The organism is Pantoea sp. EEL5 (assembly GCF_049892805.1).
Classification (GTDB): Bacteria; Pseudomonadota; Gammaproteobacteria; order Enterobacterales; family Enterobacteriaceae; genus Pantoea; species Pantoea ananatis.
Window position 1 is genome coordinate 1 of the sequence record NZ_JBNDNJ010000008.1, and the last position, 57274, is coordinate 57274.

The following is a 57274-nucleotide window of genomic DNA, read 5'->3' on the forward strand; positions in this document are numbered from 1 at the left end:
GGAGTACTTTACGATGAATGAAGTTAACCGCCTCAAAATCCTGCAGGATGTCATTGATGGCAGGCTCACCACTTCGCTTGCATCACAACGACCTGGCCTTACGGATCGCCAGTGACGGCGTCTGCTTGCACGTTATCGCGAGTCCGGGCCGCTGGCACTGGCGAACCGCCGCCGTGGATTGCGTGGTAATCGCCAGCTTCTTCCGGGCCTTGCTGAACTTGCTCTGGGCATCATCCGTGATAACTATGCCGACTTTGGTCCCACGCTCGCCTGCGAGAAGCTGGCCGAACTCCATGACGTTGTGCTGGCCAAAGAGACCGTGCGTCAGCTGATGGTACCAAACTGATTTGCGATGTCGTAAATACGCTGTATAGATTCAGGTTCTGAAGCTATTTGCGAATAAATATCGTCATTAGTAATATCAAGGAGATTGGTAGTTGTGTGAACTAATTGCGCTTCATAATTGTTAAGCAAATTATCCATGATCTGCTTACCAGCAGTAGTTGCCAGAGCAGCTTGTAGCTGTTCGCTTAATGCTGTTTTAACGTCATTACCAAGAGTACCTCTTTGGGATAGTTGGTCAATTTGAGTGTCAGTAAAGCCCATGGACCTTAGCGCGTCCTCTGCAAGATCATTGTTTCTAACATCAAATTGATACAATCCGAAAGAATAAGAACTATATCCACCTGCCCAGTTAAACTCGTTTAAGACTGATGGTCTCGAACCATCTTCTGTAGCAAAAGCCGTCGTTCGATATTGTTTGAGTTGGTCAATGAGAGTTTGTTTATCAATAAATTCACTTGCAGACATGATCGTTTCCTTATATTAAAGTAATGATAATTTATTTTGGCCAGGAGTCCCACAAGTCACCGATTTTTTCATTATAAATTATACTGTTATTTTTTTGTTGTTCTTTAAGTAATGGGGCTAACTTAAGCTGCCAGATATTTACTATTTCATCTTTCCCTTGTGCCGATTTAACAATATTAGTGGGAGTTCTATATGCTTCCTGATTGTGAACACATTCAAAACTTACCTTTCCGTTCATAGTGACTGCGCTTGGATTGTCATTAATATTTTCATCGAAATATAGACGAAATAAACCTTTTTTTGTTTCAGCCTGCAATATTGTTGATGCACCGCTTTTTGGGATATTAACAATTTGTTTTATTTTATCTAGTTTCAGGTTTTTAATATTTAAATTTTCTTGGTATGCAAAAAATATTTGTTTATTTGCACTATTCATGCAAATAGCTATAGTTTCTTTCGATTTGCTCGGGCATGAGAAAATCTCTATTTGTTCTTTATTGCATATTGTTGGATAGGATGTTTCTGGGGTTTGCACCCATGCCTTTACATCAATATTATCAGAAGCATATACTTTTATGATTGCCAGATTTGAAATTAAAATACAATTAATTAAGAGAATACTAAAGAAATTGAACATTTTAGTTCCTTTTGAAATCCCAGGTTTTTTCTGAAGGTTTAAATTAGAAAAAAGAGCACAAAGAGATTGGGAAGCTAACAGATAGAATTATTTTAAAGAAATAAATATCTTAAGTAAGTCCCTTATAATATTAAGCTTACAGTAGAAATATAAAAAATTCTCGCCAATATCATATATTGTCAACATGGAAAAATAACTTCACCCATTCATGGGTTATTATATCATCTTGTCATTTCTAGACTATTTATATTTATGGGTGGTTATTAATCATCCTGAAGCTAAAATTAATTTTTATTTCTTCACACCGCCTGACAATTTAAAACACCTTAAGTGCAATGGAGATTTTTCGCCACTTGTTTTTAATTTATTTATGCATTGTTTAAACTTCATTTAATCATAAGTATAGTGCTAGAAGCATAAATATTTACACATATAATGATAAACAAAATAAAATTATCTTACACATAGACACAAAAATAGTTTAAGCAAAGGTTTTTTCTTTTTTACAGCTAGTACTTTTTATAAATAACTTAAAAGTAGGGGGGGTGATTTTTTAAGTAGTGGCAGATGAAAATTCTAATTTAATTTTTAAATTAAGTTTCTTATAAACCTTAAAGAAAAATAAACAGGCTAAAAATGAAGTGATCTGTAAATGACATGTGATTAATCTGACACAACTATCATTTCTTATGGGGTATTAATTTAGGCAATGACTGTAGTGTCTGACATGAACGATGTGAAAATTTATTCAGTGGTCAGGCTATGTCATTAAGATGATAACCACTATGCTGTGCAAAATCTGACGCATAACTCTCCTGCTTTTTTGCCAGAATTAATGAAACTACGTCTGTTTTTTATCCTGTTCATTCTCGCTCGGACCCAGTCCTTCATCCTTTAAGTGTAATGAACTGTCACCTTTCACACAGCTGATGCTCCTCAATATACTTTCCAGCTATCAGGTCATAGGGAGCAGCTCACTTGGCGTATTGATGCGGAACGAACACGACCGTTTTGATGACCACTATAATACTGACATTATTCCACAACTCCGTTCCTGACCAGGTATTCATACCAGAGTGCCTGGACACCCCCGCCCTGCCCGCCATTTTCAGTTTCTCCTTTACCGGCAGAGGGTTAGCTTCTATGACTGCACGCGAAACGGTGCTGAGGGCCTGCTTTTTATTTCCGGCCGACCAGGTTATTCTCCCTATACGGGAGAAAAGCCGGAAAACCGATCCGGTGAGGATCCGGCGCGGATCGATTTATTCTCATCGAAAACCCTTTACAGATGCGAGAAAATACGTCCCCCCCCCGCAGACAACTGAGATTAAAAGTTTGGGTACTTTGCCCCGCGAAATTCCGCAGATTTCACACAGCGACGCCAGTGGTCACAATCTGACCAGCCTAGGCGCCGCACGCTATTTTGACTACGAAAGTGCGGTCGCGCTACGCAATCTGGAGATAGCCTTATGGCACGGACATGCCGCGCTACCTGCTGGCACCGGAAGTGGCCGTGTTGCTCTCAAAGGTGACCGATCTCCGCAAACGCCTGTTCATTGATGCCATGTGGAACACCGGCGGGCGCCTCAATGAGATCCTGCCCCTCACCCGGGGAGACTTTATGCTGGACGATCCGATAACGGGTACACCCCTCACCTCGCCGTTTGTGGTGCTGCGCACACTCAAGCAGCGCAGGCTGGAAGAATCTGCCGGCAGCCGGTCCCGTCGCCGCGGGTGACCGACAGAGCAGCAGGCTGAGCAGGAAGCGCAGGCGGATATTCGCTATAACCCGCCGTGGGCCGTCCCGCTCACCGATCCGGCCTCCGTCCAGCGGCTGAGGGAATAGTTTGCGAACGTGTAACTCACCGCCGGCGCAAGGCTCTGGGATATCCGGAGGGAAGCCACCGCCCGCAGCTGGATAAGTCACGCGCTAAAGGACGCAAAGCATGACGGTGTCACTTTCTCGATCCGGTCAGCCACGCCCAGGACGTTCCGGGATTCGTTCGCGATGCATCTGGTCCAGCACCAGGTTCCGCAGAAGGTCATCCAGACCCTGATGGGCCATAAGGACTCCAAGTCAACAGAATGGTACACACGGGTGTTTGCACTGGATGTGACCCGCCAGCTGGGCGTGCGCTTCACCCTGGATGCCGATGAGGCCAGACGGCTGCTGCTGTGTAGATGATCTGCTGCTAGGGGCCGGAACGACCGGAGACCTGGTTACGGTATCAACCCGATATGGCCGCGGACGCGTGGGCCGCCGATATACTGTTTGCTTCTTGTTGACTGCGCTGCCGTTTTTAATACAAACGGCATTAACGTCATCCCGATGCGTGCGGTGATGCTTCTGGAGAACAATCTCATGACGTTTTTTCCGGCTCAGCCTGCCGGCTGTTTCAGTCCGGAGATGAAGAGATATCTGCACTTCAGTGGGTTAAATCAACTCTGCTGTGATAAACCCGCACACCGTAAGTGAGCTTTGCCCGTTTTTCCGGGAGTGTCGCTGTCAGACAAAATACAGGCGCTGTCCGGGACTTTCATGACGGGTGAAACCCTCTGGCAGCGTGGCACGTGTATTGCTCTCCCGGAGGATGTCAAAACTGTGCTGACAGCCATTCCCTGAAGCTAAAAACTTAAATCGTGACAGCCGGCGTCTTTACTTCAGGATCGGCGGTGAGTCCCGAAACCTTTTTAACACAGCCGTTACTGCTGCTGCCGCATAGTGCAGCAGGCAGGGGAAAACTCCAGCATCGTCATGCCGCGGCTCACGCGAAGAGTTAAGCAACATGCTGAATAAGCCTGAGTTTCAGCTGCGTTTATTTTTTTCGAATGTGCGCTGACCTCAGTGTCCGGCAGTTTCAGCTGAGAGTCTGTAATAAGCGATTTTTTTCCCGGCCTCGCGACCGCGAAAACTGCGCGCTTATCCCTGCAACCGCCTCTGGGGGACTGTAAAAGTCATTTATCTCCCCTCCCCGGAAAACGGAAAGCGCCCTTATCTACACTGCCAATAATATCTGTCTGTACGTTCAGAATGAACAGGTCACCCGCGAGGCGCCATGCATAAATAGACGGGGCTTTTGTAAGTGGCTAAAAAAACTTAATCGCCTGCCTGCTCGCAGGATTTTTATGGCCACATGACTGAGTTGAAACGAATACCTTTGATGCCGAATGACAGCCGTCTATCTGCAGCCGGTGCAGGGCGGATTTCGTTTGGTCAGGCACTGCCTGCCTGTGCCGCAGTAGTGAACAGAATGAACCTGGTCCGTGGTATCCGGGCTCGCTTCATGACCCACCTCAGAATCCATTCATATAGAGGCTGGCAGAATTCGGGTCTTCCTAAATTGCAAAAAGGTAATGCAAAAAGATGCGTTTTTTTGACGTCATGTTTTTATCCCGACAAAAGACCTCTTTCAATACTGGCGCTGTCAGGTAGCCTATGAAGACCCAACCGACTGATGCCTTTCTAGGGACAGCAGGAGAATATGCGTAACCTGACGAGATAATATTCAAACAGGAGGTTTTACATATTTTGTTCGGAGTACGCCTCATGTTCTGCCCATAATTCTCCAGCATCGACATAACTGACACTATCAGCCCTTGCTTTTCTCATCATGGGATTCAGCAGTCAGTCCCGATGACAGTTATTCGTGTCACTGAGAAAAGTGTCACCGATCAGTTCCTGCAATAAACTGCCGCGAGGTGCTCAAGACTGAAACGCCGGGGCGGCTCTGAATCAGGTCAAAAGTCAGGACAATAAGCAACGAACTTTTAACGAACTCATTTTCATATTTGCTCCATTCTTGATAACTGTAATTCTGCCCAGGAGTGTCAGCCTTTCTGTCAGAGCCCCCTAAGAGTGTCAGTATAAGCCCTGCAATATGGCCGGCTCCAGGTCACTGAATGCAGACTGAACTTTCATCAGGGAACGCCTTTGCTGCGCCCTTTCATTAGGGTTCGGATTTCAATGTTTGGAAATGGGCCATGCTCTGTGCTTAAGTTTCTGGCTGAAGGCACCTGAGCTCATTAGTGTGCTCATCAGTCATGATTAATCACCGGCCTGACGTTAACATGAAAAAACTTTAGCGGGGCATGAAAGGCTGGCTTGTACGCCAACCCGGAGAATACATCTCTGGCATTTTGATTCAGTGGGTTTCTCATTAACCGCCGGGTTTGCGCATTATTCTGTAATTCGGATGCGTCGGAACAAGCTTAAAATCCAGATTTACTCGTGACTTTACTTTTTGCCGCATCTACTGTTACTGAAAAAAAACCGATCGCAAGCCGGCAAGCATCATAAAAAACCATGGGAATTTCAGGCTGAAATTATTTTACTTTATCTATTAAAATCAATAGTTTATATATGATTTCCGAGGGGTAAAAATAATTTTTCAAATACTGAAATCTGTTCACTGAGGTTCCGGCAGCAGGGCCCGTTCACCGGTCGTTCACGGATTTAATCACCATGCGGTCAATGACGCTTCGAACGGCGGCATCAAGCTCAGCCTGACAGGCTGCAGTAAGACGCGAGAATTCATACGTCACAAGACGTTTATCAGCATCGGTTTTTTTTCGGGCGAACTGCTTTTTATCCGTAAACTCGGCCAGCTTCTCTGTTACGATTCTTTTGCTGCCCGCAGTTTTGCGGGGTCCTTCGCTTTCGGCACGAAAAAAGCTGATTATACGGTTCTTATAAGCGGGTTCGGCAATGTCATGAGATGCATCTTCTTCTATCCGGCTGCGAACGCAACTGACTAAGGCGTCAGAGGTGATCTGTCTTGCCCTTGCTTTATCCGTCACCTCCAGCAGCGCCCGGTAATCACTGATGGAAAGTTCGCTGACAGAGGGGAATACCGCGATGATCTCATCTGGCACGGCGGCAGCCTGAAAAGCCCGGGTTACCTTGGCGGCAGACAGCCCTTCTGCAGAAGCTATCTCTGACTGATTCATGTCTTCCGGATACATGAGTCTGAGGCGTTTTCCGAGTTCACGCAACGTATGCTCTTTTGCTGTCTGAATGTCCACGGCCAGTTGTCTGGCATCAGAGAGAGACAAGGCATCACGAGTCACCAGCACCTCAAATGCGGTCCCGTTGTAAATGCAGGCGGCACGACGTCGTGAACCATCCAGTATCTCAGTTCGACCGCCGACCTCCCGTCCGATGGCAGGGAAGAACTGCTGAAGCCGGATAGTACGGGAGATGTCACTGACCGATTCGCGCGTCAGAAACGCCTGGTCACGGCCATTGACCGCGGCATCAACGAACGTCTGCGTTTCGATTTCGTCATACAGTATCTTGGTCAGGACAAACCGGGCCTGAGCACCGGATTTGAGGGTAAACACCCGCTCGCTGTCTGACTCGTTCATCATTTTTGAAAAACTGGAATTACCCAGCTGCCGGCCCAGTTTGACCATTTCCTTTTTCATTTCACACCTCTGATGAATTCAATCCTTTTAAACACGGCCTGAGTGAAACGCTCCGCCTCACGCTTCGCTTTCTTGAGCGCCTCGGCGCTTCCTGGATAGGAACTGGGATCGGCACTCACAATGGTGTCGAAGCTTTCGCCGCAGCGTTCAAATCCGTCAAGCCTGGGCAATGTTGCATCAAGAATGTAAGAAGTAAAAACATCACGGGCAAGGCCGTGTGTCATTTCGTGATCCCGCTTCGAGGTCATTTTCGACATGAAGCCAATATTTCCCTTTATCCGCGGCGTGATGCCCTCTTCCTCAAGCTGCTCAATCATCTCAGGCAGCCGCGTGAGGTACTTGAGGGTAGAGTGAAAATCGACCTGTGCGGGCGGTGTGGGCGTGAGCAGGAGGTCACTCGCGGCGAGTGCATTCAACATAAAGGCATCGAGGTGAGGACCCGTATCAATAAAGATAAAGTCGTAATCAGAACCGACACGATCAATAATCGTCCGGCGTAATACTTCAGAGGGAAGCCTGTCAGGCAAATGCTCTCTTACAAGCTCATTCCACTGACTTGCGATAAAACCATCGTCAATAGACGCAGGAATAACATCAACACCGGGGATAATCGTGGGTTTAATGATGTCCTCTCTGAGCTGGCCAGCATCCAGATCGTTAAGCATTGCCTGTGCAGCTGTTTCCATTATGGAACCAATGCTGTTTTCCTGGCTGAGAAACATGGTACTGGAGGCCTGAGGATCGAGATCAACAACCAGAATACGAAGATCGTGCTGAAGAAGATCCTGATGAACCCGAAGGCCATGCGCCAGGGTTACTGTACTTACGGTTTTCGATACCCCGCCTTTCAGGTTCACAACAAAAATAACAAAAGGCCCTTCCCCCGCGTGCACATCACGATATTTAGGCACTTTACGGTGAGCATAGATATCGACAACGTCCTGGATGGTTAGCGCATAATGCCGGGTGTTACCTGCATCTTTTTTGCCAAAAACGTGTCCCTGTGATTCCATTTCTTCAATGGCTTGCTCAACGGCACGGCGGCTGAGTCTGGGAAGATTAGCCACGGAATTGCGCGTGAACGTCTGATAGTACTGATCAAGGCCAAACTCATTCCTTCTGACTGAAATATCGTCGCTCATGCTGCGCAGCATCGCGCTCGCTCTGCGGGCCGTCTCGTCCACGCCACCGTAATGACTTTTCATTTAACCGTTCCGTTGTCAATTTTGAAACTGATTGTACATCTGAAAAAGGTCAGATCAACTTATTTCGTTAAATCATAAAAATCTTGTACAAGCGAAAAATATGCTAACTGTCAGTTTTCTTCAGTCTGTCAGTCAAAAGTCATCCAGTTAAAGAAAAAATTGAAAAAAGTTTTATCCGTTGGTTGCAAACTGACAAGTATCTTCCCTTGGCAAATCATTATTTATGTATATGATTTTATTGATATTAAACTTTATCTTTCAGATTGAAATTCCCTTATGTCTTGTCTGAAAAAATCAGGGAAGCGGTAAGCTATGTCACTCATGGGGCCTGGATTCACAGGATTGAAGTCATGTTCATTACATCACCTGTAATGAAGACCAAAATGATGTTTCAGACACAAAACACAGTGCAGATGCCTGATGAATGTGTGTAAGAGGTATTCTGCGGCTGTAATTCTGATTCAAAACTCGAGGTGTCTTCTAATACTTATTAGCTGTTTTCGTTGATGTTTCCGATAAAGATGTGTGCTGAAGGGACAGTTTATTCCCTCCCTGGAACATGTGTGCCAGAGGGATAATGGACAAGTCATGAACAAATGTGTGTGCAGGCGGGTAAACTGTTCCGTATACATGAGCAACCAGAATGACCGGCATTCTTTCTTTAACGGGCACAGCGACAGCCCTGGACGTCAAATCTTTGGCCGGCCGTACGATTTCTCAACCCAACGCCCGGATATGTGTGCTGGCGGGTTGGTTCCGCTCTCTCCGCCACGTTAAGCGACTGCAAATTCGACGAATGTGAGCCTGAAAGTATGTGTGCTGATGGGGAATAAAGGAAGTAATCAAAAGCCAGGTGTGTGCTGCCGGGTTCAGAACGCACAAACGTGTGTGCTGGCGGGCTGTGCACATACATGCAGGTTGCCCTGCAGACAGATAAAGATGAAACAACCGGTATTTCTGTGTGCACTGGCGGGTAATAATTCTGCGTTTAGGGCACGAAAATGTGCGCTGGCGGGTAATCTCCCACATGACTAAACGAACATGTGTGCTGGCAGGTGCTCACTCTACGTAGAGGAATGAATATGTGTGCTGGCGGGTTCACCGGCCGCGATGTATCTTCAGAGCCTGACAATGCTGTGACGAACACCTGTCTGTCCCAACAGCACACACTCAGATGTCGGAAGGTTTCAGCTTGGGGTTACGTTTATGAATGATAACAAAGTTTTCACGGGCTTTACGGACAAGCGAAAATTCCAGATAGCCGATATTCTGTAACTGTTCAAGTGCCTTTTTGATCGTTCGGTTTTGTTCACTGACAGAACTGCTGAGAGAAAGGCGCTCTCGCAGTCTTGAGAAGCTGACTGGAATAGGATTGGCAGGCAGACTTTCAATAAAAGTATAGATCGCCTGGGCGGCTTCCTTCTTAGGAAGAGCTTTAATGGCATGGTGCTGCAAAAGGACTCTGTAATCTAACTGGAACAGCTCCCATAGTTTTTCATCAGCCTCCAGCTGAACAATATCTCTCTCAGCATCAAAATAACCCGTCTTCAGAAGGCCTGTCTGATAACTTCCCCTCGCATCACTCCCGCGCTTGAAAGAGATTGATTTGTTACGTAGTTTGCCTAAAGATTCGTGGATGGTAAGCCGGAGACGTGCGTCAATTCGTTTAGCAGAAAATCCACATCCTTTTGCAAACTCAGTGAACTTCAGTTCGATTTTGTTCGATGCCAGACCATACTTGCTGAAAGCATAAATGACCCCAATCCAGACCTTGAAATCACTGTCCATATTGAGTCTTGGCCCGGAAATGTTGATGTGATCATAGCCTTCAGCACGGGCTATCTCTAACTGTGAGAATAATTCAGATGCATCCACAACGTTGTTTTCGCCCTGAGACTTCGTGGGTTTGGGGACAAAAACACCAAGGCGCATGAGTGCTACAGGCTGAACGGTGTTGTTGGAATTAACTGTGAGTTGTTTGTCTTTACTGACCATGTCACTGTAGAGTGCATCACCGATAAATGACTCATCTTTCATATAATTATCTCAATTAGTAGTCACAGGATCTTACTGTGCGTAAAGATCACCTTAATCCCAACAGCACACACATTACATCCCAACAGCACACATTACCAGCCCGCCAGCACACATGTTCGTCCCGCCAGCACACATGTATATCCCACCAGCACACATCTGAAATCGGCTCGAAGTCAGTCACCACAAGGCCTGTGAGATACAGGGATCTGTTTGGAGCTATAAGGATCTTACTGGAATATTTATTGGATCGAGCCTGTGCACATGTGGATAAATGATCGTCTCTACTAACGCGCCTTCGGCTTGTTCAACGAAAATCGCACACGCAAAAGATTTGCGAATGCGATTTCCGTTATCGGTTAAATCGCTCAGAATCTTTGAATTACTTCAGTTTACTAATCTCCAGACATCAGCCGGTACGCGGTCAAACAACTTGTCCACTGTCAGTTCGGCTTTACGGTGATCGTATGCAGAGGTCATCGCATAGTCTTCTTTTGGATCGCCTTCGTACTTCAGATGTTCGTACACGGTCTCCAGCGTGTCGATCGAACGGCAACGCCTGAATTTCATCAACCAGTCTGTTTTTGTCATACTTTGCCTTAAAAAAGTGAGCGCTCATGACAAGGGATTTGCCATAAACAAAAAGAAATTTGCTGAGTGAAGTAACTGCAACGTTTAAAATGATCCGTAACGTAGACAAACCAGAACAGGCCTGAGTTTTAGAGTTCTGCGAGCGCTTGTTAAATACCGGACATGACAGGAGGGAATCCGCCGTAAAATGAAACCGCATTCTATTGATTCTTCGATTTTCAGTCTTGTGCGTTACGATGCAACCAGTGGCCTTCTCGAACCGGAGTACATTAACGGAAGCAGTCGCCGCTGGCTGGGCGTTCCGGTCAGAGTTTACCACACCTTCTGCAGGGCCAGAGATCCGGATGCCTGTTTCCGGAGCTGTATCGACGGACACTACACTTCTCTTCGCGGGAAGCTGACTTTCTGAGAGGGATTCAGGTTCACTTTTTCCGCTCAGTTCAGCCATCATTCTCGCATAATCTTCGTAGTGAGTTTCTGCCTCTGACCTTACACGGCTGAACGAATGTGAGAACCGGTGCTGGTAGCCACAGCGTTTATCTCGTGCGGCCTGCATCAGCGTCTGCTGGACCCACAACCAGAAAGCACGTCCTTTTTCTGAGGGCACCGGATATCCGGCCTTTTTCATGATCTTGCGCGCAACACTTTCGCTCCAGCCATTTATCAGCTACAGCGCACCATTAATATCACCACGTGAAGTCAGTAAATTAATTTCATGAAACTGATTCATTATTTTTCCTCCGTCCTTTATAAAAAAATTATCGGAGGGTAAACTGATTTCTTAAGTAGACAGTTGTTATAAGTTATTAAAAAACGTTAATACTGAAAAATATCTGATTAGTTATTGATCGGGGTAAATAAGTTATTAAACCGCAATGAAACTGAGGTTATAAAGAATGAGAAACCTGAGGGCTTACTGTCTTTTTTTATTTACAGTTCCTTTTTTCACATATTCAGGATCTGACCTGCAGGCGGGTTTTTCACCGGGAGGTACTGCTCAGGAACTCATCATCAACTTTATTCGTTCAGCTACGGGTTCTGCTGACGTGGCTGCGTACGAATTTACCAGTGAGCCTGTGGCAGAGGCTTTTGTGCAGCTCTCGCGCCGCGGTGTCCCTGTAAGATTAGTGGCCGACGAAAAGAAAAGCCACGACCGCTGGTCACTGGTTAATGCGCTGGCCTGTTCCGGTATCCAGGTCAGAACAGATGCGCAGTACAGTATTATGCATAACAAATTTATCGTGACAGGAAATAACGGCGTGCAGACGGGCTCTTTTAATTACACCTCGTCGGCGGAAAAGCGTAATGCCGAAAATGCGCTGGTTGTCAGAGACAGTTTGCCAGTGAGTAAGCAGTATCAGGATGAATTTAACCGGCTCTGGGCGGAATCATCGCCTGTACAGTGCAGCCGTTAAAAAATATAATTAATATTGCCGGTGAGGTGGACTGTATATGACCAAGAAAAAAGTGTATCCGGTTTACTTCACCGGTCAGCGTGGCCGGCACGAGGCGTCAGAAGCTTTCCAGCAGAACGAAACGCCTGTCTGGCAGCGCTGGCTGAAGCATGCCCGCGACAACAAAAAGACCACGGTGGTCACCTGCAGCTGCCTGCCGGCAGAGACCGATCCCGTAAAACGCCGCCTGAAGGTGCATTATTCTGAGGAGACTGAACGCTGCTGGCTCTCTTCATATGCCTTTACAGGTAACGAACACAAGCCGGACTGTCGGTTTTATTCGGTGTGGTCAGACGAACGGCAGGCTGAGATTTATCAGGGCGATGCGGTCCGCTCGGCTTCGGACGGCACCATCGTGGTCAGGTTGCCTACCGGCCTGCAGAAAAAGGCAGCGTCAGAGTCAAAACCGGCTGAAGACGTGTCTGGTGATGAACCGGTTAAGCGTAAGCGCCGGCCCTCGATGCGCCTGCTGGGGCTGCTTCACCTGCTGTGGGAACAGTCCGGCATCAACGTCTGGCACCCTGCTTTCGACAAAAAGAAACGCACGCCCGGCTGGGTGAGCTGGCGTCTGCAGCAGACGGCGGGCCGGATACGCGTCGGCCGCGTGCCACTGGAGGAGTCGCTGCTGCTCATGGCCATGAAGGGCACGCCGCAGGTCATTTCAAACCGGGAACACATGAGAGTAGCCGAAAAGAACCAACGGCGGCTCATTGTGGTATCAGTGCTGGCCAGCTGGAATGAGGCTGCTGAAGCACGGCTGCAGACCACGCTCCCGCTGGGGCTGTTTTTCGGCTTCCCTGACCTGGTGCTGCCGGAGGATGTGCGCCTGCGCCTGGAGAAGAGCTTTGGCCGCGAGCTGGGCGACTGGCGCCGGGGAATGAAAGTCGTGGTCATTGCGGAAACGGAACCGCCTGAAACGACGTTCAGGCACACAGACGGGCGCAACCGGCCGTCCAGCTGCAGCACCGTCATCGACGTGGCGCTGATGACGGTCAGCCCCCGCTTTATTCCGCTGGATTCGGGCTATGAGGGCGCTGTCGAAGAAAAGCTGTGGCAGGAAAAACGCGCCTTTATCAGGCCGCTGCGCTACGACGGTGAGGAAGACGTGTTTCCGGACTTTGTGCTGAAGGACGTTCCCGGCGTGGATGCGCTGCCTATGGAAGTCTTCGGCATGAACACGCCGGAGTACCAGTTGCGCATGCAGCATAAGACGGCTTATTACAATGCGGAATACGGTCAGGGCTACTGGTGGTACTGGAACGCCATCGACATATCTGAAGTACCCGCTTTGCCTTCTAAGTAAGGCCCGCCTTAAGGCGGACACTTTATGGGGCGGCCTGTCATATAAAAAATGAGAGTAATGGTGGAGGCTAGAAAAGTGGTTTAATGTTCTTACCTTTGCCTGAGTATTTATAGACAGGAATTACCCTCAAAATGTTTTTTTATAAAAATTGACTTAAAATAAGTTTAAACCGGAATTCCGAAATAACAGCAAATTGCATTAGTAAGAACAGCAGGAGCAGTCGCGCCAGCGATTTTTACCGCACCTGTAAAAGCCTTACCGGTGATTTTTCCAATCCATGATCCAAAACCTTTTTCAACATCTTCTTTTGAAGTAAGTTTAGGTGACTGCTCAACAAGTTTTTTCAGTTCAGCAAGATCATTATCATCAATACCGTGACTCTTAAGCTCACGCTCCAGGGATGCAATGTCACCAACTGAGATAGAGTTTTGCTGATTAATGTCACCAGTATTACCCGCTCCGATTGCGCCAGCATTGTTTACAGGGGCATGAAAGTTGTTCGTATTGTTATTTGTGATTGTCATTGGTGCTGCATCCTTTTCTTTTTGGGAAAATAATAAACCATCCCCCATGATTCCTTGTCTTTCTAATTCCAGTGACCAAGAGAGAACTTTATTCCTTACTATTGTAACTATATGTTTTAGTTTGTTTTTACTGAAGAACCAACAAACCTCATTAGGGATGTTATCCGAACCGAATAACATGTTTACCTTTTTAGGTGGCATAGTGAGACGCATCATACCATCATTTGATTCGCCTTTACTTATTGATGATATTGATTCATAAATTTTAAACTCAGTAACCATCTCTATGATTTCTGGCGGTACATTACTGAAATCAACAGCATACCAGCCATGAAATGGATTGAGTGCCTTGACTATTCCTTGACCTTTCCGATATGGGGGAATATTGTTACCTGCCGGATAGCCTTCAATTTCATATTCTATCCATTCACTAAGGTCATTCAAGTTTAGCTTAACAGCTATCATCTTAGCTTTTAATAAAACTGCGACAATATCTGAGGATGGGTCTCCAGCCAAGGCCTGCAATTCTAAAACTGGTGAGTCACTCATACGCCTCCTGATTTTATCTCGCCATATTATTATGAAAAGTCACTTTAGATACCATAGTCAGAAGAAAAAGCATTTACAATTCTTCTGGCAATATTTCTTTTTTCCGTAAAATCCTTGGCCTGTTTACGTCAAAAATATGGCCCATCCAAAAAATCATTTACTCTTTAGAACTGCTGTTTTCAGAGGTTTTTTTGCTTGCTGCTTTTATAGTCATGCAGATTAACCTCACATATATAGCCAATGCATTTACTCCTGAACGTCAGTTTTCATGTTCGTCTTATAGATAGACCATATCCGTTTCACTTGACTGATGCTGCAGCCTGCTAGGGTGGCGGTCCGGTTTATTGTCATACCGGATTCACGAAGCGCAATAATGCGCTCGTGCGTTTTATCGTCTGGCCTTCGCCCTTTGTACTTACCCGACGCCTTTGCCAGCTCAACGCCCTGCCGCTGTCTTTCCCTTCGGGTTTCGTAGTCGTCACGCGCCGTCTGCAGGGCGACCTTAAGCAGCATTTCCTGGACGGACTCAAGCACGATTCTGGCCACGCCGTCCTGACTTATGGCCAGCTCCGACAAATCCACTATGCCGGGGATGGCCAGCTTTGCTCCCTTAGCCTTAATCGAGCCGATCAGCTGCTCGGCCTCATTAAGGGGAAGACGGCTGATGCGGTCAATCTTTTCAGCCACAACCACCTCCCCGGGCTGCAGGTCGGCAATCATGCGCTGGAGTTCAGGTCGGTCTGCCCTGGCACCTGAAGCCTTCTCTTTATAGACGCCGGCGACATAGAATCCCCTGCCCCGAGCATCCTCAATAATGCTGTTCTGCCGCGTCAGTTCCTGTTCATCCGTACTGACCCGAAGATAGATACGTGCAATCTGCATGGGTTTAGCGGTCCTGTCCTCTTAACTTAAATAATCCCTGAGCGCTTTGCGGCCGCCATTGTCTTCAGGCATGACGCTCACGATGCGCCGCAGCGCGGCTTTGTGTAAAGGCGTACTGTTCACGAGCACCATCAGCCGCCGCTGTGACTCCGTCGCCGAACGGCTGGCTGACGAGTATTTACGTGTTCCTAAAAGACGGTCCCATAAGCTAATGTTCATCAGGCGGTTTGTCAGAACATACATGGCTGTAAGCGCCTGACGCACCTCAGTCTCCTCTTCGGGTAATTCACCCTCTGCACAGTAGTCTCCGGGGGGACTGAGATAAGTTTCATCCAGTGGATGGTTAACTAAAAGGCTGAAGGGTTTGACTGCGACCTCCGGGAATGTTTTCAGTACGGGCAAACGATGTTAACTGAGGAAGTGAAATTCCATGCATGTCGTCTCCCTGACAGCTATGTCACCGCATATCCTGATTTCAACGTAAGCGTCCGGGCTGAGAAAAGCGATTTTTTCAGCGTGTTTGATCTCAGTCGTGTAGATCCGCAACCATCCAGGCTCTCCTGAAAGCAAAATCCCATGCAGCATCAGGTTAACGTCGTCGATCGTGGCTACACGAACAGCGCGTTCTACTCTTCCAGAAAAGTTCTCATTATTGTCACCATCATGTATAACCACTTTTTAATTAAGGTCTTTTATGGGCATTTTGAGTATACCTTTAATGGCCTTTTTTTTATCAAAGCTGTATCTGAAATCCTGCTGGCGATGAAATTAAAGAGGTTTGACGGACTGAAAATCTGCACAAGCTTCATTTAGCTTCCGCTTTCAGGGTTGACATCACTTTTATGGTTTTTCTGGCGCTCATATTTCCAGAAAATGAATTATTTCAATTTATTTGGTCTTGAGATGTTAGGCTCTGTAAGCATGTTGATCTGAGGTTATGAGTTAACTCAGTCTGAAATTTTATTTTTTTGTTAGTGTTTCATTGTTATTTAATTTTAATGAAATTTTAATTGCAATGTGTGTCTTATTATTTTTCATTGTAATCATGAGGTTGGTTTTTTTAGTTTGCTTGCTAATTTCTGAAAGTGATGTTTTATGAAAGTCTGTTAAAAATTAAATAGAAAAATAACAATATGTTCATAAAAATAGCGCTTCACCAAAAAAGGATAAAATAAAATGAACAGTTACGATGTTGTTCTTATCGGCGGGGGTATTGCCGGACTAATGTCTGCCTATAAGCTCTGTAATATTGGCCTATCTGTGGCGCTGGTTGAAAACAAACCTGTGTTCGCAGCTGGCCCGTCCACACGCAATGAAGGCTGGCTCCATAAGGGGACTTATCACGCGACCTCGATTAAAAACAGGCAGGAGGCTGTGCAGGTGGCTAAGCGATGTATTTATGGACACGAATACATACGTGAGTTTGCCCCGGAAGCCCTGGAGGATATTGACAAGCGGCCTCTCGCGTTATTAAAGGACGAATCGCGAGCGGATGAGGTTATTTCCCGCTGGAATGAAGCCGGCGTGTCTTTTACCCCACTGACGTTGTCAAAAGCGCGCAGCCTGGTTCCTGAAGCCGATTTTACTGAGACGAAAGCTATTTTTGCGGTCGACGACGTCAGCCTGAACACCCGCTTACTCTACAGAAAGCTGATCAGTGCTGCTCAGAAAGCAGGATGCGTATTCTACCTGGGGCATGAGATTAACGCGATCGAGGGCCAGACACTTCACCTCGAAAGCCTTTCGGGTGACAAAGCCGCAATAGCTGGTCAGCGCATCGTTTACTCTTCCGGTACCGGGGCCAGGGATTTATTTACCAGACATCATGACCTCGCCATTCCTATCAGGTACTGGAAAAGTCATCTCATCATCACACCAAGGCTCTGTGCAGAAGGCGTTTTTTATCTGGACCCGCATCAGGCTGCGATGATGCATCACGGCGACCACAGCATTGTGGGTTTCAATGAAGACGCTTTACTGTCGCCATGTGCCGATTATGAGGTGATTCATGAAAGAGCAGAAAATATTAAAAGGGGCATCGCTTCAATATTTCCCGGCTGGGACAGCCGGAATTCAGTAAGTATAGCCTGCGTCAAAGTGGATCTGCAGACATCCCTGAACTGCAACCGTTCACTCAACGTTGCCATCGCAGAGCCGGTGCCAGGCCATATACTCGCCTTACCCGGAAAAATGACGGAAGCCCCGTTTTTAACTGACAAGCTGGTCGCCTATCTTCATGACGCAATAGATAACGCTTCTGTTGCTATGCGTCCCTGTGATGAGTTCCGTGTGCTGGAGAAAATTGCGTGATGGACATTACTATTTTTAACCGTATGAGAAGAGACAGTGGATTTCTGACGCTCGACGAACTCGTTGCATTGTGTGAAGCCGGGAATATTATTTACGATCCCTTCTCGACACTTATATACAAGGACATAAAAATCGGGAAGGGAAATATTTTCTTCCCTAACGTAATTATTGCTGGCAAAAACGGAAATACCCTTGAGATAGGAGATTCCAACATCTTCTACAGCAATACATCTATCGATGCCTCGGCCGGACCGGTTTTCATTGGTTCAGAAAACCAGTTTGGTGAAGGTGGCTTCACCGTTAAGGCTAACAGAACCGGTGCCGTTGTAAAAATAGGTAACCATGGCCGTTATCAGGGGGGCGCGTCAGTTTTTGGTGTCTCCGACCTTCAGTCCGGAAGCCAGATTCTGGGGCAGATTACCGTTGACAGCTGCACACTCGAAAGCGGCGGGGACTGGCATGAGCCTTCACCTGATGAAAGAGCCGGGCTGCTCAAGGGATTTGGTACAGCTCGAAACCTTATCATACCCCGAGGACGCGTCATCAACGGCGCCGGACGCTTTGAAGAGAGCGGAATTGAACTGCAGTCAGTTTATCACCCAGTGAAAAAGGCCTGACAGGCTGAAGGACCGATCGAACATGTGGATTTATTACGGTGTTTCAGCCGGCGTTATTCTGGGTTTTTATGATTTCTGGACTAAAAAGGCCATGTCAGGGAATGGTCTGTTTCAGGTGGTTTTCTATAGTTCCTTTTTTGGAGCTCTGCTGTGGCTGCCCGTATTTTTGCCTCAGGTACAGGCGTTGAGTCCTCAGCTGAAAATAGGTCCTGTTCGTTTTGCAGAACAGTGGCCTATTCTGGTAAAGAGTCTGATGATGACCCTGTCATGGGTTTTCGCTTATTTCTCTGTAAGAGAGTTGCCGATGTCCTTTTCAGGTTCCGTCAGAGCCTCAGGGCCGTTATGGACGCTTGCGGGCGGCAGCGTGGTTTTCGGCGAGTTCCTGTCCCCCCTGCAGTTCACAGCGGTACTCGTTTCCGTGCTCTGTTATTACGGGTTATCACAGACAGGCAAAAAAGAAGGGATCAACACACTACGTAGTCTCCCCGTGGCCATGATGCTTCTTGCGACCATCCTTTCCTCATTAACAACTGTTTTTGACAAATACATCGTTCATAATCTCGATATATCGGCTTACACCATCCAGGCTTATTCTTCACTTTACCGGTTTATATTCGCAGCCGCTTTTCTCTTTGCGTTTATCCGCCTTGGGCGGAGCAGCCTGCGATGCCTGTGGAGTCTTTACATTCCCCTGGTTGGGTTTTCATGGGTTATTGCGGAACTGATCTATTTTTTTGCAATCACCGATCCCGATGCCAATGTGACATATCTTTCAGTATTCAGGAGAATGAGCCTTGTGGTGGGGTTCATTCTGTCCGCATTATTCATCGGAGAGAAGAACTTCCGGAGAAAACTGGTTATCATCTCTCTTATTGTGATGTCTACGCTGTTACTGATAGTGAAAATTTAAAAACTATGCAAAGAATCTTGTCACATCCAGGAGGAGCAATTTTTCCGGGTGCTGTAAGTGTATTTTCCTGAGCGTGTATCAGTAATGGTAATTTTCTGAACTCAGCCAGCAAAGCCCTGTTAATCAGCAAAGGAGCAGCCTGTCGGCTGCTCCTCTTTTTCATCAGTGACCAGTATCGCGGCGATCACGCCCTAATCCACCACCACCGATATCGATGTGATTGTTACTGTCTTTTTTTACTTCCACAATGACATCATCGTGGCTGAAAGCTGACAGCTCAGCCGCGATCTTATCCAGATTATCTTTTTGTGACTCACCATATTTATTCAAGGACATACATACCTCCAATATTTAAAGTTGGTCAAACTGCCAGCAACGCCTGGCAGAAGAATTCTTGTATTGGGCCAGAACGAAAGTCAACTCATAAAGTTATGAAAAAAACTTATTTAACAGCGTAAATAAAGTGCGCAAGGATAAATTTCTTTTATCTTCATTTGAATAGTAAAAAATAAAGTTTAAAAAAATTTTTCCTTTTATTATTAATAATAAAAATAATTTAACCTGAACAAAATTGATAGGTTTAAACTATTAAGTTGGGATGGTTATGTTTTTTTTAGATGTAATTTAATAAGATAATCATGAGGTTATTGGTTATTTTTTTTGAGAAAAGTTGAATCGTCTGGAAAAGGATATTGAAATTACCTGAATATGAGGTAATTATTTTTTATCCATGGCGGGGGTGAAATATGCATGAAGATGATATTGTTATTAACAGAAATACGGTTATCAACGAAGAAGGTGACAAGGTTGAGCTCACGCTTAATGAAAGAAGAGTCAGTGTGACGGTCAGTGGTAAGCTGTATCAGCTTTTAAGAAAAATAACAGAACAGGACATAAACTTTAAAGACCTGCTTTCGACAGACAATGCGCATCTTAAAGAAATTACTTCACTTCTGTACTTTAACGATATATTAATCTCCCGGAAGGACGATGAGTTACTAAAAGACGGCATTTTGTATAACCCTGCGCGAATACAAAAGGTGGCATTATCCATACCTGACAGCCCGCAGGATCATTGGTGCTTTTTTGGTGCCCCGGCAGATTTTGCATTAGACCCCCCCAGATCGCCGGCGCATGGCCCCTATATTTACCGTAAATTAGGACGCAACCACGCTGAAATGAGGGATGTTGGCGACATCGCTTATAGTACAACTGATAATATATACAGCTTCGGGGAGAAAATTCAGCATGTTGTCGCCAAAATCAGAGCGAAAAACAATAAAGCGATGATGTTCGGTGGCGATCACTCGCTGACTTATTTTTCCGTGGCAGAAACCGCGCGGTTTATCCCTGAACTCGTGCTGATACAACTGGATGCGCATTCCGATATCAATACCAGCACGGATAAGTCAAACGCGCCTCTTTACCATGCAAATTTTGTTTCAAAACTCATTGCTGATAACGCAATCAGGTCAGTGATACAGATTGGTGTCAGAGAGAAAACAATCAGATATTCAATGGATTATCTTCAATCTTCATCCATTAATCAGTTCAGTGCAGTAATGAGCACCGGCGATAAAATAAAGCTTGCGTCGTTAATCGAGGGGAAAAATGTCTATATAAGTTTTGATGCAGACGTGATTGATCCTGATGTTTTTCCGCACGTCACGACGCCGCTGGATGAGGGGATGAACGAGGAAAATATAACGGATGTTCTGAGCCTGATTAAGAATTCATGCCTTTCCGTCGTGGGTGCCGATATCATGGAGTTCACCTGTGGTTTTGATAAAAAAGGAAATCCGTTTAACCATGAAATGCCCTTGCTGGATAAAATAATTTCTCTCATTATCAGCTGATATATCAGGAGGTAAAGATGTGTGTAAGCATGTTAACCGGTCACCTGACAGAATTTAATATCAATGAATTCTACCATCAGGCAGGAGTTCTGACGGATCCTGGCGCGCTGCTTGCCGATATAGAGCATATTATCCGTAAAAGAAGGAGTATTTCAGAAAGCCTGCTCAATGCCCGTGTGTTTATTAATAATGGCACCCGTGATGACTTTGGTTACAGTGTGTCGAATCATCCCCCTCGCGAAGACGAGCGCCTCAGTGAATGGCTTGAGCGAATAACCGGCGCCTCCAGTTTTTGTGCCGTTATTAACGGGCTTAACGGATGGTCCGACTCTCTGGCACAGAAAATTAACCGGGATTTCAATAAAGAATGGGTTGAGAAATACGGTATTCCGAGCCAGGGGATTGATGTTTACAGCTTCATGGGGCGATACAGCCTGACACCATTTGGTATTCACAAAGATCAGGAGCATACGTTTCTTTACCACCTCGGCCCCGGAATCAAAAAAGCATGGGTGTGGGATCCGGCCATAAAAGACATTGCGCCGGTGGTGAAGTCTGACTCCTTTAATCTGAAGGAAACCCTCTCATGGGCGACGGAGGTCACTCTGCGCCCGGGGGATGCGCTGTTTATTCCTCAGAACTGGTATCATGTTCTGGAAAATCCCGAATTTTCCGTCACGCTGGGTATTGCTCCTTATGAAATGAAACGATCACAATTACTGACGTCTTTTTTGTCAGATTTCCTGGCTGTCCATGATACCGAGGATCATTATATCACTCTGCCTCTGAGTGCCGAAGCTGACGTTAACGATATTATTACAGCCGTTATCCCTCCTGACTCTGCAAAAAACAGCCTCGGTGATATTGCACACAAAGGTCTGGCACGGCTAATAAACCGGCTCAAAAGTAACAGTTATTTCAAATATACTTCACCCGCCCGAATGACCGTTAACAGGCCTTATCAATATCATGGTGACATCGTCTTCGGTGAAACGGAAGGCAGCTCAACGCGGATATACCTCCGTGGAAAAGATTTTTTAGTCAGAAATGAAGTGGCGGACAAGCTGTTTGATCTTAAAAATGAGATGGCCAGATCTGGTTTCAGCTTTGAATTCCGTGATACTGACGCGGAAGGTGTTCTCAATAAGGTTATCACGCAACTGATCCGCACCGGAGTACTGGTATGATTACCTTTCCAATGAATGAGCTGACGGCTCTGCTGACAGACACTGAACCTTTTAAAAAGGACTACGTATTGTCAGAGGGAAATGCCTCCTTCTCTGAGGCTTTATTTAATTACTCACTTCACTATCTTTTTCGCGGGATCCGTCATCCTGAAAAAGACATCAAATTGCTCTGCTGTGGCGATGTCTACTATCCTGCCAGTGAGACGTGTACTGACGGAATACTGGGATTTTACACTATGGCCCTTATGCTGCTTCGTAAGCGGACCATTGTATTCAACCACCTCGAGAAAAGGATGCCGGAATACTTTTCTCTGTACACTTATCTGGCTGATAAAAAAGGGATCCTTTCACACTATAATATTTACTGGTCGCCCGCTGGCAGCACCGGTGCCGGTGCCCACACTGATGACCATGATGTGGTCATCGTGCAGCTCGCGGGTAAGAAAAAATGGAGGTTTGAACACGAAGACATAACGTTAAAAGCAGGCGATATTCTCTTCGTCCGTAAAGGGATGCTTCATGACCCGGTTACGGAAGACGGACACCAGTCGCTGCACCTGACGGTAGGGCTCGTTTACGGGGTGTCATCCTTCCCTGCTTTCCCCGAACCCGCGTCTGCAGGAGATCACCCTGGCGATGTCTCAGCGGTGACATTTTTCCGGAGTATAGGCAATCTGCTCGGGGGGGCTGAACCGGTACTGCATACGGGGCAGGATGTTTTATTGGATGAGGAGGATTCTTACATCCGGTTCACTTACAGGGAAAATGTCCTTGAATTAACGAAAGAAGTCTTTCATCACATCTTTGAACGCCGGAGCCTCACCAGTTTCTCTGCACGCCCCGGAGCTGACAGAAAAGACGTCATCAACCTCATTCTTTCTTTCTATAAAACAGGCATCCCCGTGGAAATAAAAGGAACAAGTTAATGCTTGATTACATGGTTGAGCAGTTCAGCAGGCTGCCTGTTGACTCCGGGTTACTCAGAAACGGCATGAAAGACTATATTGATGAACAGCTGCTCTGGTGTGAGGACAGCAATTTTTCATCAAACTTTCCTTTCCGGGAGACCGGCCTGCCTCAGGATTTTTTTCTTCAGAAAATCGTTTCCTGCGACGGTAATGACTACCTCACCGGTCCACGATACAGAGGCGGCGATTTGAAGAAGCCGTTCATTGATCTGGTCGCCAGCTCTGCTCCTCTGACCCGGCGGGCAATGGCCTCAATACTGGACGTATGGCATCCCATGGGCGCCTGTTCAGTTCGCGTTCTCCGGCCCGTGTCTGAGGATACGCGTGGTTGTGCCGATCAGTTTTTCTATGTCGGCGAAAGCATGCATGAAAGAAATGAAGCGGCTATCAGCGGCCAGACTGTCTGCATTGAGCGGGCCTGCCCACAGTCAGCTGAGTGGTGCCTTCAGGCTCTGGAACTGGCCTATGCAGGGACGTATTCCCGCTATCCTTTCCTGAAGGATAAGGTGTTTCCTGCAGATGAAGAAGACATTCGCGATGCCATTAAGGATGGAAACCTGTTCATCATAGTTTATGAAGGGGCGCATGCCGGTTTTATCATCTGTGAGAACCGACGCAGGGCGTTTATATCAGGACTGTGGATCACCGAAGAGATCGTTATTCCGCGCTTTCGAGGAAAGCACGTTGCGGGTTCTGCACAACAGGCCTTACTTTCTTTTCTCAGCACGCTCCGCACACCGGCATCTCTGTGGGGAACCATTGAAAGCAGTAACCATCCTTCAATACGCGCCGCTGAGCGTGCCGGGAGAAAGCGGGTGATGGAGTATGCTTTTCTGGATAGGGAAGATGTGCATGATTAAGAGCTTCCGGCAGATTACGCTGTGTCTTTTCATACTCTTGTCCACACTCGGTTTCTGCCTTTATCTGGGTTTTTTTTCCTTTTATCTGGTTAAAATCAAAACCGACCCCCTTTTTATTTCAGTACTGATTGGTTCAACTGCGCTGTCTAGCCTGGCGTGGGGGCCTCTGGCCGGGCGGCTCATCGACAGGAGCCGTCACCGGTTCTTCTGGCTGATGACTGCGCAGGCGTGTTGTGGCTTTCTGGTTTTCGCTTTCGGAAACCAGTCGCATTTCAGTCTCGTAGTCACACCTGTACTGGTTATATCCCTTTCTCTCACCGTAAATTTTGCGACGATTATCGTTAATCAGTATCTGCTGCCTGAACTTCACAGGGATTATGAAACGAGTGTGGCTGTGGCGTCATATATCAGCGGGATCGCCGTTTTCGTCACCGGACTGGTGCTTGCCGCCCTTTATGACCGCTATTCACCCTCCCTGTTTTTCAGTGTGGCCGCCGGCTGTTTCCTCCTTTCGGCCCTTACTCTTCTTCCCCTGATCCGCGGTAAGAGCTGCGCCGGTCCGGATGAGGCTGTCCCTGAGACGGATAAAAGAGACTTCTCCGGGATCTATCGTCAGACTTTCCGGTGCCTTAAACGCAACTGGTTTCTTGCGCTGGCTATGTGCGTGATGGCGTTTACGGAGACGTCGTTTAATACCAATTTTGACGTGATTGCATTTTCACTAGGTACCACACCTTTCGCTGCTGTTTTTATTCTGGGCGCGATCAGCGGCATTCTTGACAGCCTGGCTTCGTGGTTTTATCCCCGCTCGGTGGGAAAAACTACGGTTAACTTCCGGTGGCGTTTTTTTCTGTGCACCTTTTTAGTTATTTTTTCGGGAGCGGTCTTACTTACTTTCTGGGACTACGACAAAAAGCCGTGGTTTCTTCCCTCTCTTGCCCTCTGTCTTGAACTCACGGGAGTATGGTGGTCAATTTTTATTGCCGGTCAGGTCAGGGCTGCAAGTCATGAAGGTGAATATGGCCAGACCATGGCCGCATTCCGCGTTCCGCGTTCAGTGGTGACATTCTTCGGGATGACCACTATAGGTACAGCGTTGCAGTCCGGTGAAATTGCCTGGGTTTTATCTGCTGATACCGTCCTGCTTTTTCTTCTGCTTGCCCTTAATGTTTATCTTTACTTGAAAAAAAATGCAGCCCGTTGCGGAATGGAGAATTCCGCTGCGCCGGTGGATTAAAGCCGGGAAGGCCCTGCACCGGGATTACCGGGCCTTTACTCTGTGCAGAGCCCGTCAACGGGCTGACAGGGAGAATTCCTTGAGCACAGGAGTGCTGACTCTTTTCTGCTGGGATTGGTGTTATCGGTGTGCAATATCACGGGCGGTTTTCGTATGTAAAAGCTCTACCCCCGGTCTAACTTTCCCCTGAATCATTTAAAACGCATCAGGCCGTTCATCAGATTCGGATTAATCCCGCAACAGTCCGGGATGCTGACCCTGATGAAGCCTTTTTTAACGTACCGGCATTCGTAAATAGGCGGTACCGGTTCTGATGAACAGAGGGCAGTTCCGGGATCTGTTATTTCCCCAGCGTCCTGTATCGCTGCCTGAAGCTCAGCTCCGGTTTCTGACAGTCTTTAAAACGGAACCATGTCGCTGCTCAGTGCGGGCACCACATGAGGGTGGATCGTCTTTAAGGCAAAAGGAGGATGGATGGACCGTATTACTCACGAGCTGCCGGGTGAGGCCAGCGCATCTGCAGAGATGCGGTTTAATGAAGATGAAAACGCGTGGCTGCTGACTCTGCCGGAAACACGGGCAGAAGGACATCTTGTACCGGCCTGCACGATCGTGGCTGTCCGGACGGTTTCGGAAATTTTCCGTCCGTGCGGCGGCGATCGCTATGAGGCTGAGCATTCCTGCTCGCTTTTTCTCAGTAGCCAGTATCAGGGCAGTCTCCTGAACCAGACTTTTGCGGCTGTGCTGAAAACCTTCGTCCGTCCGGACGGCAGTGAGTATTCATTTCTGGATCTGACCGGCGGGGATTTCGTTATTGACAGCAGACTGAGGGGGCGCGGTTTGGGATCCTGGATCATGCAGCAGCTTGTCTGCTGGGCCAGAACCCTGCCCGCGGATATGCGTGTCCGCCGTATCAAACTTTCAGTCCGGGACGATGCTGATGAAGAAAATTACCTGCGGCGTGAGAACTTCTGGCGCGGGCTGGGTTTCCGGTTTGCAGAGAACAGTGATAAGTCCTTTTCTTTGCGTATCCGTGATCTCCGGTTCCCCAGAGGCCGGCGCTCTTCGCTGGCTGCCGTTCGCCTGGACCTGGCCGTCAGCGAGCTGAGCCGGACGTGCACGCAACAGCAGCAAGAGCTTGATTACCTGAAGGCGAAAGTGGCAAGGCAGGCTGAACGTATCTGCTTCCTGACTGAACGTCAGTGGAAGGTGCGTCTTGTCACGGGGCTGTGGGCCGGGCTGTTTTTTCTGCTGAACAGGGCAGACCGCCTGTTTAAAAGAACGAAGGCCGGCCGGCCGGACGACCTGCCTGATGACCGGAACCCGTCACAACGGAGACATGACCATTAACACTGATCTGCAGATTTACCCGACACAGGCGTCCGCGGTGACCCCTGCTTTACTGCCCGTCGCGATCGATTATCCGGCGGCGCTGGCGCTGCGACAGATGGCTGCGCTGATTGACGACTTACCCAGATACCTGCTGGCGCCGGAGGTCAGCGCCCTGCTGCACTATGTGCCGGACCTGCACCGAAAGATGCTGCTGACCACCATGTGGAACACCGGCGCGCGCATCAATGAGGCGCTGGCCCTGACGCGGGCCGACTTCACCCTGACGACGCCCTACCCGTTTGTGCAGCTGGCCACCCTGAAACAACGTGGTGAGAAGGCGGCCCGTGGCCCCGGGCGCGCGCCGTCCGGGGTGGTGCCGCACCGGCTGGTTCCGCTGTCCGATCCGCAGTATATCGCCCAGCTGGAGATGATGGTCGCCACGCTGCGGATCCCGGTCGAACGGCGCAATCCTGACACCGGCCGGACCGAAAAGGTGCGGCTGTGGAGCGTGGCCGACCGCACCGTCAGGACCTGGATCAATGAAGCCGTGGCGGCCGCTGCGGCTGACGGTGTGACCTTCTCGGTGCCGGTGACGCCGCACACCTTCCGGCACAGCTATGCCATGCACATGCTTTACGCGGGGATCCCGCTGAAGGCGCTGCAGAGCCTTATGGGTCACAAGAGCCTGAAGTCAACTGAGGTATACACGAAGGTCTTTGCGCTCGATGTGGCGGCGCGTCACCGGGTGCAGTTTCACATGCCCGGAACCGACGCAGTGGCTATTCTTAAAAAAACCTGACAGCCAATACCCCGCGTTTCAGGATGTGCACCTCTACCCGGCCGTTTCGGTACGCTGTGAAGAAAAGGCTGTCGAGTAAAATTCTAATCCAGTGAAAGTCGTCCCGCACGGGATTCACGGGAAGGACCGGACGGCGCAGTTGCAGAACAACGTCCCGGGGGAAAATGTCACGCACCGTCCGGCTCAACATGAAATACCACGGCCTGCGTAAAAAGTCACCGGATGCCGGTGAAGCACAGAAATGGTGTACTGTTGCTGCCGTGAACTTACATCGTTTTTAACCGGGGCCTGCAAAAGACGAGGCGTACTGCTGTGTATTACTTTCAGCGGAGTAATTCCAGCCCCCATTGCTGACAGCAGGCACTGATATCATGGGATGACTTCAGCATCACTTTGGGAAGAGTGCTTTTGCAGAAAAGCTCTCTGTGACGGAGCTGGTTTTTAGGCGCAGTCAGCGTGATGTATTTGAGCATTTCCCAGGTCACGTTATCCTTTCCGGTATAAAGACCACCGATTCTGGGAATCGACGAATAGCACCGCTTTATATATCGCAGCAGTGCCAGAGGCATCGAAACATCCAGCAGTATCAGCCCAGTGGCACGCGCAAGTCGCTGCTGTAAGCACTTCGTGTAATTACCATCCATCACCCATTTTTCCGTGTTCACGGCTTCGGTATGTAATCGATGAAAATCTTCTGATTTCCTGGGGATCCATTTTGTACCCGGCTGGTGATGGAGTTGGTCCAGATGGATTAAAGGCAGAGATGTTTTGGCTGCTATCGCGCTGGCCAGCGTGGATTTACCGCTGTTGGAGGGGCCCAAAATGCAGATGCGATGGCCGAGTTCTTCCAGTGACACTGATATATCCATAAATCACCCCCGATCACTCGTGTCCCATGTAAACCCGGCTATCTTAACATATCTATCTTATCTGCCCTCCCCTGAGACACTGGCGAACGGGGCCTGAGCGGCTGAGGCTGACCGGAAACGTCAGGGATGAATTGTGGTTTATAGGCTGAGAAAATAAAGCGTATTTACCCCTAAATAAAGGGTCCAGCCTGCAAAATGTCATAGTACTGTCGTGAAAGGTGCCAGGGGGAAGATTCAGGAGGTATACTTAAATTAGCTATGTGTGTTCATATAATTACTTTATATGAAGTCCTGAAGTGGCATCAGACTTAGCGGCTTTTAAAACTTTTGCAGCTATATAGCAAACGCAGGTGCTTAACCAGGAAATGAGCGACGTGCAGCACAGGCTGGCCATTTAGCCCTTAGGATAAAACGGGCCAGGGGATGTGAATAGCCTGGTGTTTGTCTGGCAACATTATCACTACTAAGAGTTCGTAGCTTTTCAGAGATAATCCTGATTTCAATGAGACGCCGTACATTTGAATGCTGAATTATGAACACTCACATTTGTCAATAGCAGAACAATATATTACGGGATGGCGTTTCAATCCCCGAATACTGAACAAACACTAAGTAAAATCTCTTTATAATTTTACATTTATAACAAAGTGGTATCTTTAATGTTACTTTATTGAAAGCCTTTATCAGACAAGGTTTTTTATGTTTTTTGGTGGTGATAATCCGGGGGTTTGATAAGTATTTATTATGTTTAATTTTACAATTCAACGTTTTGAAACATTTCCAACATACTGTGCTTGCACATTTTTACGCTTTAATATGCTGTTTTTAAATGATTTTGCTGTTTTTTGTAATTTTAAGTAAATTTTTTTCTTATAAAACAGAAGGTTTCTAAGCTTATAAATTTTTTTGACTTGGGCCAGGGTAAACATTAATTTCATAGCAACTGAGTAGCGTTTCTTCTCAGTAACTCCCGATAAATAACTTTTAAAAGGATACAATCATGAAAATGATCAAACGCAAACCAACTACCAAACGTGTTGATTTCTCAGTAATGTACAACGCGTAATATGGCGAAGAAGGAGGCTGCGGCCTCCTTTTTTATGCATAAAAGGAGCTGAAATGGACCTTAACAGTTACGCAGCGAGCATTCCCCTAGAATACCTTATTTTGCGTCATTATGTTCTCCACTTTCTTGATGATAAAGCTCTCACTGTCCATGACAGAAATTTCCTCTACCCCCTTGAAAATATAGACAGAACCGAGCTTTCACTAACAGATAAAATGGATCCGGATAACCAAATCCGGTATTTTTTGGCCGACAGAACCCTTAAAAAGGTCAGTGAGTTTGCAAAAAAAATAGCTGAGCGCGGTACAAAAGAAGTGAGAATTAATCTGATTCACGCTGAATCAGTGCTGATCAGACACTTTGCTCAGGCGCTGAGCAGAATGAAAGTAGAAACCGCATTTGAAGAATTTGCGGAGCAGAAATCACAAAATGAACTGACCCAGAATGAAAAAAATCTTATTACACAGTTAATCAGAGGTTATTCAGGAGACGAGCACTTTGTTATTGGCGGCATAAAAAAAATCGTTAACTGCGGCGACGTGTTTAGCGCTGAGTACCTTCTGGAGCACGGCCTAAAGTACTTTAAAAGTTTTGAAACAGCAAATGCTAACCTTATCGGCACTATAAAAAACTGCGTTAACAAGCCTATTGAAGCGGAATACTATTATCTGAAGATTAAAGAGCAAAATGACCCTCTGGCTTTAGTGGTGGCGAACTATCCTCTTTCAATGCTTTATCTCAGGCATCACAAGCAAGAGAAACGTAATCTTGAAAAAGGAAAATATTATCTGACAGAAGCTTATGATTATATACAGAATGGAGGGCTTGACTCACTCAGCAAAGAGGACAGGGAATTTTATACTGTCTTTAACCGTAACGGATATGGTCTGATTCTTTTCCGTGAAGGTAAAGTTAGTGAGGCTATCAGTTTACTGAACTGGGGAATTGAGACCCTTTCAAGTGATACCCCCAAACACCACATGCACCGGTCAGTCATACTTTATAATGTATGCCAGTGTTATAAAAAAATCAGAGATTTTGATTCAGCTATAAATTGTTATAAGCAGCTTCTGGAGATTGATTATGTATTTCCGGAATATCATCTAGAGATGGGACTATGCCTTCTTGAAAAAGGTGATCTGTCTGCTTATGAAACATGTCTGAAGGAAGCGCTACGGCTTAATCCTTATCACAGTGACAGCCACTACTATTACAGCCTTTTCCTTGCGGATAGAGAAAATTATGAACTCGCTGAGACTCATGCTGAGCTTGCATGGCAACTGACCGGCGATGATATTACTGCTTATAATTATGCGTATATGCAGTCACAACGAAGCTGTTACAATAACTTACATATGATGCAACCTAAACGTGACCTCCATATTTTTCCGGAATGGATCGTTCTCAAGGCCGAAAGTGACTCCCATCAGTCTCTGGAAGCCGCGGCCAATACTCTTCGTGCAGGTATTGATATTTTCCCGGCGAGTTCTGAATTAAAGCTGAACCTCGCACAAATCCAAAACGATCATGAGCATGCTTAAAAAAATATATTTACTTAATATACTTTTTCTTTTTCCAATGTGGATGTCTAAAACTATCCAGCCTCTCTACTGGAATATTGAGGGAAAACTCAGCCTCTTCTCTGCATCTTATGTAGCAATGGCGGTGGCTGGTACCTTTTCTATGATTTATGCCTCAATGATCAGGAAAGCAGGGATAAGAAACGCTTTGCTATTAGGATATCTTTTTTACGGGGCAGGCCTTATCCTGCGGGCTTACCCTGTTAATTTTTCTGTCGCTGTACTGACAGGAGTGATTGCCGGTATAGGCGCCAGTGTGACCGGTCTCGCTCTTAAAGGGCTCATTCTTGAAGTGCGTGAAGAAAAGAGAAAACAGGTAATACTGCAGACAGGAAACATTAACACACTTTCTCAGAGCCTGGGTGCGCTTATTTCAGGTCTGCTCGTTAGCCTGTTAGCTGTTTTTTTTAAAGATGGTTATCAGCAAACGCTTATTGTTACCGGGGTTATAACCGTTGTGGGTACGTTTTTTCTCCCTGGTGAGAAGGAAATCAAAAAAGTAGAATCTGTTAGCGCAGGAAAAAAAATCTCTGCCAGAGAAGCGTTCAGGGCTGTGAATAAAAAACTCTACACCTCAATTTTTTTTGCATTTTTTGTTCATGGTGCCTGCTGGGCTGTAATTATTCCTCTTATTCCGGTTTATCTGAAAAATATTGCACTGTCACCGGGGGAAATAGGTCTGGTTATTTCTTTAGGCGTTGTTTCCGGTTTTTTGCTTAAGAATCTTTACATATTTTTAAGCAAAAATGCAGGGCGAAACTATTCACTGGCAGTATTTACTGCATTGACCTGTTTTTCTCTTTATGTTTCATTCCGTTTTCTTGGTCTCAATGAATCACTATTATACAGCATCAGTATTGTAACTTTCTATATGTTCAGAACAGTGCTTTTGATGTTAATCGACATGAAAGAGGTAGAAATTGCCAATAAAGGTAATTCCATGGCAATATTTGGCATCCGTCAGACCGCGTTTTTGACTGGAGACGTAGCAGGTGGCATTGCCATGCCCTATCTTTACAAGGGAATGATTTTGGCTAACCATTCCTTAATTTTTATAATGCTCATACTCTTTGCCTCTTTTATGATTGTTTCCTGCTCAAAATTAAGTGAAAGAAAAGAATGGAACGAAACGCACAGTTAATGTTTAAATTATCGCCCTTGTTCATGCAGGGGAATGTGTTATTCCTCTCAGACTATGATGGGAATTTTTTTAGTTTCGAAACTTCATCTGAAGATTTGTCCGCTCGAGAGTTGGACTTTTCTTTCTGCTGCGATTCTTTTTACCTTTATCAGGAAACGGTTAATGATAAGAAACTCTGTTTTTTTAGTAATCATATTTCCTGCCATTCATTTGATGTTAGTGAGGATATAGAGAATCTTTCCGTACTTTTTGATGATGACAAAATCATTGTTTTTCTCTTTTTTTCAGAAGAAAAAAATAATACTGAAATCAAGTGTTATAATGGTTCCGGAGAAATCATTAAAACTGATCTTGCTACGACAAATTATGCTCCAGGTATGATATACCACTATTCTGGCCTCCATATAGATCTGGAAAAGAACTACGCCTGGTTCGGCGAGGGTATTGATAACTTATTTTTCGACGAAATCCTTTCTGTTTCAGAGGCCGGACTGATTGTGTCTTCAGAAGCAGAGGACGGCCATGATACTATTTTTATTCCTTTCGTAAATGAACTTGCCTTCAGGCTTCCGATCCCTTTTTCCGGAGTGCTTTCAGCTTCCTTCAACTTAGAAAAAAAAGTTTTTTACCTCTCAGTTGCGGACAGTGGTCAACAAAAGATTGCGGAGATAGATGCCATAAATGGCCAGACTATCAGAATCGGAGATGAACTGTATGGCTCGGCAAGTCTGTTACGCGACGGTAAAGATACGTTGGTATATGTCACAGGCAGCCGCGAAGGAATTTTCTTATACAATCCTGTAAGCGGCATTTCTCGTGTGATTGTTCCAGGCATGCTCGCTTGTAGCAGGGTTTATTATGAGAATGAGAGAATAAAGGTTACCTCCCTTGTTACATCACATCATCCCCGACTTAATGTTCTTTTTTTTCATGGTGGTCCGGAATCCTGTGAGTGGGATACTCCACGTCAGCCGAAAGTAATTAATGCTTTCAGGGATCAGGAGGTTAACTATCATATTATAAACTATGCCGGCTCTTCAGGATTCGGCAGACGCTTTCGAACAGTAGCCGATCAGAATGTCCTTAACGTGACTATACCGGCAATCATTGAATGGATAAATGGAAGCCAAAGCGGCACTGAACTGCTTTTCCTTGGGGGCAGTTTCGGCGGTACCGTTTTGCTGGAGTTGATAGCCAGAAAGGCTGAGATCAAGGCAAACATAGAAGGATGCGTACTGATTAACCCGCTATTGGATATGCCTTACCATATCAGACGGGTTATAGGTGCAGGGGGTGATCTTGAATTTTTCAGGAACAAGTTTTCCCAGTCAGATAATGAGCAAATTGTTATGAAACGCTATGCAGGTGCGCTGAACACTTTCAGCGGAAAAACCCTGCTCATTCTTGGTAGGCGGGATGAAATTCTGACGATACGGCCTGCCCTTGATCTTTTAAGAGTGCTTAGCGAAGCGGAAAACATGACATGTTCAATCGATGACGGGGGACATTCCTCCCTGAGCCATTTTCCTTTCAGGAGCAAAAAGATCGTTGATTTTATGTATCAAATACTGTCAGAAGGCAGAACGTAATCCGACGAAATGGCTCTTGGCCGTCGGCTACCCCACACTCAATGAGTGCTGTTTCCGGTTATTCAGACAGACTTTGGGAGCTGGCCGGCCAGCTTGAAGCCGCCGGTTTTATCCGGAAGCTGAAATGGGATGAAAAATACAAGCGTATTCGTTTTGTCCCGCACAACCGGTCCGTCTTCATGACGGAATAACCCCTCCTGACATAAATCCTGCACACAGCGGCTTTTACCCTCTGTGTTCAGGATTCCTGTCTTTATGCTGAAATGGCTTGCTGTAATCGTGATTAACCGTCACAGGCTGCTTTTTGACTTTATTCACTGCATGCTGCACACACCGCTTCTGTTAACTTCCGCAGATCCGAAAAAAGGGAGAACCGGATCTTCTCCCCGCCACCGGCGGTTTTCTGCGCAGTAAACCACATGTTGTGGCTAACCTTGCTGTACATGACACCACATACGGGATGCGTCAGCGGAAATCCCCCCGGAAAACCCCGCTTCCGCCCGCCCCGCCGCCGTGTTACCCTTCCGGTTACTGCCCGATACGGAAAAAGTCGGATCCGGCGGAGAACGGCTTACGGCAATTGCGGGGCGGGAATATTAGCAGGATCACAGATAAGTGCGTTATTAACATTGTCTTCACTTTTTCATGAGTAATCAAAATTAGTTGACTTGGTGATAATTTATTTTAGGGATATTTTGCAAACGTAATAAAAGGAAGTTGCATGTGTGATGATTGTAGGTGTGAAGAAAACTATTTCGAAGCTCTTGTGTGTGTTGCCGCCTATCTTCAACCTTGGAACCCAAGGATGTGGTTGAGATGCGTATTTGGTGATGATGACAGCATTGCACATTCAATTTCACGAAGCGTGACAAGTTCTGATGGTTATGTGCTGGCCATCTGGAATGGCACAGGCCGGGGCTGGCGTCTGAGGAAAGATGCTGCAGATGGAAATGATTTTCCTGTTGATTCTGCAGATAAGCGTTTTACAGAGCTTACTGAAGAATTGCTGTTCCAGCTTGATACTCTTTATTTCTGAATACGGACTATTAAACAGTAGGGAGTGCCATTTTTTGACAGCAGGTATTTTGGCAGACGGCATCGCCTTAGCGGCATCACATCCGGTCCAGGGGCAGCCCATCTGGGGAAACGTGGCCACCGGGCTGATCACCGCCGGGGCGGCGATTGTTTTTGAAGGGTGATACAGCGTTATCGGCTTGATTTAAATAAAACCGTGGATTTACAGAGTGAGGAGAATGGTAATGGCTGATACACCTGCATGGGTTAACTTTGGCACCGCTGCACTTGGTGGAGCGCTGGCGATAGCTGGCGGCGTTGTGACGCAGTGGCTTAGTGCTAGAAAAGAGTCTGTCGAAAATGCACAACGTCTTGCATCTGACAGAGCATTTATTGGCAGTCAGGTAATTATCATTCTGGCCGAGTATCGAGACATTTGCTATGAATTTTCATGCGATCCCGGGGAAGAAAGCAGGATTATGAATCCCAGGCCGGGCATGCCAGATTTTTCTGGAGTGAAGGGAGACTGGACTTCGCTTGATGGTGAGCTGCTTTTAAGAGTTCACCGCCTTCCTTTGCTGCGCAGGCAGTACGAACGTGAACTAAACGAGGTGCTTGATAAGCTGAGCGAAGTTGAGTACCTGCCTAATGCCACAACACTGTTTCGTAAACTGTACGATGAATGCGATGCCATTATTGCTCTTATGATGATTAAGTGCAGTTTGCCTTCACCTTGGGTTCTGGATGAAACAGAATAAATGACAAGCCTTATTAGCTTTGGGAATACAACACCGGCCATATCGGCTTTGCCGGTTGCTATCGACTACCCAGCGGCGCTTGCACTGCGTCAAATGGCAAAGCTGATCGATGACCTGCCTAAATACCTGCTGGCGCCGGAGGTCAGCGCCCTGCTGCACTATGTGCCGGATCTGCACCGGAAGATGCTGCTGACAACCATGTGGAACACCGGCGCGCGCATCAACGAGGCGCTGGCCCTGACGCGGGCCGACTTCACCCTGACGCCGCCCCATCCGTTTGTGCAGCTGGCCACCCTGAAACAACGTGGCGAGAAGGCTGCCCGGGGCCCCGGGCGCGCACCGTCCGGCGTGGTGCCCCACCGGCTGGTTCCGCTGTCCGATCCGCAGTACATCGCTCAGCTGGAGATGATGGTCGCCACGCTGCGGATCCCGGTCGAACGGCGTAATCCCGACACCGGCCGGACGGAAAAGGTGCGGCTCTGGAGCGTGGCCGACCGCACCGTCAGGACCTGGATAAACGAAGCCGTGGCGGCCGCTGCGGCCGACGGTGTGACCTTCTCGGTGCCGGTGACGCCTCACACTTTCCGGCACAGCTACGCGATGCACATGCTTTACGCGGGGATCCCGCTGAAGGCGCTGCAGAGCCTGATGGGCCACAAGAGCCTGAAGTCAACCGAGGTGTACACGAAGGTGTTTGCGCTGGACGTGGCGGCACGGCACCGCGTGCAGTTTTCGATGCCGGGCAATGAGGCTGTGGCCATATTGAAAGGTGGGGCTAGCTGACCAGTTCAACTTTGTACTTAATTAAAAAGTATAGGGTAATTACTTGTCATTCATGCTTGCATTTTTGAGGTCTACCGGTTGTGCATCTGTGACATACAGAACGCTTTTTACGGTATGAACCTCAATGCTGGATGTGTCCATTTGAAGATCTGCCTTTTTGAATAATCTGTAAAGTGCTGATTCAGGTATCTTATTTAATTTATATTCATCCATGGGGACGATGGAAGCACGTGGTTCATAAAAGTCATCTTCGGCATTTTCATAAAGACTGACCTTATATTTAATACCATCAGCAGCCCCGTTCCTAACTCTTGAAGATTTTCTGAAAAGAACAACATTGTATTTCCCGTCCCTCTTTTCAGTGGGATGCTCACTTTGGGTAGAATGAAACATAATACCATCAAGTTCTAAAGGCGCTGAAATACTGAGGTATTCCGATACAGCCTGCGTAATAAGATATTCACTGTCAGATCTGGCAGCTGAAACAGGAATGGTCAGCTTCCTTGAAAGAGTTTTGAGAAATGAAGTTATATCTATCTGTTTTCGGGTTTCAGGATTGAACAAACTGCCTTCCTTGATAACAATATCTTCAAGAGCAGATAAATCGAGAATGCGCATGGGATGAACCGGTCTGAACTGGCAGACGACAACTGTACTGCCCACGGCTGGACGGACTTCTGCAATAGCAGTTTCCTTACTTGTCGCACCATAGAATACCGGTACTCCAGGGGCATTCATTCTTCCTGCGCGTGCTTTAGCGGAAGGCGGCGGTCCAAAATTTCTTTCAGGATGCTCCAGTTCGGCTTTAATCTCATCATAATCATTGAAAACTCTGGCCCGAAAAAACACATCACCAGGGCCTAAAGTTTTTATTGTTGCACCAGAAGAGTTAAATACCTGCTCAACGCCGGAAAATATATCGTCAAAGAAACCACGCAAATTATCATTGAAATACCGACTTTCAGTTTCAAGCGAAGTTTTTATTTTCTTCCATGTAAAGTCAAATTCCGTAATTTCATATGCATCTCTAACATAAACATAAAACTCGCTATATACCTCATAGTCATACTCGTTATGTTTATCATAAAGAAAAGAAAATATATCTGAACTGGCTTCTTCGTCAGTTCCCAGTTCCTCGCAAATGATTTCTTCTGCGGTTGAACCAAAGGAATAATGCTCAATTTCATGATGGGAACTATAATAATCATTAAACACCTTGTGCATCATGTCTGCTACTGAACCAATCGCTATAGTGCTGGTAGTTTTATTGCAGTAACTACAGGTGGTGTTTTCTTCGCCCGTTATTTTTATTAACTCGCTCACGTATTCATCTTCGATGCAGTTGTGACAAATTATTTTTTCTTCATCATCCATTTTGGCACCTTTAAATCAAAGCATGTATTGTAGTATAAGTCATCAGAATATTTGATAGGTTACAGTCTATGTGCTGGCCGGCTGTAAATAAATCAATAAATGAAAGTCATTCGGAGCTAATCAATTTGATAAGGTTTTTTATATCATTGTCGTTAAGCATGAAAACAGGCGCAGGCCCGGAAATGCCATTGCTATTCATCACGGCTAAACCGTGATACATGCCTCTTGTAAAACTGAAATCCTCAGAATCTTCAGGCAGTTCAAAGTATCCTCCAAACTGCATGCCACAGTTTTCATAGAATGGAACAAGTTCGGGTGTACAGATAAGTGTCATGTTGCTTAATTCACTAAGCAGGCCATTAGTCAGTTGAGTACCGATCCCTTTTCCTCGGGCAGATTCATATACGAATATTTTATGACAGTATCGTGCAAAGGACGGATCTGGATGTTCAAAAAAAATGGCATAGCCATTGAGTTGTTTTTCAGATGCGTTAACTATGAGCTTCAATTCCCCTTTGGCAAAGCATGAGTAGAAAATCTTAGCCACATGCTGAATGCATAAGTCATACTTTTCCTCACTTATTGTCATAAAGGGAAGTATTAAACCCGGCTGTAAAGCAATATCAGAAATTATCCCTTTAGCTTCGTTAAAAAAAACGTGAGCTAAGATATGTTTATTTAAATCATTGTCTTTATTAGATATGTATTCCAAAGATTCACCCTCGTCAGCTGCCCGAGTAAAGCCAGGCCGATTAGTTACGGGAAAAAAATCATTATCTACTAACTGAGATATTTGCTGATTGCTTCAATTGCAAGAGGAGCTACTTTATCAAGGCCTGCATCCATCAATTTACCGCCTGCTTTACTAAGCCAGCTGTAAACTTTTGGCAGAAAGCTGGCTTTGTCGGCGGGCAGAGGTTCACTATCTAAGGTGACCTTCAGTTCGGCGATATCATCTGCAGCGAACCCCAGTTCTTTTAGTCTGTTTTCAAGCGCGCTAAAGTCACCTGTCGCAATCTGTATACTGTTTTGTTGAGAAAAGTCATGATTGTCTGATCCCATCACCCCTGCGTTGTTTACTGTTCCGCTGAAGTTAAAGTTATTTGTCGTCATAGGCGCTCTGTTTTTGTCCTGTTGTGAAAACTGAAGATTTTCGCCAAGTATTCCTTGCTGTTCTAGTTCAAGAGACCATGACAAAAGCCGGTTTCGTACCTGCTCAGTAATATTAATCAATTTATTACTTCCGATTACCCTGACGAGACTGAATCTCAGGAATTCAGGTTGTGAGGCTTGCAAACTGTGTGAAAGCTGTGTGGGTAGAGGAAAGTGCATATCGTGTTTAGGAGAGACAGATTCGAGTTCTCCCAATGATTGCTTAATATAGATTGTTGACAGCTTATCTTCTAAATCCTTGCTTGGTACGGGAGCCTCCACAAGTCCATGCATTGGATGAATGGCTTTCAAAATACCCCTGACCTTTCTGTACTCCGGGACTATTTTTTCAGCATAGCCGTTTAGTTCATTATCAATCCACTCAGAAACATCCCTAAGCTCAAGCTTTGATGCAATTGCTTTTGCCATTCTCAGCAGAGTTGTTACTGATGTTTCGTTGTCCAGAGCCATTGCCTGAAACTTAAGCACCATCGAGTCATTCATCAAAACACACCAAAGATTATAAAAATCGATGGTTAAACTTACTGCTAAAACTCGGAAGCGACAACAATATCTTATAAGATATTTTTACCAATCTAGAGAACCAGAACACGGGGACTATGCATCCCCTGCTCTGCAGCTACCTAAGGCGAAAAAACTACCCTTAAGAAGCTGCGTCAGAAAAAGTTTTTTACAGAACTACGGATTTGATGGTCTCTCAGTCACAAAGAAATAGACTTTTCAACTTTGTAAGATCATCGCAGGCATTCCCGCGCGTTCGTGCGGTGAAATATAAAAAATTACCCACGAAGGAAGATGCTGACTGACCTTTTGTAAGAAATCATAAGCCATTCGAACCCTGTCATCATCAGAGAGAGTAGACGGTTTATCGAAGGCGTCGGCCACGAAGCTCGAGTTCAGGCCGTCAGGACGGATAAGGTAGCTTTTACCCGTGGCGTTTGGGGTGATGAATGCCGGCGTACTGACAACTTTTTCCGGATCATGGAATTCGGCGAAGAAAGCGCAGCTGGGAAGTTTTATCCGTTCGATAAAAGGAACATTTTTATCCGGGAATTCACAACCCGCTGCTGAATCAGCAAAGTGAACTACGACAAAGCGCGGAGCAGTAATTTGCAAGGCATATTTGTCTATCTAGCCATTGTCCCCTGCTTCGTTTTTTATCTCTCCAATCGGGCGTTTTGTTTCCTTCAGCGTGGTCAGTACGGCTTCCTGAATCGTATTTGCCAGAACCGTAGATGCCTGTTGGGGGCTCTTAGCCAGTTCTGTGGGGATCCATGCCAGTATGCGGTTAAACCACCAGTCTTCAGGAGCCATTCCCGTAGGCGTAAAGCGTAACAGCGGAGCCAGTGGAAGGGTTGACTCATTTAACGTCTGAGCCGATTTTACTGGATAAGACAGATCGTAATCTTTGCGGCTGTATAGCGTGCTGAGCTGTGGATTAAACTTTGCATCCTCGAATGATGTCATGCCTGCAGCGGTACTGATATTCCACGCCAGGCTGTGAGCATTTTCATATTCATAATGCCGGTCTGAAACATCACGTACACCTGAGCATGCCGATAAAAGCAGCATCATTATTGAAGCAAGCGTACCTGGCAGATAATTGCGCATTTATACTCCAGTTATTGCAGTGAGGTTATGTGACTATCGGCCAGTATTTCCAGGAGTTTAACTACAGTCCTGCCCTGTACGTTTATTTTAATCAAAATTAAAATTTTGTCCTTCTGAGTTGCGTCAGGGAAACTTTTTTTGCTGAACAAGAGGCTTTGTGTATTTTTAAACGACGTAGCAGGGTTTTTATCATCACGCTATTGGCATTACCTTCCCAAAGCTGGCATGCAAATTAGTGGCTGATATTTGCCACAGCATTATTGATTCTGTTTTGGTTTTTTTATTAACTGTTTTCTTAACCGGAGGTATCAGTATGGCCATGTCTCTTGTAAGGAAAAAAAATCCACGGGGTGCTCATATTCGTGGATTAACGGATGATGAAGAACATGCAGTACATGACTTTTTTGGGCGAGGCAGACCAGAAAAGCGTCTCATTGCAGAAACGGTCATACGGACCATGCGTCAGAAAGAAGCATGGCTGCAGTGCAGCTGCGTGCCGGGTGAATCTCCGGCGTTGAACAGTGCCAAGATGAGGGAAGATACACGTAAGCTTTTCCTTTCAGGTTTTAACCACGAACATGCCCTTACCTGCCCCATGTACCGTGAATTTAAAGCGGAGGATGATGAAGGTGCAACGCGAAGCGGCACCAGAAAATCACCGGGCAGCAGAAGGGTTAATTATCGCAATTTTCTCCCTTCAGACGATACGAACGTAACAATTCATGCCGCAGGAACGTCAGCAGCTGCCAGCCCTGACAGAACACGACGTAAGCGCCGCACTAGTCTGGCCAGAGTGTTACTGACACTTTTAGATGATGCCGGATTTAACAAAATCGATCACTTACATCCGAAACCTACAAGACCTCTCGTCGAATCCCTTCGCCTGTTAACGGCTATAACCGATGAACAGGAATTCATGCGCGGCCGCCCTCTTTCAGAAATTATTCTTTTCAAACCCTGGATGAGTCAGCATGCGCTTGAAGCGAATATGGTGAAGCTTGAGAATCCTGATTCCCGCTGGCCTGCTAAAAAAGCACGGGTTTTCTACCAGATTTTTGTCGCTGATGAAGTCAGCCGCGATAAAGCTGTATATGAAATCCGGGGTGATAAATATCATTTTATGCCTGAAAAAGGCGTCAGCATAAACGGAGAATCGCAGGATGGCGTTCGTCCACCTTACCTGGTCATTGCGTCATACCGGCGTTCATCTACTGGTGAGGTTATTTGCAGCGAGGCTTACGCGCACGCCATATACAGTCGCACCTGTCCCGTTCCTGTAGACAGTAATCTTGAACGACAGACGCTCGACAGCCTTTTCGAAGCAGCAGAGTGGTTGTCCAGGAAAAATTCAGCGCCAAGGTTATCACTGGAACGTCCTCTCTTCGATATTGAGGTCACCGTTGACGAGGAGAAAGGTTATGTTCTTCCTGACTTTCTGGTTAATGTGATTGAGCCAGATGGCGTCAAACATGACGTTGTAATCGAAACTATGGGTTATAAGGACGAGGATTATTGTGAGCGAAAATCTGAACAACATAAAGGTATGCGTCAGATAGGGGTATTAGTAACGGATCCGCAAAACTGGCCTAATGAACCCGACAAGACTTTCAATCGGTTCATTTTTGGTAAACTTCAGCACCTTTAGCATTTCTTCTGCTTACGCCTGCCCTGCCCCTCCCATGCATACTTGGCAGTGAGTAATTCCGTTCAATCGTAACTCCGTTAAACACCCTGCTTTGCAAATTTTCATCAGGTTTGCATTATTGGTGTTGCTTTGCATTAAATATCAAGATTTAATATAAAAATGCAAAGTTAATTAAAGGGTGTAGGTTATGAGTTTAAAGACAACATTAGACCAATGCATTACTGCCGGACATGCTATGACTAAAGCTATCGCCGTTGCACAGTTCAATGATGACAGCCCAGAGGCTCGAAAAATTACACGTAGGTGGCGTGTAGGTGAGGCTGCAGACCTTGTAGGTGTAACACCTCAGGCCATACGAGACGCTGAAAAAGCGGGACGCTTGCCCTATCCTGATTTGGAGATGAGAGGACGCGTCGAACAGCGAGTCGGATACACCATAGATCAAATAAACCATATGCGAGATGTGTTCGGAACTCGTATTCGTAGGCCCAATGAAAGTATGCCACCAGTCATAGGTGTAGCAGCACATAAAGGGGGCGTTTATAAAACCTCAGTTTCTGTTCATCTGGCTCAGGATTTGGCTCTAAAGGGGCTAAGGGTATTACTTGTTGAAGGTAACGATCCTCAGGGCACAGCCTCTATGTACCATGGTTGGGTGCCTGATCTTCATATCCATGCTGACGATACTCTCCTGCCTTTTTATTTAGGTGAACGAGATGATGCCTTCTATGCCGTTAAGCCCACATGCTGGCCAGGCCTCGATATTATTCCTTCCTGCCTTGCTCTGCACCGGATTGAAACAGAACTGATGGCGCGTTACGACGAAGGAAAGCTGCCTACAGAACCCCATATGATGTTGCGACTTGCAATGGAATCAGTCGCTCAGGATTACGATGTCATTGTCATAGACAGTGCACCTAATCTTGGCATCGGCACTATCAATGTTGTGTGCGCTGCGGATGTTTTGATAGTACCTACTCCCGCTGAACTTTTTGACTATACCTCTGCTCTCCAGTTTTTTGATATGTTGCGCGATTTGCTCAAAAACGTTGACCTTCAAGGCTTTGAACCAGATGTACGCATACTTTTAACTAAATATAGTAACAACAACGGTTCGCAGTCACCGTGGATGGAAGAGCAAATCCGTGATGCCTGGGGCAGCATGGTGCTCAAGAACGTAGTTCGTGAAACGGATGAAGTTGGAAAAGGCCAGATAAGGATGCGTACTGTTTTTGAGCAGGCGATTGATCAGCGCTCTTCAACAGGTGCCTGGAGAAACGCGCTGGCGATCTGGGAACCAGTTTGTAATGAAATTTTTGACCGTCTAATTAAACCTCGTTGGGAGATTCGATAATGAAGCGAGCGCCGATCATTACAAAATCGTCCAGTCCTGTTTCCCCTGCTTCTGAAGCCCCCTCTCAGAGTGCTGCGCCAGTTGTGGGATCTTTGATTTCGCGTGTAGGAAACATGTCGAAGGGTAATACGATTGTTTTGCCAGTTTGTGGGCGTGATGTAAAGTTCCTTCTTGAAACGATTTCGCCTGATGATATTGCTGATGCTACCTGCGTCTGGTCCGGCAATGAGCGTCTACAGGATTTTTTAACGGAATCTGCTCTTGATGATTTGATCCCTTCTTTTCTTACGAGTGGACAACAAAACCCAGCATTTGGACGTCACCAGAATAATTCCATTCAGATAGCTGATGGCAGCAGGCGCCGTATGGCCGCGATACTAACTTCTACATCTTATCGTGTATTGGTTGGTGATCTCGATGATGAGCAGATGAACGCGCTCTCAAAGCTAGGTAACGATTACAGACCTACCAGTGCTTACGAGCGCGGCAAGCGATACGCGCAGCGGTTAGAGAACGAATTTGCCAATAACATCTCTGCCTTAGCAGATGCCGAAAGCATCTCACGAAAGATAATCTCGCGGTGCATCAATACATCAAAACTCCCCAGAGAAGTAATCGCTCTTTTCTCTCACCCGGGTGAACTTTCTGCTCGCGCGGGTGAACAACTTCATAAGTTGTCTGAAGGTAAAGAGGAACTATTAATTGATAAAGCTAAAAGCTTATCTTCAAAGAATAAACAGGGAGATATGATAGGTGCAGATGAATTGATAGAAGCACTTATGAACTGCCTTAGAGAAAACCCTTCTCGAGCTAAAAAAATTGTGCAGAAACGTGATTTTGGACCTGGTGTAACAGCCAGTTATAATGACGACAAAGTTACGATAAATCTGGACAGACGTAAAATACCCGCTGAGCTAATTCAACAACTTGAAGATTTGCTTTCAGAACATTGTGTTAAACCAGCGTGAAATTCATATCGTTGGACCATGATCCCAGTAGCAGTCCCGTAATGACCAACCTGCTGGGACTACGGTTCCAGAGCCATACATGTGAAAACCCGCTCAGTTGGGACCATGGTCCCAGTACTATTCCTGTCATGATCTGTTCAGCTGGGACCACGGTCCCAGTACTAAACCTGCGCTGACCTGTTCAGCTGGGACCATGGTCTCAGTACTAATCTTTTGATGACCTGCCCGGCTGGGACCACGGTCCCAGTACTAAACCTGCGCTGACCTGTTCAGTTGGGACCATGGTCTCAGTACTAATCTTTTGATGATATGCCCGGCTGGGACCACGGTCCCATTGCCAATCATGTGATGACCCGCTCAGTTGGGACCACGGTCCCAATACGAATGCTTTAATGAGCTGATTTGCTGTGACCAGGGGTTAAGATTCACGTCAGAGATTAAGTTGATTCGAATTTATTTGAAGGTGATGGAGACTATTGAAGGTTCAAATACTTTGGGCCGCCAGGGTGGCTTTAGCCAGGGCCTTTTTCTTGTCCTTTCTTTCAGTGAGTAATCTCACAACCACGCTTATAAAAATCCCCGCATCAAGAGCAAAGATGAGAGGCGCCATCATGGTTACTGACCAGAACTCGGCAAACCCATGGGCACCACAGAGATAAGCAATGATGAGTCCGGCATGAACCAGGCCGTTTGGAAGAGAGATGATGATAAGGCCGATATCCGTTTTTCGCATGATTAATGAATCCTGATGGCTTTACATTTTTCAGTAAGTTCGTCTGCAATAGCTCTGTCTTCATTTGAGAGTGAGCCATACTGAACCGGGACAGCATCAACAACAGAACAAGTCGTCTTCAGTAAACTGCTTATTTGCTGCGTATCGATGGTACCTGTAGAGGAATCGTTATTAAGATAAAAAAGACTCAACAGGCAGAGCACAATGCCTGTGCCAACCATGCACAGGGCGGTACGTTCAGAATCAGGCTGGTTAAGATTAATCATTGTTATACCAGTGAGTTGTGGACACGGAAGTTATCACTTATTAGAACATGCGCAGATCGGCCGCGCAATAATCACACAACTCTGGCTGTGGGGATGTCGCTCCAGCGCGTCGTCCACGCCGGTGACAGCATGTCCCGCTTCATCTTCCACTCGGTATCAATTCCCTGACCCGCAAACCATACCCGACCCAGGCCTGACTGGTTGATCCCGTCCAGCACCTGCATCAGCTGCGCGCTGTTCGCCCGCGGCCGGTTGTCGTCAAAGAGGTTGAGCTGGCTTACGCCGTGAGGCGTGAAATCATCAAGCATGACCCCGGCCTTCATGTACCTGTGGCCATCCAGCCAGATGCGGTCCAGCGCGCGCATGGCTACGCCGATGATGTCCCGCGTGTCCTGGGTGGGCAGGGTGAGTTTTTCCCCGGCCGTGTTGCCGTAAAACGTCTCGCCGACCGCATGCGGTGAGGTACGGACAAACACGCTGATGTGCCTGCAGTACTGGCGTTCGGCCCGGAGCTTCTCGGCGGCGCGCGTGGCGTACTGGCAGAGCGCCTGCTGCATGGCCACTTTCGTGGTAATGCGTGAACCGAAACTGCGGCTGCAGACAATCTGCTGTTTTGCCGGCGGCATTTCTTCCAGCGGAATGCATGCCTCGCCGTTCAGCTCACGCACCGTCCTTTCCAGCACCACCGAAAAGTTCTTCCGGATGAAGGCGGGGTGCGTGCGTGCCAGCTCGAGCGCGTTGGTGATGCCGAGCAGGTTCAGCTTTTTGCCAATGCGCCGACCTACACCCCAGATTTCTTCGACCGGCTGGCGCATCAGCAGCGCCTCGGTCCGCTTCGGGTTTCCGGGCGTCAGCGCCAGTACGCCTTTGAACTGTGGCCATTCTTTGGATGCCCACTGCGCTGATTTGGCCAGCGTTTTCGTCGGACCGATGCCGGCGCCAATCGTCAGTCCGGTTCTGGCCAGAACGTGGGCACGCAGCCGGTGCCCGAAGTGCTCAAAGTCCTCACAGCCATCGATGCCGGTCAGATCGAGGAACATTTCATCAATGGAATACTGCTCTACTCTGGGTGTCATGTCTTCCAGAGCTGACATCACGCGCTGGCTAAGGCTATGATTTATGTGGAATGCAATTTAAACAAAAAAAATCAGTTACCATTCCTCTGAAGTTTATTTTCTGAACAGGAATTATTCAGCCTTGAACTACCTCAGTATGCTTACTGACAGGGGGGAAGGTTGAGGGTGGTAAGACATAGTCGGAAAATCGATTTCCCCGCCAGGATTTAATCTGCCACGCTTACTCTGAAGCCCTCAATCGGGCAATGAGTCTTATCCCTTACCCACCCCAATGCAGGAAAAATGATGATAAAAAAATACAGGATCCCGGGACTGACCGCGGTGGCGTTTCTTCTTATCAGCACCCTCGCCGGTGCCGCAGAGGAACGCTGGACGTTTGACGGCGATATCCACAACAATTCCCTTGCTGTCAGTCCCGATGAGAAAACGGCGGTGGCGTCCTACAGTGAGCGCTCTGAGGTGGTGGTCTACGACCTGGCTGCCGGGAAAGTCAGAAAGGTGCTTAAGGGATACGTCACGCCCCGCAATGCGCTTTTCTCCCCCGACGGGAAGGCCGTATATCTTTCAGACAGCAGCCTCGGCGTGGTCAGAAAAATCAGCACCGGGACGCTTGACGTGGAGACCTCGCTGCCGCTGGGGCCCGGGGCATTCGGCACAGCTATCAGCCGTGACGGTCAGCGCCTGTATGTGAATAACGAGGCCGCCAGCACGCTCTCGGTGTATGACCTGACGCACAACCGGCCCGTTGCGGTCGTGACGGGTTTTGCCCAGCCCCGTCAGGGCATAAAAATCAGCCCGGACGGCAAAACCGTCTACGTCACTAACTTTAAGGGCGATAAAATTACCCTGGTTGACGCCGTAACGGGCGAGATTCGCGGCGAGATAACAGGCTTCAGCAAGCTGCGCGCCATTTCAGTCAGCGCCGACGGCCGCACACTGTACGCGGCTAACAGCGGCAGCAACACCATCGCCGTGGTTGACACGCAGAAGCTCGCCATTACGGCAACCATTCCCGTGGGGCAGGATCCTTACGGTGCCGCCCTGACGCCGGATAACCGCTATGTTTACAGCGGCAACCTGGGCGACAACAGCCTCTCCGTTATTGATACCGCCGCCGGTAAGGTGGTCTCCACCGTTACCGGACTGGATGCGCCCCGTCAGGCCATCGTTTTCAGCAAAGACGGTGCCCGCGCGTGGGTGCTGAATAAAGACCTCAGCATTGCGGTCGTTGACCTGAAACAGAACCGCGTCACGGCCACGATTAAAAGCCCGCCGCAGGCCTGATTCAGTCCTTCCCTCACTCCGGCGGTGTGACGGTCCTTCCCGGAGTGGGAGAGTCTAACCACTTTTACTGGTTTATTTTAACTGAATAACCTGTTTTAAAGATTTAACCCGACGTGCCTATACTCTTTCTGTCTACTCAGGAGATTACGGCATGAACGATAAAATATTTACCCTGCATAACGGAGCGCGCCCGCTGAGCGCGCTGAGCAGCCCGAAAGAGGCTATACGTCAGTTCACGCCTAACTGGTTCGCCGCGACCATGGGGACCGGTATCCTGTCTCTGTCTCTGGCGCAGTTCCCCTGGCCGGTTCCGGGATTACGCCTCGTCGCCGAGGGACTCTGGATGTTTAACATCTTCCTGTTCAGCGTCTTTGCCGTGATGTATCTGGCCCGCTGGGTGATGTACTTCGGTGAGGCAAAGCGCATCTTTGGCCATTCAACGGTGTCCATGTTCTTCGGCACCATCCCGATGGGCATGGCCACCATCATCAACGGGCTGCTGGCGTTTGGCCTCCCCCGGTGGGGGGCTGACGTCATTCCCGTAGCGCACGCCCTGTGGTGGCTGGACGTGGCGATGTCGCTGCTGTGTGGCGTGTGTATTCCCTACATGATGTTTACCCGGCAGCAGCACAGCATTGACCAGATGACCGCCGTCTGGTTACTGCCGGTCGTGGCCGCCGAGGTTGCGGCAGTCAGTGGCGGCCTGCTGGCACCGCACATTGCCGACCCCCACGCGCAGCTCGGCATCATTATTACCAGCTACGTGCTGTGGGCGTACTCGGTGCCGGTGGCGCTGAGCATCCTCGCCATCCTGCTGCTGCGTATGGCGCTGCACAAGCTACCACACGAAAGCATGGCGGCCTCAAGCTGGCTGGCACTGGGGCCGATTGGTACCGGCTCGCTGGGGATGCTGGTCATCGGCGGAGATGCGCCCGGGGTGTTTGCCGCGGCGGGCATGCCGGAAATCGGTCATATCGCGCAAGGCGTGGGGTTCGTTGCCGGCATTCTCTTCTGGGGCTGCGGCCTGTGGTGGATGCTGCTGGCCACGCTGATAACCGTGCGATACTTCCGTGAAGGCATTCCGTTCAATCTGGGATGGTGGGGCTTTACCTTCCCGCTGGGCGTGTACACGGTCGCCACGCTGAAGCTGTCCACCCTCGTTGACCTGGCGTTCTTTAAAGGCTTCGGTGCGCTTCTTGTCGTCATGCTGGCCGCCATGTGGCTGCTGGTCGCGGTGAAGACGGTGCGCGGGGCATGGAGCGGGAAACTGTTTGTTTCCCCCTGTCTGGCAGGCCTGGACCGGAAGCCGTGAGTGAAACCTGCACGTCGCTGCTGGACCCGTTTTTACGCGAGGAACGCCTCGCGGCAGTCACCGCGCCGCACGTGGCCGCGCTGAATCGCTGGGTCAGCGGGCTGCGTCAGCACGGCGTGGAGCTGCCGTGGTTTGATCCGGCCGACGGCGGGACCGGGGCCGGACTGCTCGTCCTGCTGCAGTCGCCGGCGCGCAGCAGCCCGTCACCCCGGTTTGTGTCGCGGGATAACCCGGGGCCGGCCCAGCAGAACCTGGGGCGGTTTCTGGCGGAAGCCGGTATTGCGCGCCGGGACAGCGTGCTGTGGAATACGGTGCCCTGGGTCAGCGACGGGCCGCAGAAACGGCCCTCAGCGGCGGACATCCGCAGCGGCTGCGCCTGGCTTGAGGACGTGCTGGCGTATCTGCCCGCGCTGCGCGTGGTGGTGCTGGCCGGTGCCGTAGCGGCTCAGGCCCGCGGGACGGTCAGTCATCAGTGCCCCGGCGTCACGGTGCTGAAGATGCCTCACCCCAGTCCGCTTTCACTTTGCACAAGCCCGGCGGTGCCGGAAAACATCCGCCGGGTGCTCCGCGAGGCACGCGCTGCGCTGGCGGGCTGAGGGTGCCAGCAGAATAATACTGACAGGCTTTCCGTCTGGCTCTATACTCAGAGTACAGGGTGATGGCGTTCCACCTTTCCCAACCGCTCCGTTCCGGAGCTGATGACGCCTGATGTGACTCTTGATTTTCAGGAGGTACGTCAGGCCGTCCTTACTTTCCTCCCGGCCTGCGTACTTCCCTTTACGGGGAGAGACCCTTGATACACGTTTTTGGCCACATCAATCCTGACAGCGACGCCATCTGCACGGCGGTCGTCACCGCTCACTGGCTGACCGGGCGCGGCATGGACGCCCGCGCATGGCGTCTCGGCGAGGCTAACCGGGAAACCCGCTTTATCTTTGACACCGCCGGTCTTACGCTGCCGCCGCTGCTCGCTATTCCGCTGCAGGATGAACGGGTGTGGCTGGTCGATTTCACCGAGCCGGCGCAGGGGCCTGACGACCTGCTCCGGAGCAACGTCGTGGGCATCACTGACCACCACCGGCTGGGCGGGCTGATAACGCAACTGCCGCCGGAGGTGCATATCCGCCCGGTTGGCAGCAGCGCCACGCTGCTCTGGCTGCTGATGGACGCTGAAGCGCGCCGCACGCTGCCCCCGACGCTCGCCGTGCTTCTGCTGGGCGCACTCCTGAGTGACACCGTGAATCTTCGCTCGCCGACCACCACCGAAGACGATATCCGTTCGGCGACCGAACTGGGCGTGCTGTCCGGCGTAAACCGCAGAGCCTTCGCCCGTGACCTCCTCACCGCCAAAACGGACGTCAGCGGCCTCAGCGCCCAGCAGCTGCTGGGCAGGGATCTCAAGGCCTTCGTCATTGCCGGCACCGACGTGCGCATTGCCCAGATTGAGGTCAGCTCACCGACACAGGTTGCCCCCGTGATGGACGACCTGCTCGCTGCCCTGGCGTATCTGGCGGACCAGTCGGGTGCCGGGCTGACGGTGCTGATGTTGACCGACATTCGCGCCGGGTTTTCAACGCTTTACTTCGCCGGGCGGGAGAGCGTTAACGCGGCCTCCTGCTCCGTACCGGGCATGCTCAGCCGCAAAAAACAGCTTCTGCCGTGGCTTGAGTCCCGCCTTAACCAGAACGGGAGTTCATTATGACCTGCTACACCCACGCACTGATACTTGTGAACGACAAAGACGACGGCACCCTCCTGCTGAAACGGGCGGTCGCGCTGGCGCAGCCGCTCGGCATGAAAATCACCCTGGCCCACATCAGCGACGACTACCGGGAAATGAACTACGTGTCCGACAGCCTGATGGACGACGTCGTGTCGGAAGAGGTCCTGAAAGCCAAAGCGTTTATGAGCGAGCTGGCGGCCTCCGTGCCTGAGGCGGTAGACACGCGGGAGCTGGTGACCATGCGCCGCTTTGAGGACGTGGAGAAGTGCATCAATGAGCTGGGCGTGGACCTCGTGCTTGCCGGGCACCGCAACCGCTTTATGGGAATGCTGACGTCCCGCTCGGCGGAATACATCAACCACCTCACGGTGGATGTGCTTATTACTCACCTGAATGACTAAACCGGGAGAAACGCTATGCACTTTACACTGGATAACGTGACCGCCCGGGAAATTCTTGACTCTCGCGGCAACCCCACCGTTGAAGTTGAGGCCCGGACCCCGGACGGGATGATGGCACGCGCCTCGGTGCCTTCCGGGGCCAGCACCGGGTCGCGCGAGGCCGCAGAGCGCCGCGACGGTGACGCACAACGTTTTGGCGGCAAAGGCGTGCTGGATGCCGTCAGGGCGGTTAATACGGAAATCTGCGAAGCCGTGCGCGGCCTGGACGTGCGCGAGCAGCGGCAGCTGGACAACATCATGCTGATGCTGGACGGCACGGAGAACAAGAGTCGCCTGGGTGCCAATGCCATTCTGGGCGTATCGCTGGCGGTGGCCCGGCTGGCGGCACAGGCCTCGCACGAGCCGCTGTGGCGCTACCTGGGGGGCCTGCAGGCGAATCTGCTGCCCGTGCCGTGCATGAACATCATCAACGGCGGCGTGCACGCCCGCGGTCAGGGCGCGGACTTCCAGGAGTTCATGATAGCGCCACACGGGGCACCCACGCTGCGCGAGGCCGTGCGTCAGGGCAGCGAGGTCTACCAGGCGCTGCGCCAGATCCTGCTGGACAAAAAACTCTCAGCGGCAGTGGGCGACGAAGGCGGTTTTGCGCCCGCCGTGTCGTCGAACCGTGACCCGCTGGCGTTTATCGTACAGGCGATTGAGAAGGCGGGATACAGGCCCGGAGAGGACATCAGCATCTGCATGGACCCTGCCTCAAGTGAGTTTTTCGCTGACGGTCAGTATCATCTGCGCACCGAGGGCAGCGCGCTGAGCGCGGCGGAAATGACGGCATACTACGGCGAGCTGATGGACCAGTTTCCGGTCATCCTGCTGGAAGACGGCCTGGCCGAGGACGACTGGGCGGGCTGGAAGCATCTGCACCAGCAGCTTGCGGGCAGGGCCGAGCTGGTTGGTGACGACCTGTTTGTAACCAACGTGAAGTACATCCAGCGCGGCATTGACGAAAACCTCGCCAGCGCCGCGCTGATCAAGCTCAATCAGATAGGCTCGCTCAGCGAAACGCTGGACGCCGTGGCTCTCTGCCAGCGGCACGGCTGGGGTGCGTTCATGTCTCACCGCAGCGGGGAAACCACGGACACGTTCCTTGCCGATCTGACGGTGGCCCTGCGCGCGGGACACCTGAAAACCGGCGCGCCGTGCCGCGGCGAACGCGTGGAAAAGTACAACCAGCTGATGCGCATTGAGCAGGCGCTGGGTGAGGACGCGCACTACGCGGGGCTTCATGCGTTTGTGCGCCGCACGTAACACATCCGCCGGACGGTCCCCGTCCGGCAAAGAAGGAATGCCTGTGGCCCCTGCAACGCTGATCCTCCTGCGGCACGGCGAAAGCCAGTGGAACCGGGAAAACCGTTTTACCGGCTGGACGGACGTGCCGCTGACGGTCAGGGGGCGGCAGGAGGCCGACCGAGCCGGTGACGCGCTGCGGGCAGTGGGCCTTATGCCCGACCGTGTCTTCACCTCGGTGATGACACGCTGCGTTCACACGGTCTGGCGGGTGCTGGACCGTCTTGACCGAAGCTGGACGCCCGTGGAAAAGAGCTGGCGACTGAACGAGCGCCACTACGGTGCGCTGCAGGGGCTGAACAAGGACGACGCTGCCCGGATGATGGGGGAAGAGACCGTCCGGCTATGGCGCAAAAGCTTCAGCGGCATTCCGCCCGCAGACGCGGAGGCTCCGGCGCAGCTGCGTCGGGATCTGCGCTATCGCCGCGTTGCGCTGGCCGACCTGCCTGCAACGGAAAGCCTGGAAATGACCCTGCGTCGCGTCATGCCATACTGGCACCACGTTGTGGTGCCACAGCTGCGCTGCGGAAGTACCGTTCTGATTGTGGCGCACGGCAACACGCTGCGCGCCCTGACCGCCTTTCTGAACGGCATGCCCCACGACAGCGTGGCACAGCTGCACATCCCGACCGGCGTGCCGGTTGTATATGAAATGGATACGGCCGCACAGGTCGTGTGCCGTTATGTTCTGAATATTAAAAAAAAGGAATGAACGTGAATCAGCTTTTTGCCGTCATCACCGGCGGTGCTTTAGGGTGTGTTATCCGCTGGCAACTGGGCGCACGCCTGAACGCGCTTTTTCCGGACCTGCCGCCGGGGACGCTGCTGGTCAACCTGCTGGGTGGATTTATCATCGGGGCGGCGCTGGCGTATTTTCTGCGCCATCCCGGCCTCGATCCGGCCTGGCGGCTGCTCATTACCACCGGGCTGTGTGGCGGAATGACGACCTTCTCCACATTCTCAACTGAGGTTTTTGCCCTGCTGCAGTCAGGCAGCTATGCCTGGGCAGCCGCCTCGGTGCTGATACACGTGCTGGGTTCGCTGGCCATGACGGCGGCCGGATTTTATATCATGACGCTGTGTGGTTAACCCGGACCGTACGGCCTCTATCCAGGGGAGACCTCAGTGCAGCGACCGCTGCACTGAGGTCAGACAGTTCAGTATATTGTTCAGAAGCGCTCTCTGCGGGCCTGATCCGACAGGGTTTACGCCTGTAAGGCTTCCCCTAAATCCGGGACACTGTCGTGACAGAGTTTCAGGTCTGCCTGTTCTGGTAAAGGTCCCAGCGATTGCCATAGATGTCCTCAAACACGACAACCATTCCGTATTCTTCCTCGCGCGGCTCCTGACAGAAGTGGACGCCTTTTGCCTTCATAGCATTGTAGTCGCGCCAGAAGTCGTCGGTCTGCAGGAACAGAAAAACCCGTCCGCCGCACTGGTTGCCGATAAAGCCTTCCTGCCGGTCGTTCGACGCGCGGGCAAGAAGAATAGCACAGTCGCTGTCAGGGTCCGGCGTCACCACGACCCAGCGCTTACCCGGCTGCGGCGTGTCCTCAATCAGGGTAAAGCCCAGCTTATCGGTGTAATACTCAATTGCACGATCGTAGTCATCGACCACGACAGCCACATACCCCATACATCGCTTCTGTTTTCTCATCTGCTGTTCCATCAGTTACGTCATAACGCCCGCTATAATCAGATTCATATCAAATACGACGTTCGGTCGTCTGTACTGACTCTGAACTGACACCCTCAGACCGGACATTGAAAGCATTTGAGCACTCAGGATTTTGGGCCCAATTTTGTAAGAGCCTGCTCAACCTTTTCAGCATCCTGCTCCAGTACGGCTTTCTCATCGGGAGTGAGCGGGACCTCTTCGAGATAACGCCGGATGGATGCTTTACTCTCCAGAATAAGCCCGCGCGCGCTGTCCTTCAGCAGGTTAAAATCGCAGCCGATGCAGGCCATCCGGTGCGGGCAGCTGCTCCAGAACGGATTTGTGCAGTATGAATCACCTAAATCATAATACGTTGCAGGTCCGGTCAGGCTGGCGGCGTCAGGGTCGCGATCAATCAGTACGCTGATCATGTGCGCGACTCTGTCTGCTTTTACAAACGAGGCGGCCAGCTGTGTCGGGCGGATACGGAGATAATGCATGGTGGACTGGGGCGTTGAGTGACCAGCCCACTGCATCAGTTCATACAGTGACATGCCCTGCGGTACGCTGGCCAGTGCGGTCACGGCTGAGGCGCGTCCCCGATGGCTGGTTATCACTCCGCCGCTGTCTTCAGAAGGAACGCCCGCTCTTGCGCAGAGCATCGGTATCACCGTGCGGTTGAGGATAGCGCTGCCGGCAGGCTTCCCCCGGTACTGAAACAGCAGCCGGACCTTCTCACCGGTCCGCTCATCAGCCAGCATGGCCTGTTCTGCCGGGCGTTCGGCCAGCCAGATGTCGACATATTTTTTTACCACTGTCGCCACGGGTTTAACAAAGGCTTTTGATGTTTTTCCGGCGGGGACATGCAGGTAACAAAGGGTTCCGGCCGGGATGACGCTGCCGTCATCTTTCGTTATTTCATCTGCCTGCGGCGCGATGCAACCGGTAGTCAGGCGGAGCAGCTCATTTTTCCTCAGCCCCGCATGGGTCCAGATGACGGCCATCGCCTGCAGCATGGCCAGCGGATAATGTATTTCAGTAAGCAGGTCTTCCTGACGCAGATTGAGGCTGGCCCAGATGAGCTTGAGCCAGACCGGATCGTCGATAACACGGGGATTGACGTCGCGCCGAAACAGGGTGGTATCCGGTGTGGAAAGATGACGGGCAGGGCTGAAGCGCAGGCGACCCCAGCCCCAGTTTTCGTAGTCGACCATAAAACGGCGCAGTGAGTAGATAAAATGCGCCCTTGAATGCGGCATCATAGGCTCACCGGATCGCACCGATTTTCGGGTGCCCCTTTCCGTGCCCAACTGTAGCTCATCCACGTTCATCCGGCCGACCGCAGCGATAAAGCTGGCGCAGATTTCCATGCTCCAGTCTGACGGTTCACGCACCTCCGGATGCGCCTTTGCCAGCCAGAGGCCGCAGCGCAGTATAAAACTGTACTGGCCTTCACGGGTGCGAGGCCTCAGCACAGACGTTTCCCGCCAGCGCCGGCACCACCTGACCCAGGCCGGATCGATCCCGTCTACGGGTTTTTCATACCATCGGGTATAATTACGCATCCTCATCGGGGCGCTGAAGATGCCCAGCGCAGCAAGGCCGTGTGAAATCCGGCCAATGTACCGGGATGTCCCGCTATCTGTGTTGTTCTGGGCTTCCCACAGCAGTTCAGGCGTAAAGGTTTCAAGACGGGGATCTCTGTTCATGACCATCAGCGTGGCCAGTATGCCCGACAGATGCGTGACCTGACTACCCGCAGCATAGCCCAGCGATTTCAGGGTTTCAGTCAGGCGGTGAAGCTCCCGGAAGTAAATAGCCTGACCAAAAATGGCACAGGTATACAGGGCAGGTTTTCTGATGTCTGGCAGGCTGAGGGGATCATACCGTCCGGCGAAATGCCATGCAAAGGCGGCCATCAGCGGCCGTCCTTTTCCGTCCGTCCGGCTGAATGTCTGCCAGCGTTCCTGCGGCCATCGCCAGTACGGTATACCCGAAAGGTGCATCTCACGCAGGAGGTCCAGTATTATCAGGTCAGCAACCTCGCGGCTGCATCCGCTTTCTGCTGCGATGTCTTTCAGCGGCCTGATAAACTCAGGAGCAGGTTTCATCCGCAGCAGCCTGCCCCGGCTGTGAGAGGTGGCCAGTGCGGCCTTTTCAGGCTCAGTCAGTAAAGCATCAAGCCTGTAAGCGGAGAGGTCGAAGGGAAGCCACACATTCTCAGGCTGTTCAGACGCTGCCATATTATTCCTCCGTGCCGAAAATGAGGTTCGCCATCCTGATATCTGCCGTTTCAATTGCTCCTGCCATCCGGGCGGCAAGATCCCTGCCGGAAAGGTGAATATAAATCTGAGTGGTGCGCGGATCACGGTGACCTGCGTAGGTGGCAAGTTCGTGCAGTTTCCAGCCCGCACGGGCCAGATGCGTCAACCGCAGGTGGCGGAAAGTATGGGTTGAAATGTCGGGCAGCCCTGACTCAAGCGCCCATTTCCGTACCGTTTTGCTCCAGCTCCAGTAAGAGAGCGGTGCCCCCTGATTACGATCGGACTCAGAGCGGAACAGGGCTCCTTTTACCATCCCCGACAGCTTCATCTGTAAAAGATGAGCCGCCAGCACCGGCGTCAGGGCGGGACTGTAACAGACGATCCGTTCATGACGGTTCTTGGTGGTTTCAGCCCGGACGCGGATGAGGCGGTGGGCAAAGTCAAGGTCATCAGTACTCAGCGCGGTGACTTCCGATCGTCGCAGCGCACCGCAGTAGGTTAACGCCAGCATCAGCCGGTCACGAAGCGGAGAATCCGCGGCATGAGCCTGAAAAAGCTGCCACTGTGCATCGTCAGGAATACGCGGCAGCTTTACGATACGGGGAACCAGCCCCCGTGCGGAACACAGCATGCCCGGCGTGCCGGAACGGGGCAGCGGATTTACCTTACACAGGTCAAGATACATCAGGAAGTCGTACCAGAGACGGACAGCCGACAGGCGCAGCTGGAGCGTGGCGCTTGCGGCCGGGAAAGGCATACCGGGTAACTGAGGACGGATGTAGGCAGCCATGTCATCAAAC

General features: G+C 49.3%; 54 protein-coding genes, 2 pseudogenes and 1 riboswitch (1 of these 57 cut by a window edge). Of the genes and pseudogenes, 34 read left to right on the forward strand and 22 right to left on the reverse strand.

Translation table 11 applies throughout. From position 1 onward, the window contains the following. Window positions 1-13: 13 nt before the first annotated feature. A pseudogene (locus tag ACPXSQ_RS20870) lies at window positions 14-337 on the forward strand (helix-turn-helix domain-containing protein); the annotation flags it as partial. Here ACPXSQ_RS20870 and ACPXSQ_RS20875 read toward each other — a convergent pair. Both ACPXSQ_RS20875 and ACPXSQ_RS20880 read right to left on the reverse strand, forming a co-directional pair. After that, window positions 325-810, reverse strand: a complete 486-nt coding sequence (locus tag ACPXSQ_RS20875) for a hypothetical protein (protein WP_426144294.1) — start codon at window positions 808-810, stop codon at window positions 325-327. The pseudogene ACPXSQ_RS20870 and the gene ACPXSQ_RS20875 sit on opposite strands and share 13 nt — an antisense overlap. Before the next feature lie 31 nt (window positions 811-841). Continuing rightward, the gene (locus ACPXSQ_RS20880) at window positions 842-1447 is read right to left on the reverse strand and encodes a hypothetical protein (RefSeq protein WP_426144296.1); all 606 of its coding nucleotides are present in this window, start codon (window positions 1445-1447) and stop codon (window positions 842-844) included. Between the two features lie 1513 nt (window positions 1448-2960). On the opposite strand from ACPXSQ_RS20880, the gene ACPXSQ_RS20885 reads away from it, so the two are divergent. After that, a complete protein-coding gene (locus tag ACPXSQ_RS20885; protein ID WP_426144298.1) occupies window positions 2961-3185 on the forward strand; it encodes a hypothetical protein in 225 nt (74 codons plus the stop codon). A gap of 228 nt (window positions 3186-3413) precedes the next feature. After that, the gene (locus ACPXSQ_RS20890; RefSeq protein ID WP_426144386.1) at window positions 3414-3632 is read left to right on the forward strand and encodes a tyrosine-type recombinase/integrase; all 219 of its coding nucleotides are present in this window, start codon (window positions 3414-3416) and stop codon (window positions 3630-3632) included. Window positions 3633-5881: 2249 nt separating this feature from the next. Here the strand turns inward: ACPXSQ_RS20890 and ACPXSQ_RS20895 are convergent. The 4 genes from ACPXSQ_RS20895 to ACPXSQ_RS20910 all read right to left on the reverse strand — a co-directional run bounded on the left by ACPXSQ_RS20895 (window position 5882) and on the right by ACPXSQ_RS20910 (window position 10701). Continuing rightward, window positions 5882-6871, reverse strand: coding sequence for a ParB/RepB/Spo0J family partition protein (locus ACPXSQ_RS20895; RefSeq protein WP_282473131.1), 990 nt, complete (start codon window positions 6869-6871; stop codon window positions 5882-5884). Continuing rightward, a complete protein-coding gene (locus ACPXSQ_RS20900; RefSeq protein ID WP_047713539.1) occupies window positions 6868-8076 on the reverse strand; it encodes an AAA family ATPase in 1209 nt (402 codons plus the stop codon). The genes ACPXSQ_RS20895 and ACPXSQ_RS20900 overlap by 4 nt, the downstream gene beginning before the upstream one ends. A gap of 1170 nt (window positions 8077-9246) precedes the next feature. Then, window positions 9247-10113, reverse strand: coding sequence for a RepB family plasmid replication initiator protein (locus tag ACPXSQ_RS20905; protein ID WP_019105437.1), 867 nt, complete (start codon window positions 10111-10113; stop codon window positions 9247-9249). 384 nt (window positions 10114-10497) lie between these two features. Continuing rightward, on the reverse strand, window positions 10498-10701 hold the full coding sequence (locus ACPXSQ_RS20910) for an Hha/YmoA family nucleoid-associated regulatory protein (RefSeq protein ID WP_282473130.1): 204 nt from the start codon (window positions 10699-10701) through the stop codon (window positions 10498-10500). 187 nt (window positions 10702-10888) lie between these two features. Here ACPXSQ_RS20910 and ACPXSQ_RS20915 point away from each other — a divergent pair, with 187 nt between their 5' ends. The 3 genes from ACPXSQ_RS20915 to ACPXSQ_RS20925 all read left to right on the forward strand — a co-directional run bounded on the left by ACPXSQ_RS20915 (window position 10889) and on the right by ACPXSQ_RS20925 (window position 13458). Further along, window positions 10889-11110: a KTSC domain-containing protein gene (locus ACPXSQ_RS20915; protein ID WP_282473129.1), complete on the forward strand. Its 222-nt coding sequence runs from the start codon at window positions 10889-10891 to the stop codon at window positions 11108-11110. 487 nt (window positions 11111-11597) lie between these two features. Continuing rightward, the gene (locus tag ACPXSQ_RS20920; RefSeq protein WP_367144474.1) at window positions 11598-12116 is read left to right on the forward strand and encodes a phospholipase D family protein; all 519 of its coding nucleotides are present in this window, start codon (window positions 11598-11600) and stop codon (window positions 12114-12116) included. Window positions 12117-12153: 37 nt separating this feature from the next. Next, the gene (locus ACPXSQ_RS20925; RefSeq protein WP_426144302.1) at window positions 12154-13458 is read left to right on the forward strand and encodes a DUF1173 family protein; all 1305 of its coding nucleotides are present in this window, start codon (window positions 12154-12156) and stop codon (window positions 13456-13458) included. Between the two features lie 164 nt (window positions 13459-13622). Here the strand turns inward: ACPXSQ_RS20925 and ACPXSQ_RS20930 are convergent, their stop codons facing one another. From ACPXSQ_RS20930 to ACPXSQ_RS20940, 3 genes are all read right to left on the reverse strand, one after another. Next, window positions 13623-14531, reverse strand: coding sequence for an abortive phage resistance protein (locus ACPXSQ_RS20930; protein WP_426144304.1), 909 nt, complete (start codon window positions 14529-14531; stop codon window positions 13623-13625). A gap of 246 nt (window positions 14532-14777) precedes the next feature. Next, complete coding sequence (locus ACPXSQ_RS20935) at window positions 14778-15413, reverse strand: recombinase family protein (RefSeq protein WP_426144305.1); 636 nt, start codon at window positions 15411-15413, stop codon at window positions 14778-14780. A gap of 21 nt (window positions 15414-15434) precedes the next feature. Further along, on the reverse strand, window positions 15435-15677 hold the full coding sequence (locus ACPXSQ_RS20940; RefSeq protein ID WP_282473124.1) for a hypothetical protein: 243 nt from the start codon (window positions 15675-15677) through the stop codon (window positions 15435-15437). 912 nt (window positions 15678-16589) lie between these two features. On the opposite strand from ACPXSQ_RS20940, the gene ACPXSQ_RS20945 reads away from it, so the two are divergent. From ACPXSQ_RS20945 to ACPXSQ_RS20955, 3 genes are read left to right on the forward strand one after another with little or no spacing between them, the layout of a single operon-like run. Beyond that, window positions 16590-17723 (forward strand): NAD(P)/FAD-dependent oxidoreductase, encoded by a 1134-nt coding sequence (locus ACPXSQ_RS20945; RefSeq protein ID WP_423461576.1) that lies wholly within the window; start codon window positions 16590-16592, stop codon window positions 17721-17723. Beyond that, a complete protein-coding gene (locus tag ACPXSQ_RS20950; protein ID WP_426144308.1) occupies window positions 17723-18340 on the forward strand; it encodes a hypothetical protein in 618 nt (205 codons plus the stop codon). The genes ACPXSQ_RS20945 and ACPXSQ_RS20950 overlap by 1 nt, the downstream gene beginning before the upstream one ends. 22 nt (window positions 18341-18362) lie before the next feature. Beyond that, the gene (locus tag ACPXSQ_RS20955; protein ID WP_423461577.1) at window positions 18363-19250 is read left to right on the forward strand and encodes an EamA family transporter; all 888 of its coding nucleotides are present in this window, start codon (window positions 18363-18365) and stop codon (window positions 19248-19250) included. Between the two features lie 162 nt (window positions 19251-19412). Here the strand turns inward: ACPXSQ_RS20955 and ACPXSQ_RS20960 are convergent, their stop codons facing one another. Beyond that, window positions 19413-19586 (reverse strand): hypothetical protein, encoded by a 174-nt coding sequence (locus tag ACPXSQ_RS20960; RefSeq protein WP_155683843.1) that lies wholly within the window; start codon window positions 19584-19586, stop codon window positions 19413-19415. A 410-nt stretch (window positions 19587-19996) separates the two neighbouring features. Between ACPXSQ_RS20960 and ACPXSQ_RS20965 the strand changes: the two genes are divergently transcribed. The 7 genes from ACPXSQ_RS20965 (at window position 19997) to ACPXSQ_RS20995 (ending at window position 27489) form a co-directional block, all read left to right on the forward strand. Next, on the forward strand, window positions 19997-21106 hold the full coding sequence (locus ACPXSQ_RS20965) for an arginase family protein (protein ID WP_426144310.1): 1110 nt from the start codon (window positions 19997-19999) through the stop codon (window positions 21104-21106). 17 nt (window positions 21107-21123) lie between these two features. Next, window positions 21124-22293 (forward strand): JmjC domain-containing protein, encoded by a 1170-nt coding sequence (locus ACPXSQ_RS20970; protein ID WP_426144312.1) that lies wholly within the window; start codon window positions 21124-21126, stop codon window positions 22291-22293. After that, the gene (locus tag ACPXSQ_RS20975; RefSeq protein WP_426144314.1) at window positions 22290-23219 is read left to right on the forward strand and encodes a JmjC domain-containing protein; all 930 of its coding nucleotides are present in this window, start codon (window positions 22290-22292) and stop codon (window positions 23217-23219) included. The genes ACPXSQ_RS20970 and ACPXSQ_RS20975 overlap by 4 nt, the downstream gene beginning before the upstream one ends. After that, window positions 23219-24121, forward strand: coding sequence for a GNAT family N-acetyltransferase (locus ACPXSQ_RS20980; RefSeq protein ID WP_423461581.1), 903 nt, complete (start codon window positions 23219-23221; stop codon window positions 24119-24121). The genes ACPXSQ_RS20975 and ACPXSQ_RS20980 overlap by 1 nt, the downstream gene beginning before the upstream one ends. Next, entirely contained in the window at window positions 24114-25358 is a 1245-nt protein-coding gene (locus ACPXSQ_RS20985) for an MFS transporter (RefSeq protein WP_426144317.1), read from the forward strand. Before ACPXSQ_RS20980 ends, ACPXSQ_RS20985 begins: the two co-directional genes overlap by 8 nt. 474 nt (window positions 25359-25832) lie before the next feature. Then, window positions 25833-26708, forward strand: coding sequence for a hypothetical protein (locus tag ACPXSQ_RS20990; protein WP_426144319.1), 876 nt, complete (start codon window positions 25833-25835; stop codon window positions 26706-26708). Further along, window positions 26698-27489 (forward strand): tyrosine-type recombinase/integrase, encoded by a 792-nt coding sequence (locus tag ACPXSQ_RS20995; protein WP_426144321.1) that lies wholly within the window; start codon window positions 26698-26700, stop codon window positions 27487-27489. Before ACPXSQ_RS20990 ends, ACPXSQ_RS20995 begins: the two co-directional genes overlap by 11 nt. 323 nt (window positions 27490-27812) lie before the next feature. Here the strand turns inward: ACPXSQ_RS20995 and ACPXSQ_RS21000 are convergent, their stop codons facing one another. Further along, window positions 27813-28358 (reverse strand): AAA family ATPase, encoded by a 546-nt coding sequence (locus ACPXSQ_RS21000; RefSeq protein ID WP_423461584.1) that lies wholly within the window; start codon window positions 28356-28358, stop codon window positions 27813-27815. Between the two features lie 1119 nt (window positions 28359-29477). Between ACPXSQ_RS21000 and ACPXSQ_RS21005 the strand changes: the two genes are divergently transcribed. From ACPXSQ_RS21005 to ACPXSQ_RS21035, 7 genes are all read left to right on the forward strand, one after another. After that, window positions 29478-30965 (forward strand): hypothetical protein, encoded by a 1488-nt coding sequence (locus tag ACPXSQ_RS21005; protein WP_423461585.1) that lies wholly within the window; start codon window positions 29478-29480, stop codon window positions 30963-30965. Beyond that, window positions 30958-32145, forward strand: coding sequence for an MFS transporter (locus ACPXSQ_RS21010; protein ID WP_423461586.1), 1188 nt, complete (start codon window positions 30958-30960; stop codon window positions 32143-32145). Before ACPXSQ_RS21005 ends, ACPXSQ_RS21010 begins: the two co-directional genes overlap by 8 nt. Next, window positions 32124-33734, forward strand: coding sequence for an alpha/beta fold hydrolase (locus ACPXSQ_RS21015; protein WP_423461587.1), 1611 nt, complete (start codon window positions 32124-32126; stop codon window positions 33732-33734). The genes ACPXSQ_RS21010 and ACPXSQ_RS21015 overlap by 22 nt, the downstream gene beginning before the upstream one ends. Window positions 33735-34455: 721 nt before the next feature. After that, complete coding sequence (locus ACPXSQ_RS21020; RefSeq protein WP_426144325.1) at window positions 34456-34770, forward strand: hypothetical protein; 315 nt, start codon at window positions 34456-34458, stop codon at window positions 34768-34770. Between the two features lie 34 nt (window positions 34771-34804). Continuing rightward, window positions 34805-34933 (forward strand): hypothetical protein, encoded by a 129-nt coding sequence (locus ACPXSQ_RS21025; RefSeq protein WP_426144327.1) that lies wholly within the window; start codon window positions 34805-34807, stop codon window positions 34931-34933. A 60-nt stretch (window positions 34934-34993) separates the two neighbouring features. Beyond that, window positions 34994-35506 carry a hypothetical protein gene (locus ACPXSQ_RS21030; RefSeq protein WP_426144329.1) on the forward strand — a complete coding sequence of 171 codons (513 nt, stop codon included), beginning with the start codon at window positions 34994-34996 and terminating at the stop codon, window positions 35504-35506. After that, window positions 35507-36289, forward strand: coding sequence for a site-specific integrase (locus ACPXSQ_RS21035; protein ID WP_426144331.1), 783 nt, complete (start codon window positions 35507-35509; stop codon window positions 36287-36289). Window positions 36290-36328: 39 nt separating this feature from the next. On the opposite strand, the gene ACPXSQ_RS21040 is transcribed toward ACPXSQ_RS21035, so the two are convergent. The 5 genes from ACPXSQ_RS21040 to ACPXSQ_RS21060 all read right to left on the reverse strand — a co-directional run bounded on the left by ACPXSQ_RS21040 (window position 36329) and on the right by ACPXSQ_RS21060 (window position 40447). Next, entirely contained in the window at window positions 36329-37663 is a 1335-nt protein-coding gene (locus ACPXSQ_RS21040; RefSeq protein ID WP_426144333.1) for an RES family NAD+ phosphorylase, read from the reverse strand. A 106-nt stretch (window positions 37664-37769) separates the two neighbouring features. Further along, window positions 37770-38375, reverse strand: coding sequence for a GNAT family N-acetyltransferase (locus ACPXSQ_RS21045; RefSeq protein WP_426144335.1), 606 nt, complete (start codon window positions 38373-38375; stop codon window positions 37770-37772). Between the two features lie 68 nt (window positions 38376-38443). Beyond that, window positions 38444-39319, reverse strand: a complete 876-nt coding sequence (locus ACPXSQ_RS21050; RefSeq protein WP_426144337.1) for a hypothetical protein — start codon at window positions 39317-39319, stop codon at window positions 38444-38446. Window positions 39320-39556: 237 nt separating this feature from the next. Beyond that, entirely contained in the window at window positions 39557-39952 is a 396-nt protein-coding gene (locus tag ACPXSQ_RS21055) for a hypothetical protein (protein ID WP_426144339.1), read from the reverse strand. A gap of 15 nt (window positions 39953-39967) precedes the next feature. Further along, window positions 39968-40447 (reverse strand): hypothetical protein, encoded by a 480-nt coding sequence (locus ACPXSQ_RS21060; RefSeq protein WP_426144341.1) that lies wholly within the window; start codon window positions 40445-40447, stop codon window positions 39968-39970. A gap of 313 nt (window positions 40448-40760) precedes the next feature. On the opposite strand from ACPXSQ_RS21060, the gene ACPXSQ_RS21065 reads away from it, so the two are divergent. The 3 genes from ACPXSQ_RS21065 to ACPXSQ_RS21075 all read left to right on the forward strand — a co-directional run bounded on the left by ACPXSQ_RS21065 (window position 40761) and on the right by ACPXSQ_RS21075 (window position 44414). Continuing rightward, window positions 40761-42092, forward strand: coding sequence for a hypothetical protein (locus tag ACPXSQ_RS21065; protein WP_426144387.1), 1332 nt, complete (start codon window positions 40761-40763; stop codon window positions 42090-42092). A gap of 187 nt (window positions 42093-42279) precedes the next feature. Further along, complete coding sequence (gene sopA, locus ACPXSQ_RS21070) at window positions 42280-43446, forward strand: plasmid-partitioning protein SopA (RefSeq protein ID WP_088901125.1); 1167 nt, start codon at window positions 42280-42282, stop codon at window positions 43444-43446. Further along, entirely contained in the window at window positions 43446-44414 is a 969-nt protein-coding gene (locus ACPXSQ_RS21075) for a ParB/RepB/Spo0J family plasmid partition protein (protein ID WP_426144343.1), read from the forward strand. Before sopA ends, ACPXSQ_RS21075 begins: the two co-directional genes overlap by 1 nt. Before the next feature lie 484 nt (window positions 44415-44898). Here the strand turns inward: ACPXSQ_RS21075 and ACPXSQ_RS21080 are convergent, their stop codons facing one another. The 3 genes and pseudogenes from ACPXSQ_RS21080 to umuC form a co-directional block, all read right to left on the reverse strand. After that, a complete protein-coding gene (locus tag ACPXSQ_RS21080; protein WP_426144345.1) occupies window positions 44899-45147 on the reverse strand; it encodes a hypothetical protein in 249 nt (82 codons plus the stop codon). Between the two features lie 2 nt (window positions 45148-45149). Further along, window positions 45150-45413 (reverse strand): hypothetical protein, encoded by a 264-nt coding sequence (locus tag ACPXSQ_RS21085; protein WP_426144347.1) that lies wholly within the window; start codon window positions 45411-45413, stop codon window positions 45150-45152. Between the two features lie 71 nt (window positions 45414-45484). Next, a pseudogene (gene umuC, locus ACPXSQ_RS21090) lies at window positions 45485-46540 on the reverse strand (translesion error-prone DNA polymerase V subunit UmuC); the annotation flags it as partial. Window positions 46541-46774: 234 nt separating this feature from the next. Between umuC and ACPXSQ_RS21095 the strand changes: the two are divergent. From ACPXSQ_RS21095 to crcB, 8 genes are all read left to right on the forward strand, one after another. Beyond that, a complete protein-coding gene (locus ACPXSQ_RS21095; RefSeq protein ID WP_014606787.1) occupies window positions 46775-47773 on the forward strand; it encodes a YncE family protein in 999 nt (332 codons plus the stop codon). 151 nt (window positions 47774-47924) lie between these two features. Continuing rightward, complete coding sequence (locus tag ACPXSQ_RS21100) at window positions 47925-49085, forward strand: TDT family transporter (protein WP_014606788.1); 1161 nt, start codon at window positions 47925-47927, stop codon at window positions 49083-49085. Continuing rightward, window positions 49082-49681, forward strand: a complete 600-nt coding sequence (locus tag ACPXSQ_RS21105) for a uracil-DNA glycosylase family protein (RefSeq protein WP_014606789.1) — start codon at window positions 49082-49084, stop codon at window positions 49679-49681. The genes ACPXSQ_RS21100 and ACPXSQ_RS21105 overlap by 4 nt, the downstream gene beginning before the upstream one ends. A 49-nt stretch (window positions 49682-49730) precedes the next feature. Further along, window positions 49731-49800, forward strand: a riboswitch (Fluoride riboswitch). A gap of 78 nt (window positions 49801-49878) precedes the next feature. After that, window positions 49879-50787, forward strand: a complete 909-nt coding sequence (locus ACPXSQ_RS21110) for a DHHA2 domain-containing protein (RefSeq protein ID WP_014606790.1) — start codon at window positions 49879-49881, stop codon at window positions 50785-50787. Continuing rightward, window positions 50784-51209: a universal stress protein gene (locus ACPXSQ_RS21115; protein WP_014606791.1), complete on the forward strand. Its 426-nt coding sequence runs from the start codon at window positions 50784-50786 to the stop codon at window positions 51207-51209. The genes ACPXSQ_RS21110 and ACPXSQ_RS21115 overlap by 4 nt, the downstream gene beginning before the upstream one ends. Before the next feature lie 15 nt (window positions 51210-51224). Further along, window positions 51225-52514, forward strand: a complete 1290-nt coding sequence (eno, locus tag ACPXSQ_RS21120) for a phosphopyruvate hydratase (RefSeq protein ID WP_014606792.1) — start codon at window positions 51225-51227, stop codon at window positions 52512-52514. 43 nt (window positions 52515-52557) lie between these two features. After that, window positions 52558-53265 (forward strand): 2,3-bisphosphoglycerate-dependent phosphoglycerate mutase, encoded by a 708-nt coding sequence (locus ACPXSQ_RS21125; protein WP_019105545.1) that lies wholly within the window; start codon window positions 52558-52560, stop codon window positions 53263-53265. Beyond that, window positions 53262-53642 (forward strand): fluoride efflux transporter CrcB, encoded by a 381-nt coding sequence (crcB, locus tag ACPXSQ_RS21130; RefSeq protein WP_014606794.1) that lies wholly within the window; start codon window positions 53262-53264, stop codon window positions 53640-53642. The genes ACPXSQ_RS21125 and crcB overlap by 4 nt, the downstream gene beginning before the upstream one ends. Before the next feature lie 166 nt (window positions 53643-53808). On the opposite strand, the gene ACPXSQ_RS21135 is transcribed toward crcB, so the two are convergent. From ACPXSQ_RS21135 to ACPXSQ_RS21145, 3 genes are all read right to left on the reverse strand, one after another. Then, window positions 53809-54210: a VOC family protein gene (locus ACPXSQ_RS21135; protein WP_014606795.1), complete on the reverse strand. Its 402-nt coding sequence runs from the start codon at window positions 54208-54210 to the stop codon at window positions 53809-53811. Window positions 54211-54335: 125 nt separating this feature from the next. Continuing rightward, window positions 54336-56453: a tyrosine-type recombinase/integrase gene (locus ACPXSQ_RS21140; RefSeq protein ID WP_014606796.1), complete on the reverse strand. Its 2118-nt coding sequence runs from the start codon at window positions 56451-56453 to the stop codon at window positions 54336-54338. 1 nt (window position 56454) lies between these two features. Beyond that, on the reverse strand, window positions 56455-57274 hold the 3' portion of the coding sequence (locus ACPXSQ_RS21145; protein WP_014594566.1) for a tyrosine-type recombinase/integrase. Its footprint extends 164 nt past the window's final position; only the last 820 of its 984 coding nucleotides appear in the window; its start codon lies off the right edge, out of view — the gene reads right to left on this strand; it ends in the stop codon at window positions 56455-56457.

Bases quoted from the DNA above. Each gene is read 5' to 3' on its own strand.
- ACPXSQ_RS20875 (WP_426144294.1), bottom strand. From the start codon at position 810: ATGTCTGCAAGTGAATTTATTGATAAACAAACTCTCATTGACCAACTC.
- ACPXSQ_RS20880 (WP_426144296.1), bottom strand. From the start codon at position 1,447: ATGTTCAATTTCTTTAGTATTCTCTTAATTAATTGTATTTTAATTTCA.
- ACPXSQ_RS20895 (WP_282473131.1), bottom strand. From the start codon at position 6,871: ATGAAAAAGGAAATGGTCAAACTGGGCCGGCAGCTGGGTAATTCCAGT.
- ACPXSQ_RS20900 (WP_047713539.1), bottom strand. From the start codon at position 8,076: ATGAAAAGTCATTACGGTGGCGTGGACGAGACGGCCCGCAGAGCGAGC.
- ACPXSQ_RS20905 (WP_019105437.1), bottom strand. From the start codon at position 10,113: ATGAAAGATGAGTCATTTATCGGTGATGCACTCTACAGTGACATGGTC.
- ACPXSQ_RS20910 (WP_282473130.1), bottom strand. From the start codon at position 10,701: ATGACAAAAACAGACTGGTTGATGAAATTCAGGCGTTGCCGTTCGATC.
- ACPXSQ_RS20915 (WP_282473129.1), top strand. From the start codon at position 10,889: ATGAAACCGCATTCTATTGATTCTTCGATTTTCAGTCTTGTGCGTTAC.
- ACPXSQ_RS20920 (WP_367144474.1), top strand. From the start codon at position 11,598: ATGAGAAACCTGAGGGCTTACTGTCTTTTTTTATTTACAGTTCCTTTT.
- ACPXSQ_RS20925 (WP_426144302.1), top strand. From the start codon at position 12,154: ATGACCAAGAAAAAAGTGTATCCGGTTTACTTCACCGGTCAGCGTGGC.
- ACPXSQ_RS20930 (WP_426144304.1), bottom strand. From the start codon at position 14,531: ATGAGTGACTCACCAGTTTTAGAATTGCAGGCCTTGGCTGGAGACCCA.
- ACPXSQ_RS20935 (WP_426144305.1), bottom strand. From the start codon at position 15,413: ATGCAGATTGCACGTATCTATCTTCGGGTCAGTACGGATGAACAGGAA.
- ACPXSQ_RS20945 (WP_423461576.1), top strand. From the start codon at position 16,590: ATGAACAGTTACGATGTTGTTCTTATCGGCGGGGGTATTGCCGGACTA.
- ACPXSQ_RS20950 (WP_426144308.1), top strand. From the start codon at position 17,723: ATGGACATTACTATTTTTAACCGTATGAGAAGAGACAGTGGATTTCTG.
- ACPXSQ_RS20955 (WP_423461577.1), top strand. From the start codon at position 18,363: ATGTGGATTTATTACGGTGTTTCAGCCGGCGTTATTCTGGGTTTTTAT.
- ACPXSQ_RS20960 (WP_155683843.1), bottom strand. From the start codon at position 19,586: ATGTCCTTGAATAAATATGGTGAGTCACAAAAAGATAATCTGGATAAG.
- ACPXSQ_RS20965 (WP_426144310.1), top strand. From the start codon at position 19,997: ATGCATGAAGATGATATTGTTATTAACAGAAATACGGTTATCAACGAA.
- ACPXSQ_RS20970 (WP_426144312.1), top strand. From the start codon at position 21,124: ATGTGTGTAAGCATGTTAACCGGTCACCTGACAGAATTTAATATCAAT.
- ACPXSQ_RS20975 (WP_426144314.1), top strand. From the start codon at position 22,290: ATGATTACCTTTCCAATGAATGAGCTGACGGCTCTGCTGACAGACACT.
- ACPXSQ_RS20980 (WP_423461581.1), top strand. From the start codon at position 23,219: ATGCTTGATTACATGGTTGAGCAGTTCAGCAGGCTGCCTGTTGACTCC.
- ACPXSQ_RS20985 (WP_426144317.1), top strand. From the start codon at position 24,114: ATGATTAAGAGCTTCCGGCAGATTACGCTGTGTCTTTTCATACTCTTG.
- ACPXSQ_RS20990 (WP_426144319.1), top strand. From the start codon at position 25,833: ATGGACCGTATTACTCACGAGCTGCCGGGTGAGGCCAGCGCATCTGCA.
- ACPXSQ_RS20995 (WP_426144321.1), top strand. From the start codon at position 26,698: ATGACCATTAACACTGATCTGCAGATTTACCCGACACAGGCGTCCGCG.
- ACPXSQ_RS21000 (WP_423461584.1), bottom strand. From the start codon at position 28,358: ATGGATATATCAGTGTCACTGGAAGAACTCGGCCATCGCATCTGCATT.
- ACPXSQ_RS21005 (WP_423461585.1), top strand. From the start codon at position 29,478: ATGGACCTTAACAGTTACGCAGCGAGCATTCCCCTAGAATACCTTATT.
- ACPXSQ_RS21010 (WP_423461586.1), top strand. From the start codon at position 30,958: ATGCTTAAAAAAATATATTTACTTAATATACTTTTTCTTTTTCCAATG.
- ACPXSQ_RS21015 (WP_423461587.1), top strand. From the start codon at position 32,124: ATGGAACGAAACGCACAGTTAATGTTTAAATTATCGCCCTTGTTCATG.
- ACPXSQ_RS21020 (WP_426144325.1), top strand. From the start codon at position 34,456: ATGTGTGATGATTGTAGGTGTGAAGAAAACTATTTCGAAGCTCTTGTG.
- ACPXSQ_RS21030 (WP_426144329.1), top strand. From the start codon at position 34,994: ATGGCTGATACACCTGCATGGGTTAACTTTGGCACCGCTGCACTTGGT.
- ACPXSQ_RS21035 (WP_426144331.1), top strand. From the start codon at position 35,507: ATGACAAGCCTTATTAGCTTTGGGAATACAACACCGGCCATATCGGCT.
- ACPXSQ_RS21040 (WP_426144333.1), bottom strand. From the start codon at position 37,663: ATGGATGATGAAGAAAAAATAATTTGTCACAACTGCATCGAAGATGAA.
- ACPXSQ_RS21050 (WP_426144337.1), bottom strand. From the start codon at position 39,319: ATGAATGACTCGATGGTGCTTAAGTTTCAGGCAATGGCTCTGGACAAC.
- ACPXSQ_RS21060 (WP_426144341.1), bottom strand. From the start codon at position 40,447: ATGCGCAATTATCTGCCAGGTACGCTTGCTTCAATAATGATGCTGCTT.
- ACPXSQ_RS21065 (WP_426144387.1), top strand. From the start codon at position 40,761: ATGGCCATGTCTCTTGTAAGGAAAAAAAATCCACGGGGTGCTCATATT.
- sopA (WP_088901125.1), top strand. From the start codon at position 42,280: ATGAGTTTAAAGACAACATTAGACCAATGCATTACTGCCGGACATGCT.
- ACPXSQ_RS21075 (WP_426144343.1), top strand. From the start codon at position 43,446: ATGAAGCGAGCGCCGATCATTACAAAATCGTCCAGTCCTGTTTCCCCT.
- ACPXSQ_RS21080 (WP_426144345.1), bottom strand. From the start codon at position 45,147: ATGCGAAAAACGGATATCGGCCTTATCATCATCTCTCTTCCAAACGGC.
- ACPXSQ_RS21085 (WP_426144347.1), bottom strand. From the start codon at position 45,413: ATGATTAATCTTAACCAGCCTGATTCTGAACGTACCGCCCTGTGCATG.
- ACPXSQ_RS21095 (WP_014606787.1), top strand. From the start codon at position 46,775: ATGATAAAAAAATACAGGATCCCGGGACTGACCGCGGTGGCGTTTCTT.
- ACPXSQ_RS21100 (WP_014606788.1), top strand. From the start codon at position 47,925: ATGAACGATAAAATATTTACCCTGCATAACGGAGCGCGCCCGCTGAGC.
- ACPXSQ_RS21115 (WP_014606791.1), top strand. From the start codon at position 50,784: ATGACCTGCTACACCCACGCACTGATACTTGTGAACGACAAAGACGAC.
- eno (WP_014606792.1), top strand. From the start codon at position 51,225: ATGCACTTTACACTGGATAACGTGACCGCCCGGGAAATTCTTGACTCT.
- crcB (WP_014606794.1), top strand. From the start codon at position 53,262: ATGAACGTGAATCAGCTTTTTGCCGTCATCACCGGCGGTGCTTTAGGG.
- ACPXSQ_RS21135 (WP_014606795.1), bottom strand. From the start codon at position 54,210: ATGAGAAAACAGAAGCGATGTATGGGGTATGTGGCTGTCGTGGTCGAT.
- ACPXSQ_RS21140 (WP_014606796.1), bottom strand. From the start codon at position 56,453: ATGGCAGCGTCTGAACAGCCTGAGAATGTGTGGCTTCCCTTCGACCTC.